The organism is Bradyrhizobium sp. MI1.7 (assembly GCF_055811795.1).
Map to the genome: position 1 here is coordinate 145,090 of NZ_JBVVPO010000006.1, position 56,521 is coordinate 201,610.

Below are 56,521 nucleotides of genomic sequence, written 5' to 3' on the forward strand. Positions count from 1 at the left end.
CAGGAAGTCGGCATACATCGACGGCGCATCGTTGCGGATCTGGATCAGCTCCATCTGCAGCGGACCGGAATTGGCCAGCGCCACCGAATTGTGCGGCTCATAGGCCTTGCCGCGATAGTGGTAGTTCACGATTGGAACCCGCGGATTATAGAACCACGGCCCGATGCCGAGCTCGCGGCTCCAATAATCCATGGCCTTCTCGATGTCGTCAACGACGTAGCCGGCTTGCCGGATCTCACCAAAAAAACGGCTCATTGCATGATTCCCATGATCTTCAGAATTTGAGGAAGCCGATCGACAGCCACGGCACGGCCGCGACGATGGCGAGGCCGATGAAGAGCGCCGCGACATAACCCCAGATGTGCTTGAGGCCTTCGTCCGGCGATATCTTGCTGATCGCGCAGGCGCCGTAATAGCCGACGCCGAACGGCGGCGCGAACAGGCCGATGCCCATCGCGAGGATCACGACCATCGCATAGTGCACTTCGTGCACGCCGGCCTGCTTCGCAATCGGAAACAGCAATGGGCCGAACAGCACGATGGCCGGAATGCCTTCGAGCACGCTGCCGAGCACGACGAAGGCCACAATCGAGATCGCGAGGAAACCGTAGGCGCCGCCGGGGATCGCCGCCATCGCCTTCGCCAGCTGTTGCGAGAAGCCGGATTGCGTCAGTCCCCAGGCCATCGCCGTGGCGCAGCCGATGATGAAGATGATTGCGCCCGTCAGCGAGGCCGTCTCGACCAGCATGGATTTCAGCCGCCGCCAGGGAAACTGGCGGTAGACCACAAGGCCCATCAGCACGGCGTAGGCGATGCCGATGGTCGAGACCTCCGTGGCAGTGGCAACACCTTCGACGACGGCAGTGCGGATCACGAAGGGCAGCAGGATGGCGGGCAGAGCGACCATTGTGAGTTTTGCGATCTCGCGCTTCGAGGCCCGCCGCACATGGCTCAGATCCTCGTTCCGGTAGCGCCGCCACACCACCACGCAGAGCGCGGTGCCCACGACCAGGGCCGGCAGCAGCCCGCCCGTGAATAGCGCCGCGATCGAGACACCGGTCACCGAGCCGATGGTGATCAGCACGATGCTCGGCGGAATGGTTTCGGTCTGCGCGCCGGTGGCCGACAGCAGCGCGACGAGGTCGCCGGGCTTGGCGCCGCGCCGCTGCATCTCCGGCAGCAGCACCGGCGCAATCGCGGCCATGTCGGCGATCTTCGAGCCGGAGATGCCGGAAACCAGATACATGGCCCCGATCAGCACATAGGACAGTCCGCCCCTGACATGTCCGAGCAGGCTTGCCAGAAACTGGATCATGGCCCGCGCCATGCCGGTCATTTCGATCAACGCGCCGAGGAAAATGAAGAGCGGCACCGCGAGCAGGATCAGGTGCGACATGCCCTCATCGAGACGGCCGACCATCACCATCATCGGGACGCTGGTTGTCAGCGCCAGATAACCGAAGGTCGCGAGCGCAAAGGAGAAGGCGATCGGTACGCCGGCGAACACGTTGGCTGCGACCACGCCGACGAAGAAAATGATGAGATTGTAGCGTCCGAGCGGGGCGAGCAGCGGTCCGGCAAGCCAGAATGCGGCAATCAGGACGGCGGCGGTGATGAGGGCCGCGACGATCAACGCGGGGCGGTGATGCGTCGCGAGCCGGATCGCGGCGACGACGGCCATCAGGGTCATCCCGACGGGAATTGCGGCTGCGCGCCAGGCGTTACTGATCTCCAGCGCCGGGGTGACGATGACCTGTTCCTCGCTCGCATAGTCGAAGGCGGGATGCAGGATCAACGCCAGCAGGGCTAGCGGCGCCACCGCAGCGATCGTGTCGAGAAAGGCGCGCGCGCCCGGGCCGACATGGCTGACGAGCCCTGTCATGCGCATGTGCTCGCCCCGGCGCAGCGCGATCACCGCGCCCAGCATCGAGAGCCAGAGAAACAGGATCGAGGCCAGTTCGTCCGACCAGATCAGCGGGCTGTGGAAGGCGTATCGCATGATGACGCCGGCGAGCATGATGCCGATCTCGACCAGCACGACACCGGCCGCGGCGGTCTCGACCACCGCACCGAGCCAGCGGTCGACGGTGCCAAAGGCGCTCGCAAGCTTGCGCGTGCCCGCAGCGGAAGCAGGGTGCGCGGCCGCCGCCAGATAGTCCGTCATCTGATGCTCTGCGATCGTCATCGCGCTCAGGCCAGCTTGCCGACGGCGCCTTCGAGCAGCGCCCAGGCTTCGTCGCCGAAGCGGCCCTTCCATTCGCCGTAGAAGCCGGAGTCGCGCAGTTTTGCGCGGAACGAGTCCGGTGAAGGCGTGGTGAATTTCATCCCATTGCGCTGGAGATCGGCCTGCACGGTCGCATTGAACGTCTTGATGTCCTCGCGCTGCTTCAAGCCGGCATCGTTGATGGCGTTGCTGACGATGGTCCTGAGATCGGCGGGAAGGGCGTTGAAGGCGCGGGCGTTGGCGATGAACCAGAAGCCGTCCCAGATGTGGTTGCTGATCGCGCAGTACTTCTGCACCTCGTAGAGCTTCGCTACCTGGATGATCGGCAGCGGATTTTCCTGCGCGTCGACAATGCGTGTCTGCAGCGACGAATAGACCTCGCTGAATTGCAGGCTGGTCGGCGAGGACGACAGCGCCTTGAACATGGAGATGCCGAGCGGAGACACGGGCACGCGGATCTTGAGGCCGTCCATGTCCTTGGCGCTCTCGATCGGCTTGGCGCCGCTGGTGATCTGGCGGAAGCCGTTGTCCCACATCTTCTCGAAGGTATGGAGGCCGACCTTGGCCATGGCGGCACGGATATGCGCGCCGAGCCCGCCGTCCATCGCTTTCCAGACCTGATCGTAATCGGCAAAGGCAAAGCCGACCGCGTTGATCGCGGCGATCGGCACCAGGGTCGCGACCACGAGCGCGGAGGGCGTGAAGAAGTTCAGCGCGCCGTTGCGCACCTGGGCGAGCATGTCGGTGTCGCCGCCGAGCTGGTTGTTCGGGAAGATGGCGATCTCGACCCGGCCATTGCTCTCCTTGGCGACGCGGTCGGCGGCTTCCTGGGCGCGGATGTTGAGGGGGTGCGTCAGCGGCAGGTTGTTGCCGTATTTCAGCGAGAACTCGGCCGCCCGGGCCGGGCGCGAGAGACCGCCGATCAGGCCCGCGGCGGGGAGGACGGACAGGGCTTGCAGGGCGCGCCGACGGGTCAGGGACATGGGCTTCTCCTCCAACAGCGATTTGATGTTATTTGATGTTTCTGCAACGATATTGATGCGAAAATTGCGACTTTGAGCTAGCATGTCAAACGATAAAGATGATGGTTTTTGAGGTATTCGACGATTGGGCCCCGGAATGAATAAACCAGTGGCTCCTTCGCTGAGCCGCATCGTTGACGTGGCGCGCCGGGCCGGCGTCTCCACGGCGACGGTCGACCGCGTGCTGAATCGTCGGCCCGGTGTGCGGGCGATTACGCAGCAGCGGGTGCTCGCCGCCGCGTCCGAGCTCGACTACATGCCGGCCGAGAACATCCTGGCGGCGATGCGGCCCAAGCCGATGCGGCTGCTGTTCCTGCTGCCGGCCGGCACCAACCGCTTCCTGTCCACGCTCGGGCAGCTGATCGCGCATTCCGACGGCCGGCTCGCGCCCTTCAACGTCCATTGTCAGGTCGACACCATCAAGGGCTTCAATCCCGACCTGCTGGCACGTCAGCTCTGGCGGGCCCGCGACAAGGCCGACGGCATCGCCTTCATGGCGCTCGAGCATCCCGTCGTGAGGGAAGCCGTCGACCGATTAGCGGAGCACGGCGTGCCGACGGTGACGCTGATCTCGGATATCCTGAACGCGCGCCGCGCGGCCTATATCGGACTGGACAATCGCTCGATCGGACGCACTGCCGGCTATCTGATCGCGCGCTTTCTGGGCGAGCGTCCGGCCAAGGTCGCGATGATCGCGGGCAGCCGCAGCTACCGCGCGCACGAAGAACGCGAAATGGGCTTTCTGCACGTCTTCGAAGAACTATTCCCGGCCATCAAGGTCGTGGGCCTGCGCGAAGGCCATGATGACGCCGACCGCAACTATCGCCAGACGCGCATGCTGCTGGGCCAGCATCCGGATCTTGCCGGAATCTACAACATCGGCGGCGCCGCCGATGGTGTCGCTCGCGTCCTGAACGAAATGAACCGGGCGCGTGACGTGGTCTTCATTGGCCATGGTCTGACCTCGGATACGCGTAGCTTTCTGCTCGATGGGACGATGGATGCCGTCATCACTCAAAATCAGCTCAACACGATGATGAGCTGTGTCGGCATCTTCGACAATTTGCGCGCCGGCCGCAGCGCCATGCACGGCATCGAGGCGCCGCGCAGCGAGATCATCTTTCGCGAAAATATTCCGGCGCTTGGGGGCTAGGATCCAGGGAGGCGGCTTGCTGGACCCATGGTCGGCCTGGTCGAGCGCATCCATGGCCTGATTGGCACGATGCAATTTTGCCGGTGTTTTGCCCGACGAGTCAAATGACCGGCGTCTGAAGACATCGGGCTCGTCGAGCACCTCAACGTGCGTTGCAGGAGAGAGGCCTCTCGTTCTGCGCGCGCAAGGCAATTCACCAAGCCTCATCTCGACTTAAGCCGCGCCACCGCGACCAACCGGCCAGGGGCGGTTCTACTGTGCATGGGGTTGTTTTTCAGTTTTTTGTTTGGCGAGGCGTCGGCAGGCGCTCTACAGGCCGGCGGCGACGCCCAGGCGGCCGATGCCGGGGAGCTTGAGCGCCGGCCGCCGGATGTCGATGCCCAGCACCGCGCCGAAGAAATTGATCTCGAACCCTTCGACCCAGCCGACCGTCATGCCGAGGTAACCCGACAGCGAGGCGTAGGCGCCGGTGCGGGAAGGGGTGATGCCGGCCCAGCGTCCGCTGTACGGATAGTCCTTGCCGACCGCGGTGGGTGGAAGGACGGCACGAAGCTCGGGAACGGCGTCCAGCGCCGCCTGCACGAAGGTGTTGGAATTCGGTCCGGGCCAGGCGCTGTAATCGTCGTAGGCGCGGAACTTGTAGGTCTCGACGACGTGGCGGATCTTGGGGATCAGCGCTTCGGCCCGCGCGCCGTCGACCGCCACGACGGTTTCGGGCATGGCGCCGAACCAGCGGCCGTCGGGTGCAAATCCGTTGCTCCGGATCGGGTCGCCCCACGCCGTGTAGTCGTATCGGCTGTAGGTGCTGGCACCTTTCTCCTTGACGACGATCCAGCTGTGGACGGCGAAAATGCTGCGCCACCGCACCGTGCGCGCGGCAAAGACCCGGATCAGCGCGTCCGGATTGGCCGATGCCGGCGGCAACAGGCCGGCGCTCGAGCGATCCGCCGTCTGCCAATTGCCCCGGCCATCGCCGAACAGATAATAGCGTCCGGCCGACAGTCCTATCGGCACGGAGACCAGCAGCAGGAAGAGAATCAAGAGTTTCCTCAAGGGCAGACGGGGGCAGGCGGGACAACACGATTAATATAGTTCGCCCGGCGGGTCGCGCCAGCACGCTTCTGCTCTTGCATTTGGGAGGTGCGCCCCCATGTTCCCGGTTATGATGAAACTGTCCCTCATCGAAGACCAAGCCATCCAGGCGCGAATCGCGGGCATCGCGGGCGCCGAGACGTTTGATCGTCTTTTTGCCGGTATCCGATTCGACGAGATCGACGGCAATCTGCTGTTCGCCATTGCCAGGGACGAAGACTGCGCGAGCGAGATCGAGGACGAGTTCTCGCATCACCTCGCCGTGGTCGCGACGCAAATCCTCGGGCAGAGCGTCGACGTGGTCGTGGTGCTGCCGAAGGTCCTGCAATAGGCCTTATTTTGGCGTGCAGGCCGGTCGTCCGGGCTTGCATCCGTGCTTTCCAACGCAATCGTGAAATTGTAATGACGTGCTTGGGCGCTTGGGCCCAGTCCGCGTTGTCGACCGAGCTCTACGGCAGGGCTCGTCGGCGCGCGACTCTATTTCTGAAACAAAGTTGGATACACATTGGCGTCCACCAAAAAAGCCCGGGCCGCGACCGGCGCGAAAAAGACCAAGGCCAAAAGCTCGAAAGGCGAGAGCCCGAAGACCAAGAGCTCGAAGAGCAAGGGTTCAAAGAGCAAGGGTTCGAAGAGCACAGAGAGCAAAGGCTCGAAAGGCAATAGCTCGTCGCGTTCTACGGTCTCGTCCTCATCGCCTCTCGGCATGCTGGCGCTGCATCTGCGCGAGCAATGGGAGAAGTCTGGCCGCGACGGCCTCGTCTTCCTCTGCGACAATGAGAACAGGGCGGAGCGGCTGGGCGGCGTGATCCACGCGCTCGACCCTTCGGTCGAGGTGCTGGTGTTCCCGCGACTGAACAATCTGCCATTCGATGGTCTGGAGCCGTCGCGCGAGATCGCAGGCAGGCGGAGCTCGGTGTTGCGGCGCCTTGCCAAGGCAAGGAAGCCGGTCTTCCTCGTATCGACCGCAGAAGCCATCATGGAGCGGCTGCCGCTGCCGGCGAGCTGGTCAAAGACCAGCCTCAGCCTGAAAGTGGGCGCGGCCTATTCGGAAGCCGAGCTGGAGCGCCGTCTGGAAGCCCTCGGCTACGACCTCGACGAAGAGGCGGAATATCCGGGCGGCGTCCTGTTCCACGGCAAGACGTTCGAGGTGTTTCCCGCGGGCGGACTTGGTCCTTTCAGGATCGAACATTCCGACGGTGTTATCCGTAAGATCGTTGCCGTCGATCCGGTCGAGCATGAGGTCGTCTACGAGACCAGGGAATTGCTGATCGATCCGATGTCCGAACAGATTGCGCTCGGAGGCAAGCGCGGGCAGCGGGCGACGCTGCCGGATTATTGCGCTCGCGCGCGGTGGATCGTGGATGCCGGCGTACCGGGCCACGCCGATATCTGGCTGGGCACCATCGAGGAGGCCGCTGGCCGCAGGGATGCGGAGCGCGAGTATCTCGGACGGGCGGACTGGAAGCGGCTGAAGAAGAGCATCAGCGTGCTTCCGCAAAAATCGGCCTTCACGCCGACGCCCGATTTCTCGAAAGCCTCATCGCCAAGAAAGATCCTCCGCGCATTTATTGACGACATGCAACGCGCCGGGTCGCGGGTGCTGTTCGTCGCGGCCGTCGAGGATGACCTTCGCGCGATGGAGCGGATGAGCGGCATCAAGGCGGAGCGCTGTGCCGATTGGAGCGAGGCGACGGAGGGACGGGAGCGCGAAACGGCGTTCCTGGCCGACTTCGATGCCGGCTTCGTCGGGGCCGGCCGCAAGCCTCTCGTCATCGTCACCGCGTCCGACGTGCTCGGCAGCAGAGCCCATCATCCCCAGCCCATGGCGAGAGCTTGGACGGCCGCGTTCGATCATCCGGACGTCCCGGAGCGCGGCGCGGCGGTGGTCCATTTGCAGCGCGGACTCGCTCTGCTCGACGGCTTGCAGACCCTCGCCATGGGGACGGGATCGCGGCGCGAGATGGTCAGGCTTGCGTTCGCGGGAGACAACGCCGTTCTCGTGCCGCCGGCCGACCTTGCCTTGATCTGGCCGTATGCGGCCGAGCCCGGCAAGCTGGCACGGGACAAGGCGGACGGGAGCACATGGTGGGCGCGGCGGACCGAGGCCGAGGCGGAGATTCAGGTCGCCGCCAAGGCGCTCGCAAAGCACATCAGCCAGCGCCACCGCCGCCGCGCGCCGAAACTGGTCGCGCCCGGGCCGCTCTATGAAAGGTTCGTTGCGCGTTTTCCGTATTTCCCGACCGTCGATCAGGCGAAGGCCATTCAGGACGTGCTCGATGATCTCGCGGCAGGTCATCCCATGGACAGGGTGGTGTGCGGCGACGTCGGATTTGGAAAGACCGAGGTGGCGTTGCGCGCGGCAGCCGCGGTGGCGCTGTCCGGGAAACAGGTGGCGATCGCCGTGCCGACCACGGTCCTGGCGCGGCAGCATGTCGAAACCTTCCGCAAGCGCTTCGGTCCTCTCGGTATCGAAGTCGGAAGCCTGTCGCGGGCGACCTCCGGCCCGGAGACGCGAGGGATCAAAGAGGGCTTGCGAAGCGGCAGGCTGAAAGTCGTTGTCGGCACGCAGGCGCTCTCTGCAAAGGATGTGAAGTTCGCCGATCTTGGCCTCGTCATCATCGACGAAGAGCAGCACTTCGGAGCGGCGGAGAAGGCGAAGCTTTCAGGGCTGGCAAAGAATGCCCATACGCTCTGGATGAGCGCGACGCCCATCCCGCGTACGCTCGCCGCTGGTCTTGCGGGCTTCCGGGATCTCAGCGTGATCGCAACGCCGCCGGTTCACCGGCTTCCGATCGTGACCAAGATCGCTCCGCTTTCGGATGCGGCCATTGCCGGAGCATTGCTACGCGAGCGGCGGCGGCATGGACAGAGTTTTCTGATCTGCCCGCGCATCCAGGATCTGGAGCCGATGCTGGCGCGCGTGCAATCGTTGGCGCCCGACCTCCGCATCGTCTGCCTTCATGGCAAGATGCCCGTCGACGACCTCGACGACCGCATGATGAGTTTCGTCGATGGCGAGGCGGACGTCCTCCTGGCGACCAACATCGTGGAAAGCGGTCTTGATATCCCGCGCGCGAATACCATCGTGGTGTGTTGGCCCGAAAAGTTCGGCCTCGCACAGCTCCATCAGCTCAGGGGGCGGGTGGGACGCGGCGGAACGCGCGCCTTCGCCTATCTGCTGACGGAGTCGACCTCGGAACAGTCCGAGAAGCGCTTGGCCGTCCTCGAGGAGTTCAGCAAGCCCGGCGCCGGCTTTGCCATCAGCGAGCGCGACCTGGACCTCAGGGGCGCCGGCGATCTGTTTTCCGAACAGCAGTCCGGGCACGTGCAGGTGTTCGGGCCGGTGCTCTACAGTCATCTCCTGAAGCTCGCCTCGGAAAGAGTGAACGACTCGGGCGCCTTTCTGTGGGTGCCGGATCTGAATCTGCCTGTCGGCGACATGTTGCCTGAAGGCTATGTGCAATCGGAAGCAATGCGGCTCGAGATCTATGGTCGCGCCGCCAGATGCCGGAGCGACGACGATCTGGAAGACCTGGAGGAGGAGACCTCGCGGCGTTTCGGCAGGCTGCCGCCGGAGGCGCGTGATTTCTTTGCGGCCGCCAGGCTCAGGATCGATTGCAAGCGGCGTGGCATCGTCAGGCTCGATGTCGGGCCCGAGGCCGTCGCCGCGACTTTCCTCCCCGGACGGCTGCGGAAATCCAGAGCGCGATCGCTCCAGCGCGACGGCGATCGCGTCGTCTGCGCCGCCCGCGGGCACGCGGAACCGTTCGGCCGGATCGAGGAATTCCTGGAGCTTCTGGACGAGTGAGGCAGACCTACTGCGGCTCGATTCCGGCTGCCTTGATGATCCGGCCCCATTTGGCGATCTCCGCCTTCAGGAAGGCTTCGAGCGCAGCCGGCGTCGCGCGCTCGGCCTCAACCGGAGCCATGCTGAGCTCGGCAAAGCGGCTGATCAACGCTGGGTCTTTGAGCGCCGTCTGCAGTGCACCGACGAGCTGGTCGATCACGGGCTTGGGCGTGCCGCGCGGCGCGTAGAGGCCATACCAGGTCGTCACATCGAATTCGGGAACGCCGGCCTCGGCCGAGGTCGGTACGCCAGGCAGTGTCGCGACGCGCGTCTTGCTCGTGATCGCGTAGCCCTTGATCGTGTTCGACTGGATATAGGGCGTCGGTCCCGTCGCGGGATCGCAATAGACGTCGATATGGCCGGCGATGACGTCGTTCAGCGCGGGCCCGCCGCCCTTGTAGTAGATTTGCGAGAGTTTCGTATCGGTGGTGCTCATGAACATAAGGCCGCAGAGCTGCGAGGCTGAGCCGAGACCGACATTGCCGAAAGTCATCTTGTCGCCCTCGCTGCGGATGCGCGTGATCATCTCGCCGAGATCCTTGGCCGGGAAATTCGGCCGGGCCACCAGGATCATCGGGACATCAGTGACGAGCCCGATCATGGCGAAGTCGCCGACGGGATCGAACGGCAGTTTTGCGTAAAGCGCGGGCGCAGTGGCCTGGCCGACATGCATCAGGAGCAGCGTGTAGCCGTCAGGCGCGGCCTTGGCGACGCGGTTGGTGCCGAGTGTGCCGCCGGCACCGACGACATTCTCGATGACGATGGACTGCTTCAGCGTCGCGCTCATGGCGTTGCCGAGAATTCGCGCGATGACGTCGCCGGGGCCGCCGGCGGAGAACGGCACGATCATCGTGACCGGGCGGGTGGGGTAGTCGTCTGCGATTGCCGCGCCACAGGGCAAGAGCAGGAGACACAGGATCAGCGATCGTACCAGAGACAACATCGAACACTCCCTGAATTCTTGTTTTTCTAGTCGTCGGAGGACGTCGCCTCCTTGGCGGCGTTTCGTTCAATCATGTCGAGCGCGGCCACCGCAGCCGCATTGATGTGATCGACGCAGCAGCGCTCGGCGAGATCCGGATCGCCGTTCTGGATCGCGCGCCAGATCGCGGTGACCTCGCGCAGGCTCTTGTTGATCCGTTTCGGCTGCGACATCGACGTGATCCGCAACAGTTGGATCCGGTCGTGCAGCGGCTTGAGCATGCGCTCGATGAAGGCGTTGCGGCAGCCGCCGATCAGCGCGGCGTAGAAGTCGGTCTTGGCTTCGAGGCTCCCGACGAGGTCCTGCTTGGCTGCGGCCGCCTTCAGCCGTGCCAGGGCTTCCCCGATCCGTCGAGCCACTTCCGGATCGTGGAGCCTGGCGCATTCGCGGCCGGCGAATCCTTCGAGCACCGCGCGCGCCGCGTACAGCTGCCGGGCTTCTTCGAGGCTGATCGTGGAGACCACGGGGCCGCGGTGCGGGACGATGTTGACGAGGCCGTCGGCTTCGAGGGCACGCAGGGCTTCGCGGATCGAGGGGCGGCTGACGCCCATCATCTCGCAGAGCTCACGCTCGACCAGGCGCTGGCCCGGTTTGAGTGTTCCGGACATGATCGCCTCGCGCAGCTTTTGCGCGACCATCGCCCGGACGGTCGGGACGTCCTCGATGCGGAGTGTCGACTGCAATTCGCTACGTCTTTCCATGTCCGGACCCTGGTTGGGAAAAGTCAGTACCGGTTTACAGGCAGAATCATCATTTCGGCAATTTGAACGTGCGCGGGCTGGTCCAGGGCGAAGACGATCGAACGGGCAATATCGGCAGGCTCGAGCGCCATCCTGAACTGGTCGAAATAGTCCTTTTCCTTCTGCCTGTCGCCACGGTAGCGGGTCAGGATGATGTTGGTCCGGGTCAGGCCTGGCTGGAGCTCGGTGACCCGGATCGCGGTTTCTGCCAGCTCGCCCCGCAGCGTCTCGGTGAACATGTGCACGCCCGCCTTGCTGGTGCTGTAGGCGGCCATATCGGGGACGATCCGGACCGCGTTGATGGAGCTGATGTTGACGACATGGCCGGCGTTGCGCCTGACCATGTCGGGCAGGATCGCGCGGGTGACGCGCATCAGGCCGATCAGATTGGTCTGGATGATGTTGGACCAGTCGTCGGCGGAGCCGGCATCGAACCGCGTCCGCCCGCCGATATCGTGCCCGGCGTTGTTGATGAGGACGTCGACCGGCTTGAACTGCGCGGGAATGGCGTCCGGCAGGCGATCCACGGCCTGCCCATCGCTAACGTCGAGCTGGATCGGAAACACCGCGTTGCCCGCCACGGACGCGAGTTCCTCAAGCGCCTTGGCGTCGCGATCGACCAGCACGACGCGGCGGCCGCTTTCCAGCAAGGCCTTGGTGATGGCGCGTCCCATGCCGCCGGCGGCACCCGTCAGCACGACGCTCTGGCCCGATTGTTCAGTCATCGCAACACTCCCAATGCTTTCATGCAACCGACCAGCCGCCGTCGATCGGCAGGCTGGCGCCGGTGATATCGTTTGCCGCGGGCCCACAGAGAAAGACGACCATGGCGGCGACCGCGTTCATTTCGACGAAGCGCTGCGTTGGCTGGCGCTCACCGAGATATTCCTTGGTCACGTCGTCGACCGGACGGCCGCTGTTCGACGCGATCGTTGCGATCTTGTTCAGGATCGCGGGCGTTGGCAGCGTGCCTGGGCAGAGCGTGTTGCAGGTGATGCCGCTCCGCGCCGTCTCGATCGCCACCGCGCGGGTCATACCGAGGATCGCCGTCTTGGTGGTGACGTAGTCGATGCGATCCTCGACCGCGCGGCTGGAATAGATCGAGCCCATGTTGATGATCCGGCCCCAGCCGCGCTGCTTTATGGCTGGCAGCGCCAGGCGGATCAAATGGAACGGCGCCGACAGGTTGACGGCCAGCGCCTGCTCCCAGCGATCGGGCGGAAACTGCTCGATGGCGGAGAAATGCCTGACCACGGCGTTGTTGACGAGGATGTCGATGGCGCCGCAGCGGTCGAGCAGATCGGCCATCATGGCCTCGATCGCCTCGCGCTGGGCGAGATCGGCGCCGGCCGAGACGACCTCGACGCCGAAGCGGGCGCGGAGGTCATCCGCGGCCTGCTTCGGCGCGACGAGATCATGAAGGACGATATTGGCGCCCGCGCCGGCAAGGCCTTCCGCGACGGCGAGGCCAAGGCCCGCGGTCGCACCGGTCACGAGTGCCCATTTGCCCTTCATCGTCGTCAAGCTCCGTTATTTCTTGTCGAGCTCGGCGAAGACTTCCTTCGCGTTCCGGAACGCATCCACGCCGGCCGGCACGCCGCAATAGATCGCGACCTGCATGAAGACCTCGCGGATCTCCTCCTTGGTGGCGCCGTTGGCGAGCGCACCGCGGACATGGGTTTTCAGCTCGTGTGGGCGGTTGAGCGCGCAGAGCATCGCCAGATTGAGGAAGCTGCGCGTCTTGCGCGTGAGGCCGTCGCGGCCCCAGACGTAGCCCCAGCAATACTCCGTGGTGAGGTCCTGCATCGGACGATTGAACTCGTCCGCGGATGCGATCGCCTTGTCCACGAACTCGTTGCCGAGCACGCTCTTGCGGATTTCGAGCCCGCGGTCGTAGGTCGCCTTGTCCATGTTGTTCTCCGTTTCTCTTTCGGGCGTTGTCAGTTCTCAGTCAGTTTTTGGGCCAGAACGGCTGCGCCAGCGCGAGCTGGGGCGGGAACACCGTCACCGGCACGCCGGATTGCCACTGCACGATGGTCATGCCGGCGCCGACGCGGCGGCCCTTCTCGTCGAACTTGATCTCGCCCAGCGGATAGTATTTCGAGGGGCCGGCATCCATGGTGCGCAGCGCCTCGCCGACGGCAACGCGGTCGGCCTTGCCGGCCTTCTCGAGCGCGTCCTTGATCACCCACATGTCGCCATAGGTGGAGATCGCGTTCTGCGTCATCCACGGCTCCTTGTAGCGGGTCTTCAACTCGGCGATCAGCGCCTCGTGGCCCTTGGCGCCCCAGCTTGCGACGCAGGTCAGCACGCCCTGGAGGAGTTCGGGACTGACGGTTTGCAGCATGTCGGGCTCGGCGATCGCGATGCCGAACGAGATGGTCGGAATCTTGCCCTGGCCGAGGCCGAACTCGTTCATCTTCTCGAGCAGCAGCTTCGCGTCCGAGATCACCGTCGGCAGGAAGAACAGCAGATCGGGTTTCGCCGAGCGGATCTTCTGCACCAGCGACGTCGCATCAGCCAGCGGCGGCGTGAACGTCTCGTCGACGATCAGCTGCAACTGGTTCTCCGCCAGCAGGCCCTCGCGCATCGCCTTTGCGGAAGCGATCGAGGCCCCCGTGTTGTCGGTCAGGATCGCGACCGTCTTCGGCCGCTTGCCTGAGGCCGTCTCCGCCAGCTTGATGATCTGGGGCAACGCCTGCCGTGCCTGCGAGCCTGCGGTGGCCGCGGTCTGGAACACGTATTTGAATCCGCGGTCGGTGATCAGGTCGGAATAGGAGAGGGTGAGGACGGGCAGGCTGGCGCGCTCGGTGACTTCGGTCACCGCGAGCGTGAACGAGGACAGGTATGCGCCGCTGGCAGCAACCAGATCGGTCTCCTGCGCGACCATGCGCTGGGCGGCGTTCTTGGCCTTTTCCGTGGTGTCGCCGGAATCGAGCACGACCAGCTTCAGCTTGGCGCCGCCGAGGGCCTTGATGCCGCCTTGCGCGTTGATGTGGTCGACCGCCATCTCGGCGCCCTCACGCATCACCGTTCCCGGGCGGGCGTAGAGGCCGGAGATCGGCACCAGCAGGCCGACCTTCACCTCTGAAGGTTGCTGCGCCCAGGCGCGGGATGCGATCAGCGTGCCGGACGCGCCGGCCAATAGCGTTCGCCGCGAGATCGTGAACTTGCTTTTTGCAGTCATGACAATTCTCCTCCCTGAAAAATCGCGCGGCGCTTAGGATTTCTTCGGCCAGAACGGCTCTGCTTGCGCGAGATCGGGCGGATAGACGGTGACAGGTACGCCCGATTGCCATTGCACGATGACGACGCCGGCGCCGACGCGGCGGCCCTTCTCGTCGAATTTGAGCTGGCCGCCCGGATAGTATTTCGACGGGCCGGCATCCATGGTGCGGAACGCCTGCGCGACCGAGTTGCGGTCCGCCTTGCCGGCCTTCTCCAGCGCTTCCTTCATCAGCCACATGTCGCCATAGGTCGAGATGACGTTCTGCGTCATCCAGGGCTCCTTGTATTTGGCCTTGAGCTCGGCGATCAGGGCCTCTTGGCCTTTCGAGCCCCAGTTGGCGACGATGGTCATGATGCCCTGCACGGTCTCCGGGCTCACGCTCTGGAGCATGTCCGGCTCGGCGATGGTGATGCTGAAGGACACCGTCGGAATCTTGCCCTGGCCGAGGCCGAACTCGCTGATCTTCTCCAGCCCCAGCTTGGCGTCCGACACTGCATTCGGCATGAACAGGAGCAGATCGGGCTTTGCCGAGCGAACCTTCTGGATCAGCGGCGTGGCATCCGACAGCGGCGGCGTCCAGACTTCCTCGACGACGAGTTGCAGGCCTTCCTGTGCGAGCAGTTTTTCCTTCAGCGCCTTGGCGGTGGCGACTGATGTCGCGGTGTTGTCCATCAACATCGCCACGGTCTTCGGCTTCTTGCCCGACGCATTCTCGGCGAGTTTCATCAGCGTCGGCAGGCCGAGCTCGGACTGGCGGCTCGCGGTCGCGGCGGTCTGGAAGATGTATTTGAAGCCGCGGTCGGTCAGCAGGTCCGAATAGGACAGTGTCAGCACCGGCAGTTCGGCACGCTCGGTCACCTCGGTGACGGCGAGGGTGAAGGATGAGAGATAAGAGCCGGTGGCGGCGACGAGATCGGGTTCCTGCGCCACCATGCGTTGCGCCGCGTTCTTGGCCTTCTCGGTGGTGTCGCCGCAGTCGATCACGACCAGTTTCAGCTTGGCACCGCCGAGCGCCTTGATGCCGCCCTGGGCGTTGATGTGCTCGATGCCCATCTCGGCGCCCATCTTCATGACCTGGCCGGGGCGGGTGTAGATGCCGGACAGCGGCACGATCAGTCCGACCTTGACCTCCGCCGGCGCCTGCGCGCGTGCCACGCCGGCGAGGCCGACGGCGGCAGCGCCCGACAACACGGTCCGGCGCGTCAGTCCTTTTGATATCCTGCCCTTCGATGTCTTGTTCATTTTGTTGTCTCCCTGCTCTTTGTTTTTTGTTCGTCACATGCCGAGATAGGCTTTGCGCACGCGATCATCGGCGCGCAGCGTGTCGTTGTTGCCTTCGAGCACGACGCGTCCGGCTTCGAGGACGTAGCCGTGGTCGGCGGACTCCAGCGCTTCCGCCACGCGCTGCTCGACCAGCAGCATGGTCAGCCCGGACTGACGCCGGATATCGATCAGCCGTTCGAAGATGAAGTCCGCTGTCGACGGCGCGAGACCCATCGAGGGCTCGTCCAGCATCAACAGCTTCGGCGAGGAGGCGAGGCCGCGGCCGATCGCGAGCATCTGCTGCTGGCCGCCGGACATCGTACCCGCGAACTGATTGCGGCGTTCCTTCAGCACCGGCAGCCATTCGAAGATGCGCTCGATATTGGCCTGCCAGTCGCGCCGGCCGCTTTCGGTCATCGCGCCCATTTCGAGGTTCTCCATCACCGTCAGCGACGGGAACACCTGGCGGCCCTCGGGGACGTGGGCGATGCCGAGATGGGCGCGCTGCGGCGGCGGCACGGCAAGAAGGTCGACGCCGTCGAACGTAATTGCCCCGCCGCTCGGCTTCACGATGCCGGAGATCGTCTTGAACAGGGTGGTCTTGCCGGCGCCGTTAGGCCCGACGATCGCAACGAACTGGCCGGCGCCGACATTGATCGACACGTCGTTCAGGACGGGCTTGGCCGAATAGCCCGCGCTCAGTCCCTCAATTCGCAGCATGGCCCACCCACTTCTTGCCGAGATAGGCCTCGATCACCCGGTTGTCGCGCGTCACCACTTCGGGCAGGCCCTCGGTGATGACGGCGCCATGGTCGAGCACGAGGAATCTGTCCACCAGGCGGACCATCGCCTGCATGGTGTGCTCGATGATGGCGATGGTCATGCCGTCGCGTGCGAGCTGCTGGATCACGGCGACGACCTCGTCCGCTTCGCCGTGGCCAAGGCCCGCAAGCGTCTCGTCGAGCAGCAGGATGCGGGGCTGGCCGGCGATCGCGCGGGCGAGCTCCATCAGCCGCAGCTCCTTGGTCGAGAGTTCGCCGGCGACACGGTTGGCTACGGCGGAGAGCCCGACGCGGGCGACTGCGTCGGCGGCGAGCTTGCGTGCCTCCGCATCGGAGCGGGCGCGCACATAGGCCCCCACCACGACATTGTCGAGGATCGACATGCGCAGGAATGGCCGCATCACCTGGAAGGTGCGGCCGATGCCGGCCTCGCAGATCACGTGCGGCCGTTGGCCGGACATGTTGCGGCCGTCGATCAGCACCTCGCCCTCGCTCGGCTTCAGAAAACCGTTGAGGAGGTTGAACAGCGTGGTCTTGCCGGCGCCGTTCGGGCCGATGATGCCGAGGATCTCGTTCTTGTGCAGCTTGAAGCTGACATCCTGAACGGCTTTGAGTCCGCCGAAGGAGCGCGAGAGATTGCGAACCTCGAGCATCACCTCGCCGGTGGCCGCACGCTGCCGCGCGGCAGGCTTCAGCGCCGTGACGTTGGCGACGGCCGTTTCCGGAGTGACGCTAGCCGTGGCCTTGGATGCATTTCGCCTGCGCAGGAGATCGCGCAGTTTCCAGAACAGGCCTTCCGGCGCGAGCAAGATGACACAGACGATCGCCAGGCCGAAGATGACGCCCTGAATGCCGGGGATGCGCGCACCGGCCTCTGCGTGCAGGATCTCGGCGAGTGGGATCAGGATCACGGAGCCGATGACCGGTCCCCAGACCGTACCGACGCCGCCGAACATCGCGACCGTCAACGCCTGCGCCGACACCAGCATGCCGAACACCGATTGCGGGGTCACGACCAGCAGCACCTGCACATAGAATCCGCCGATGGCGGCGGCGATCGCGCCGCTCAACGTGATCGCGCGCAGCTTCCAAGCCAGCGTGTTGATTCCGGCCGCTTCTGCCGCAGCCTCGTTCTGCTTGATCGCGAGCAGCGCCATGCCGAAGCGGGATCGCTCGATCACCTGCGTCAGCACGATGGTGGCAAGCATGATGGCGAGCCCCAGCAGCGTGTAGATGTGAGGGTCGGAGAACTGCATATAGGCGATCGGCGCGTCGCGCTTGATCGGAAGCGTCACCTCCTGGAAGCCGAGCCACTCGAACACGTAGAGAATGGCGAGCGGGTAGGCGAGCATCGCGAGCGCGAAGTAGTGGCCCTGGAGGCGGAAGGTCGGAAATCCGATCAGCAGCCCGGCGATGCCGCCGAGCATGGCGGCGACCGGGATCAGCAGCCAGGGGGAGATGTCGAAATAAATCTGCCCGAGCGCGGTCGCATAGGCGCCGATCCCAAAGAAGGCGGCGTGGCCGAACGAGATCAGCCCGGTGTAGCCGCTCAGCAAATTCCAGGACAGGCCGAACACCGCCCACACCGGCACCAGCGTCAGGATGAGCTGGTAGTAGGAGTTGGTGACGCCGAGTGAGATCCCGGCGTAAGCGAGCGTGAAGAGCAGGGGAGGCAGCAGTGAACGCATCCGGAGCATGGTCACGTCCTCTCGACCATGCGCCCGAAGAAACCTTGCGGACGGAAGAAGATGATGAGGAGGAAGACGGCGAAGATCGCGGCATTCTGCAACTGCGTCGGCAGGATCAGCGTCGACATCTGCTGCACGAGGCCGATCGTCATGCCGCCCCAGAAGGCACCGATGATGCTGCCCATGCCGCCGAGCACGACGCCGGCATACATGACGATCACGTATTCGAGGCCGACGAAGGGGTGGAACGGATAGTTGGTCGCGAGCAGGCCGCCGGCGATCGCGGTGATGCCGCAGCCGAGCGCGAAGGCGGTGCGATGCGCGCGGTCGACGTCGATGCCCATATAGGTCGCGGCGGTCGGATTGTCGGCGGCGGCGCGGAGCGACTTGCCGATCCGGGTCCGCGTGATCAGCAGCGAAAGCAGAATCATGATCGCGAGCGAAACGATCGCGTCGATGCTGCGCGCCTTGTTGAGGAAGATGCTGATGTCCAAGAAGGGAACGAATTCCCAGGCCGAGCTCGACAGCGGCGTGCGGATCGAGGCCAGCACCGATCCGAACACGATGAGGCCGCCGTTCTGCAGGATCAGCGCGATGCCGAGCGTCAGGATCAGCTGGGCGTAATGGCCTTCGCCTTCCAGCGAGGCGGTGCGCGTGCCCGAGACGCGCGAGATCAGGGCCAGATGGACGAAATAACCGAACACGGCGAGTACCGGGCCAGCCAGCAGGATGGCCACGAACGGACCGACCGTATTGCCGAACAGCGCCTGGATGCCGGCGGCGGTGAAGAGATAGAAGGCGGCATACATGCCGAGCATCATGAAATCGCCATGGGCGAAGTTGATGACGCGCATGACGCCGAAGATCAGGCCGAGCCCGACGCACATCAGGCCGTAGACGGCGCCGATCAAAAGGCCCGCTGCGAGCGCTTGAAAGAAGCCTTCCATCAGCCCCGCCTCCGCGCGGCGTGAGCGCCGGCTTGCTGGCGATTGTGCGCCGTCGGCACTGCTAGGCGGGTCTCCCGGTCGACCATATTTCCCCCGTATTGTTTGGCATTTCTTGTGATGCCGATCGTAAAGCCTGTTCTGGCGTGTTCAGACGACACTGCGCTGCGATGTAGCCGGCATTGCCGAGCTGCTCGCAGCCGTCGATGAGTTGTTCGAGCCGGTGCGCGCGGTCCTCGCCGAGGACTCTGGTTGCGGCGGCGCGGAAGCGCGCACGAATATCTGAAGGCGTTGCGGCGATGACGTCGGGCAAAGCGTGCCGGATCGTCCGTCCGCCGCGCAGATGCACGGTCACCTCCGCGCCCTGCTTGCCGGGGAAGGCGGCGGTGAAGCCTGGATCTGCCCCGAGATCGGTGACCGCGACCAGGCGAATGATGTCGGCATCATCGAGTTCGGAATAGTTCTCTTCCTCGATCTCGCCCCGCGTCAGCGTCGCAGCAACGCTGAAGGGAATGCTCATCTTGGCCTGAAGCGCGTTGCGATAGGGCCCCATGGAGTCGCAGCCGGGATAGCGAACGGCGGCATCGGGTGCGCGAATGATGACGCGGTCGATCTCCTCAGTGCTGGCGAGCTCGTGCGAGACGCGAAGCGCTGCTTGGGCCGCGGTCTGCGCGAAATTGCAGGCCGGGACCGGCTTGTTGTAGACAGCCATGATCTCGCTCTCGCCATCCGGGAAGAGCGTGATGCTGTCGGGCGCGGCCTGGCGGCGATAGGCGGCGAACAGGCCGGCTTCACCCTCCAGTATGGTTTCCGAGCCGAAAGCGCCGGCTGCCGCAAGACCGATCGCCTTGATGGCGTTGCTGGCCGCAAAGCCCGGATGAAAATACATGTCGGAGCCGCCGGCATGCGGCCACTCGTTCAGCCCGCTGGATGTATTGGCCGCGATCGCGATGGCGCTGGTTGCCTGGTCCTCGGACAGGCCGAGCGCAAAGCTTCCCGCCAGCGCCGCGCCTGGCGGCGCCACGAGCCCCGTCGGGCGATAGAGCCGTGCGAGGTCGGAGGTCAGGAGCGCGCGGCCGATCCGCGCGCCGGTCTCATAGCCGATGATGGCGGCTGAGAGCAGTCTGGCTCCATGCAGCGGCGTCTGCTCCGACAGCGCGAGCAGCGTCGGCCAGATCACGACGCCGTGGTGCGCGACGCTGGCCGCATGCATGTCTTCGCGGACGAGACCATGCCCCATCACGGCGTTGGCAAAGGCGGCATCGGCCGACGAGGAGAGTTGTGACGTCCCGATGATCGTTGCAGTGCCGCCGGCTTGTGCGATCGCAACCGCCTGACGGCTCCAGGGATGCTGGCCCGCCTCGAAGGCGCAGGACAAGAAGTCGAGCAGGCAGAGCTTTGCCTTCGCGACGACCTCCGGCCCGAAAACTCCAAGATCAAGCGCAAGCACGCTCCGCGCCATCTGGCGCGCGAGCGAGACCTTGCCTGATCCGGTCGGGCCGATCGTCATCGCAATCGCTCTCCCTGAAGGCTTGCGTGATCAGCCGCGCATATCGACCCCGGCCCATTCCTCGAGCACCTTGGCGATCGAGGTGAAGTCGGACGATGCGCCGTATTTGGCATTGGTGATCGCGAGCATCTGCCGCACCACCGCGCCGCAGACCATCGGCACGCCCATGGCCTCGGCCTCGTCGACGCAGAGCCGGACGTCCTTGTAGGAAAGGCCGGTGGTGAAGCCGAAATCGAAGGTGCCGGGCAGCACCGCGCGGGGGAACTTGTCTTCGGAGGCGCTGTTGCGGCCGCTGCTGGCGTTGATGATGTCGATCAGCACCTTTGCGTTGACGCCGCCCTTGACGCCCATCGCGACGGCTTCGGACGTGATGACCAGCGCCGCGGCCGCCATCAGATTGTTGGCGAGCTTGGCCGTCTGCGCCACGCCGGGCTTGTCGCCGGTGTAGAACAGCTTGCCGAAATTCTTCAGGATCGGCTGAACGATTTCGTAGGTCGCCTGCGGGCAGGACACCATCACGGCCAGCGTGCCGTTGACGGCGCCCTTGATGCCGCCGCTCACGGGCGCATCGACCAGCGTCATGCCTTTGGCCTTCAGGCCTTCCGCAACGATCTTTGCCGCGCCGGGACCGGAAGTCGAGAGATCAATGACGATCTTGGCGCGGCTGCCGCTGCTGATGCCATTTTGTCCGAGCGTGACGGCCTTGACGATGTCGGGCGTCGGCAGGCTGGCGAGCACGATATCAGCGCGGGAGGCGACATCGGCCGGCGATTTGCCGAGCTGGGCGCCGCGCTTGACCAGCGGCTGGGTCGCTTCAGTCTGCGTGTCATAGATCACGAGCGAATAGCCCGCGTCGATCAATCGCCCCGCCATGGGGCCGCCCATGCGGCCCGTGCCGATTACGCCGAGAATCTCTCCCGCCATCGTCTACTCCCTGTCGCGCGACCCGTGACGGGCGCGCCTTCTTGATCTCGTTGGTCAAACGCTTTCGCCGGCCGGCCTTCTCGGCCGCCGTCGTCGTGGCAGCGGGATCCCGCGCCAACGGGCCGGATTGTTATGATTGTCAGACAAGCTGTCAAGCATAACATTTGGGGTCGACAGTTTGCCGCGGATCGTCATATGGTCCGGGAAAACGAGGAAGACGCCCCGCGTGCCGCAAGCTTTAATTCCGAGTGTGAGCAAGACGCTCGCCGATTTCGTCGCGTCCTCGTCGTGGGCGGACGTGGAGGCGCAGAGCCCTGAGGCGAAGCGATCGATCCTCAATTTCTTTGCGACCGCGCTCGGCTCCGCACGCGATCCGGTGGTCACGGCCGCGATGCGCACGCTATCGCCGTTCAGCGGCGCCGCGACATCGACAATCATCGGCCATTCGGAGTCCATGGACGCGCTGTGCGCGTCGTTTCTCAATGCCATCTCGGCGAATCTGCTCGACTTCGACGACACGCACCCTGAAACGATCATCCATCCGGCCGCGCCGGTCGCCGCGCCGATATTGGCGCTGGCGGAGACGCGCAAGCTGACGGGGCGCGCGGTGCTGACCGCGTTCATCCTTGGCGTGGACGTGGAGTGCCGCATCGGCAATGCAGTCTCGCCGCGCCATTACGCCCGCGGCTGGCACATCACCTCGACCTGCGGGATTTTTGGCGCTGCGGCGGCGTGCGCGAAGCTGTTGGGACTGCCAGCGGAAGGGATTGCGAACGCGATCGGACTTGCGGCGAGCCAGTCGGCCGGCAATGTCGAGAATCTGCCAAGCGCCGCCAAGAACGTCAGCGTCGGCAATGCCGCGCGTAACGGGTTGTTCGCCGCGCTGCTGGCGCAGCAGGGCTATGAGGCTGCGCCGCGCGCCATCGAAGGTCCGCTCGGCTGGGCGCGCACCATGGGGGATGAGCCGGATCTCGCCCGCATGCTCGGTGGCCTCGGAAAGACCTGGGAGATCGCGAAGAACACCTACAAGCCCTATCCCGCCGGCATCGTGTTCCATTCGGTGATCGACGCCTGCCTGCTGTTGCGCGAGCGAATTGGCCGGCGCGTTGACCAGATCGAGTCGGTGACAGTGCGGGGCTCAGCACTGCTGCTCGCGCGCGGTGATCGTCCCGTGAGCAACGAGCGCGATGCGCGCGTCAGCATCCATCATTGCGTGGCTTGCGGACTGTTGCTCGGCGCGGCCGGTGTGGCCGAGTTCGCGCAGGAGACCGTGGTCCGGCCCGATATCGCGCGGCTGCGACAGAAGGTGAGGGCGGAGCTTGATGCGCAGATGCTCGATGGCGCTGCGCGCGTCACCTTGCGCCTGTCGTCTGGTGAAATTCTCACAGAGACCGTGACGTCGCCGCGCGGCAGCCAGGCTGCGCCGCTTTCAGACCGCGAGATCGAAGAGAAGCTGCGCGAGGGCGTACGGACCGGCCGAAGCGACTGGGACTCGGACCGCGTCATCGATGCAGTCTGGCGCCTAGATGCGGCGGACGACGTCGCCGCGCTGCTGCAATCACTGCGGCCGCCATCGGCGTCGCGCCAAACAATTTCCAACTAGAATCTCTCAAGACCGGAAAGGGACGATCATGAGCAAGACCGAACTGTTCGAAAAGGGCCTCAAAGTTCGTAAAGAGGTGCTCGGCGAGGACTACGTCAACAAGTCGATCGCCGGTGCCGACGAGTTCACGCGCACGATGGCGGAGTGGTCGACCGAATTCTGCTGGGGCGCGCTGTGGACGCGGCCCGGCGTCGACCGCCGCACGCGCTCGATCGTCAATCTGGCGATGCTGGGCGCACTGAACCGCCCGCACGAGCTGAAGCTGCACGTCAAGGGCGCCCTGAAGAACGGCCTGACCAAGGAGGAGATCAAGGAGATCCTGCTCCAGGTCGCGGTCTATTGCGGCGTGCCCGCCGGCATCGACGCCTTCCGCAACGCGCGCGAGGCCTTCAACGAGGTCGATGCGGGGTCCTGAGCCCGCTTGATTGGAAGCCCCATGGCCGACCCGGAATACGAGCTCTTCGCCATCCGCTATGCAACGCGGGATGCCCAGCGGAGCGAGCACTTCATCGGCGGAGACCCGCATGACGGGCCGATGCCGATGGACTATTTCATGTGGCTGGCGAGGGGAGGTGGCCGCACCTTCGTCATCGACACCGGGTTCAACGCCGAAATCGCAAAGCAGCGCAGGCGAACATTCCTGCGCTGCCCGGTGGAGACGCTTGCCGCGTTCGATATCGACGTGGCCGACGTCAAGGATGTGATCCTCACGCATCTGCACTACGATCACGCCGGTAATTTCGACCGGTTTCCGAATGCGCGGTTTCATCTTCAGGAGCGCGAGCTCGCATACGCCACCGGGCGCTATATGCAGTATCCGAGGCTGTCGCATTCCTTCGAGGTCGAGGACGTCTGCGGGATCGTGCGGCTGAACTATGCGCGCCGGGTGCTGTTCTACGACGGCGACGCCGAGATCGCGCCCGGACTGACGGTCTACGCGGCCGGCGGGCATTCGGCCGGTCTTCAGTTCGTCCGCGTCAACACGCGCCGCGGGCCGGTCGTGCTCGCCTCCGACGTCAGTCATTTCTACGAGAACATGACGAGCGAGCGTCCGTTCACGACAGCATTTCATGTCGGTGACATGCTGGTGGGATTCGACAAGCTGCGAGCCACAGCACCGGATGCTGACCACATCGTTCCCGGCCACGATCCGCTCGTCATGAAGCTCTACCCGGCGCCAGGCCAGGGTTTGAAGGGCGTCGCGGTTCGTCTCGACGTGGCGCCGTCCAGGGCCGCGCATTCCCAGGACGTTGGGCAAGGCGCGGCGTAACCTAAGCTAGAAAAAATCGATTTTCGATTTTCTGTTGACCCGCGGCCGCCGCCTTGCAATCATCCGACCATGGGTCCGCTTCAGTTCCAGTTGTCCAGAAGCCCCGGGGATGGTCCGCGCAGCCTGACGTCGGCGCTGCACGAACGTCTGCGCGCCGACATCCTGGCGACGCGGCTGCCGCCGGGCCAGAAGCTGCATATCGCCGGGCTCGCCAAACAGTTTTCCGTGAGCCTCGCCGCCGTGCGCGAGGCGCTGTCGCGACTTGTCGCGGACGGGCTCGTGCAGGCGTCAGACCAGCGTGGCTTTCGCGTGAGCCCGGTGTCGCTCGCCGATCTCGCCGACGTGACGCAGACCCGGATCGACATCGAGGGGCTTGCGCTCCGTCGCTCGATCGAGCGGGGCGATGATGCCTGGCTCGCATCGGTGAAATCCGCCTGGGCGGATTTGAAGGCCGTTCCCCATCGCTATCCCGACGATCCGACCGTGCACTACGAGGAGTGGGTGGTCCGTCACCGCATCTTCCATCGCGCGCTGGTCAACGCGTGCGGCTCGCCGTGGCTGCTCGGCTTCCGCGACGTGCTGCACGAGCAGAGCGAGCGTTATCGCCGCCTCTCGATCCGGCGAGAGGCCGGTGGCAAGCCGCGCAACGTCGAAGCCGAACACAAGACGATCGTCGCCGCCGTGATCAGGCGCGATGCGGATGCGGCAGTTCGCGCCTTGTCAAAGCACTTCGGCACCACCAAAGAATTCGTCGAGCTCGCCGCCTCTCGCATTGCGGAGGTGAGCCGTACGACCTGACGATCCGGAAAAATCCGGCACACAAAAAACAGAGACCGGGAGGAAGCCAATAATGAAGATCAATCACGCGCTGATGTCGCTGATCGCCGCCGCAATTCTGGTGGGCCCTGCGAGCGCCGCCGACACCATCCGCGTCGGCCTGCCCACGAAAACCTATTGGCCGACCACGATCGCCGAGACGGCGGTGCGGCAGAAACTGTTCGAGAAGGAAGGCATCCAGGCCGAGTTGACGATCTACCGCAGCGGCGCCGAGACGTTCGAAGGCATGGCTGCGGGCGCGGCCGACATCATTCTCGATCCGCCGTCGCTGCTCTCCGCCGGACGCAAGAAGGGCGTGATGTCGCGGATCGTCGCCAATGCCGCGATGGGCAATTTCGGCTGGCAATTGATGGTCCCGACCAAGTCGACGCTCGACGTCAAGGACCTCAACGGCAAGAAGGTGGCGATCACCGCGGCCGGCTCCGGATCCGACCTGCTCGCGCTGTGGACCATCCAGGACAAGAAGATCGATTTTACGCGCGTTCCCGTCGGCGGCGGTGGCCTGGTGCCGAACCTGCTGGCCGGCAATGTCGAGGCGGCCGTGGTCTATTCGCCGCTGAGCTTCCAGATCTCGAAGTCCGGCGAGGCCAAGACCATCCTCGATTACGCGACCGCGGTCCCGCCGAACCTCACTGCGGGCTGGATCGTGCTCGACAAATTCGCCGAGGCCAAGCCCCAGATGGTGCAGAAGGCGGTGAACGCCCTCTACGGCGCGGTCGCGTTCATGCGGGCCAACCGCGACGTCACGGTCAAGCTGATTGCCGAGCTCTATGAAATGCCGCCGGAGATCGCGGGCCTTGAGTACGACAACACCATTATGAAGCTCGAGACCAGCGGCGACATGGGCGCGGCCAACGTCAATGCGGCCGTGCAGCTGTCGCTCGATCTCGCCAAGCTCGGCGGGCTCAAGGACATCGTGCCGGTCGAGGATGTGATCTCGGCCAAGTTCAAGCCGGTTCCGACCAAGTAGTCACGATGCAAAGCACGTTCGTCATCAACCTTGCGCGGATCGCGATCATCATCGCGGTCCTGGCGCTGTGGGAGGTGCTGTCGCGCACCGGCATCGTCAATCCGCGACTGCTGCCATCGGCGTCCGATACCTTCGTGACGCTCGGCGATCTGCTGCAGCGCGCGGCGGTGCGGAAGGATCTGATGGTGACCGCGACCGAGGTGCTGGCCGCGTTCGCGCTGGCCGTGCCCTTCGGTGCGGTGATCGGCTTCCTGGTCGCGGAGAACCGTTACTTTGCGGACGTGGCCAAGCCGCTTTTGTTCTTCGCCTTCAGCATCCCGAAGTCGATCTTCCTGCCGATGTTCATCCTGGTGTTCGGCGTCGGCTTTGCCCAGAAGGTCGGCTTCGGCTTCTTCTCCACGATCTTCATCGTGATCATGTCGACCACGACGGCGGTGGAATCGGTCAAGGTCGAGCATTTGACGGTGGCGCGCTCCTATGGCGCAACGCCATGGCAGACGGCGTTCCGGGTTTATCTGCCGAGCATGCTGCCGGTCCTGCTGGAGGCGTTGCGGATCTCCATGATCTTCAACCTCACCGGCGTGATTTTGGCGGAGATGTACGCCTCGCGCGACGGCATCGGTCACCAGATCGCGACCTGGGGCGAGAACTTCCAGATGAAGCAGCTCCTCGCCGGCGTCGTGATGGTCGCCGCGATCGCCATGACCTTCAACGAACTTGTCAGATGGATGGAAACGCGATGCAGCCATTGGCGAACGTGACCCCGTTGAAGCCCGCCGCGCGCGCTGGCGCGATCGAGGTCAAGAATGTCGGCCAGGTCTTCAAGACCCGGTCGCAGGACGTCGTCGCGCTGGAGGACGTCTCGCTCGAGGTCAAGCCCGGCCGTTTCGTCGTGCTGGTCGGCCCGAGCGGCTGCGGCAAGTCGACCCTTTTGATGATGATGGCGGGACTGCGCCAGCAGACCTCCGGCACGATCACCATCAGCGGCGCGCCGATCCTGCAGCCAGACCCCGACAGGGTCGGCGTGGTGTTCCAGGAAGCGAGCTTGTTCCCGTGGCTGACCGCGGAGGACAATGTCGAGTTTCCGCTGGCGCTGCGGGGCGTGCCCAAGGCCGAGCGCCGCGCCAAGGCGCAGGATGCGCTCAAGCTGGTCGGCCTCGACGGCTTCGGCAGGCGTCATCCCCACGAACTCTCCGGCGGCATGAAGCAGCGCGTCTCGATCGCGCGCGGGCTGGTGCAGGACCCGCCGGTGCTGCTGATGGACGAGCCGTTCGCCGCCCTCGACGAGCAGACGCGCATGACCATGGGCGACGAGTTGCTGCGGATCTGGGCTGCGACCGGCAAGACGGTCGTTTTCGTCACGCACAGCCTCACCGAGGCCGTCTATCTAGCCGACGAGGTGATCGTGATGTCGGCGCGGCCCGGCCGCATCGTCGACCATCTCCAGGTCCAGCTGCCACGGCCCCGCACCTACGAGATGCTGAGCGGCGACGCCTTTGGTGCGCTGCGCGACCGCATCTGGCGGCACATCCGCAAATCGGCGTGAGGCGGATATGAGCGCCAGAATGAGTGCGAAGACGCTGCGATACCTGATCGTGATCGGCCTGATTGCGCTGTGGGAGTTGCTGCCGCGCACCGGTCTCATTCCCGAGCTGTTCCTGCCGTCACTGTCATCGACGCTGATCGCCGGATGGACCGATGCCGCGGAATACGGTCATGCGCTCGCGGTGACGCTCTATGAGGTCGTGGTCTCCATGGCATTCGCCTGCGGCGGCGGCATCCTGCTCGGCGCGATCGTTGGCAGCCTGCCGCGTCCGCGTGTCCTGATCATGCCGATGGTGTCGAGCCTCTACGCGGTGCCGCTCGTGATCCTTTATCCTGTTTTCACGGTGTGGCTCGGCATCGGCTCGGAGTCCAAGATCGCGTTCGCCTCGATCTATGGCTTCCTGCCGACGATGCTCGCCACCGCCGCCGGCATCCAGACCATCGATCCGCAGCTCCTGCTCGCGGCACGTAGCATGGGCGCCACGTTGAGCCAGCGGCTGATCCGCGTCATCATCCCGGCGGCGATTCCGACGGTGCTGTCGGGCCTGCGTGTCGGCGGTGCGCTGGTCATCGTCGGCGTTGTCGTCTCGGAGATGCTGATCTCATCGGCCGGCATCGGCTATCTGATCTCGCGCTACCGCACAATTCTCGATAGTCCGCACGTGTTCGCGGGCGTGCTGCTCGTGCTGTTCCTCGCCATCGCCTTCAACGCTGCGATCCGCTGGATCGAGCGCAAGGCGGCGATCTGGCAGACTGGCACGCGGGCCGGTCAGGCCAACGACGACATCGCGTCGGGCGCGATGCAGCCGGCGACCTGAGGTATTGGCGTGTACGATTTGACCCTGACATTCGACAACGGCCCCGATCCGGATGTGACGCCGCGTGTGCTCGACATTCTCGCCGAGCGCGGCATCAAGACCACCTTCTTCGTCATCGGTGAGAAGCTCGCTGACCCCGCGCGGCGCGGCCTTGCGGTGCGTGCGCACGGGGAGGGGCACTGGATCGGAAATCACACGTTTACGCACACCATTCCGCTCGGTGAGCAGGCGGATCGCGAGACGGCAGAGAACGAAATCGGCCGAACTCAAAGAGCGATCGGCGATCTCGCGCATCCCCAGCGCTGGTTCCGGCCGTTCGGTGGCGGCGGCAATCTCGATGCGCGGCTGTTGAAACCCTCCGTCGTGGACTACCTCACCCGCAACAAGCACAGCTGCGTGCTCTGGAATGCGATCCCGCGCGACTGGGACGACCCTGACGGCTGGACTGAGCGCGCACTCGTCCAGTGCAGCCGGCAGCCCTGGACGCTGATGGTGCTGCACGATCTCCCGACCGGCGCGATGGACCATCTCGAACGTTTCCTTGACGCTGCCGAGGCGGCCGGCGCCCGGTTTCGCCAGGACTTCCCGCCGCAATGCGTTCCGATCCGCAACGGCGCGATCGCGCTTCCAATCAACGACTATGTTTCCTCCATCGAGAGAGTGTTTGACTGATGAAAGTTGCAAGCTTCACGATCGCCGGCACCGCGAGCTATGGCATCGTCACCGACAAGGGCGTCATCGATGCCGGCAAGCGCCTGAAGGCCTATCCGACGCTGAAGGCGCTGCTTGCGAAGGGATCGCTCGACGAGCTCAAGAAACTCGCCGGCGAGAAGCCCGATTACGCGCTGCAGGATGTCGCGCTGCTGCCGACCGTGCCCGATCCCGACAAGATCTTCTGCATCGGCGTCAACTATGCCACGCATCTGGCCGAGAGCGGGCATCCGACGCCAGCGCATCCAATGATCTTCACCCGCTTCGCCAACAGCCAGGTCGGCCATGGCCAGCCGATGATCCGGCCGCTGGAGTCTGAGCGTTTCGATTACGAAGGCGAAATGGCCGTCATCATCGGCAAGGCTGGCCGCCGCATCTCGCGCGAGGCTGCGCTGAACCATGTCGCCGGCTATGCCTGCTACAATGACGGCAGCATCCGTGACTGGCAGCGCCACACCTCGCAATTCGCGCCGGGCAAGAATTTTGCCGGCACCGGCGGCTTCGGGCCCTGGATGGTCACGACCGACGAATTGACCGACGTGACCAAGCAGACGCTGATCACCCGGCTCAACGGTGTCGAGGTGCAGAAGGCCCCGATCTCCGATCTCGTTTTCGACGTGCAGGCCTTGATTGCTTACTGCTCGACGTTCACCGAGCTTGCGCCCGGCGATGTCATCGTCACAGGCACGACCGGCGGCGTCGGCGCCTATCGCACGCCGCCGCTGTGGATGAAGGGCGGCGACGTCGTGGAGATCGAGATCTCCGGCATCGGCATCCTGCGCAACCCCGTCAAGGACGAGGGATCGGCCACGGCGACGCGCGCGGCCTGAGAGCCGCGCTCTATAACAATAAGAAGGAGAATCCCATGCCCATGCCAACGCATATCCTGCCGACCACGGTGGTCGGCAGCTACCCGCAGCCGGAATGGCTGGTGAATCGCGCCATGCTGTCGAAGGTGGTGCCGCGCACGCGGTTGCACGACATGTGGCGGTTGCCGGCAGAGCATCTGGAGGAGGCGCAAGACGATGCGACCATCGTCGCGATCCGCGACATGGAACGCGCCGGCATTGACATCGTGACCGACGGCGAAATCCGCCGCGAGAGCTACTCCAACCGCTTCGCCACCGCGCTCGACGGCATCGACGGGGACAATCCCGCGATGATCGTGGCGCGCACCGGCAACACGCAGACCCCGGTGCCGCGTGTCGTCGGTCCCGTCAAGCGCAAGGGCCCGGTCGAGCTGCACGACATGCAGTTCCTGCGCAAGAACACGGATCGGGCCGCCAAGATCACTTTGCCGGGCCCGTTCACGATGAGCCAGCAGGCCAGGAACGAGTTCTACAAGGACGAGGAAGAGTTGGCGATGGCGCTCGCCGAGGCCGTCAATGCCGAGGCGCTCGATCTGCAGAAGGCAGGCGCGGATGTGATCCAGCTCGACGAGCCCTGGGTGCGCAACAACCCGGATCTTGCCAAGCGCTACGCCGTCAAGGCGATCAACCGTGCATTGCAGGGCATCACGGTGCCGACGGTCGTGCATCTCTGCTTCGGCTATGCCGCGGTCGTGCCGGGCTCGAACAAGCCGGCCGGCTATTCCTTCCTCGCCGAGCTCGACGACACCATTGCCGACCAGATCTCGATCGAGGCCGCGCAGCCGAAGCTCGACCTCGGCGTGCTCAGGGACCTGTCGTCGAAGAAGATCATGCTCGGCGTGCTCGACCTCGCTGATCCCGCGATCGAGAGCGTCGACACCGTGGCCGCCCGTATCCGGAACGGCTTGAAATACGTCTCGCCGGACCGCCTGGTCCCCGCGCCCGATTGCGGCATGAAGTACATGCCGCGCGCAACCGCGTTCGGAAAGCTGAAGGCGATGTGCGATGCGGCGGCCATGGTCCGGCGGGAGATCGGCTAAACAAAGCTAGGCCGGCGAGGATGGTTCGTTCGCCGGCCATCGCCTGGCTATGGCCAGCCTGGTCGAAATCTGCGCGGGCGTCAGCTGCCGTTCAAGCCGACAGGAATTTGGTTAGAAGCTCCGTTGTGTCGGTAGGGTTTTCCTCAGGAAAGAAGTGACCGCCCTTGACGGCCCGACCTTGTACGTTGTCGGCCCACTTCTTCCAAATTCCCAATGCGCCGCCATTCTGCTCGTAGAATGTATCGAGCGGCCCGCCGGAAGCCCAGAGGTGCAGCATAGGGCACTTAATGCGCCTGCCTTCCTTCTGGTCCGCCTTGTCATGCTCGATATCCAGGGTTGCGGCCGCGCGGTACTCTTCGCAGATCGCATGCACCCGAGCCGGATCGCGGTAGGTTTCGATGTATTCCGCTTTCACTTCGGGGCCGAATGAGCCCTGGCCGAAGGGATTGTCGAATACCGCGTCCGGCGCACCGATCAGGTATTTTTCGGGAAGCGGTGCCTTCTGCGAGAGTAGGCTCCATGGCCAGTAGGTCATGGCGAACTTTGCGTCGGCGTGGCCCCAGGCTTCCGAGATCGGCAGCACGTCAAACACTGCGAGACGCTGCACCTTCTCCGGGTGATCGAGCGCAAGGCGGTAGGAAACGCGACCGCCGCGATCGTGTCCAACCAGATCGAATTTGGAAAAGCCAAGCTTATCCATCACGGTGACGAGCTCATTCGCCATCGCCCGCTTTGTATAGGGATAGTGATCCTCCGCAGAGGCGGGAACGCCGCTGCGGCCATATCCACGAAGATCGACGCAGATGACCGTGCGATTACCGGCGAGATGCGGCGCGACATGACGCCACATCAGGCTGGTTCGCGGAAATCCATGGACCATGAGCAGTGGGGATCCGCTCCCGTAGCGCCTGATGAAAATGGTGTTGTCATCGGTCTTGATCTCCTTTGTCTCGAAGAGATCGGAAGCGTTCGAGGTGGAATTGTTTGGGGATTGGCCGGCCGCGCGTCGCGGTAGAAGCGCCAGTGATAGAGCGGCGCTCGATGCAGCGGTCATCACCTGGACGAAGGTGCGGCGCTCGATCTTTGTCTTTTCTGTCATCCCTGAGGTCCTTCGAGGTTCGCGCGACGCTCCTGGCAAACGCCCCCTCAATGACGACGCGGTGAGACATGTTAGCACCTGCGTGGAAGCGCGCTTTCGCAGGATTAGCGTCACTGAACCGTTCGTGCTGATGATTTCGGTCATCCCGCTGGCGCGATGGGGCAGAGGCGGGGAGCAGTCGGGAAGTGATCGTTGGAATGATCCTCCGCCTGTAACCAATTTGGTCGCGTCGCCGAATAGCGGGAGGTCAGGGTAAGCGGAGGTGCGTCAACGCAAGCCGCCAGAGCAATGGAGGATCCATGTCCGACGAAATCAACCACGATCGCCGGCGTTTCGTTGGTGCTGCGGCAACGACAGTAGCTGCAGCACAATTCGGCGTGATCGCGCCGGCGGTTGCGGATCCCCGAGCGAGCAAGAAGGTCGCCCGCGACGTCAGCAGAAGATCGGAAACCGCGGGGACGGACGCCACCGTCGTTCTCGTCCACGGCGCCTGGGCAGACGGTTCAAGCTGGGCGCACGTCATTACGCTACTGCAGTCCGAGGGACTGAAGACGATGGCGGCGCCGATCCCGCTCACATCGCTATCGGATGATGTTGCGGCGCTTGAGCGAGCGTTGGAGCGGACCGACGGGCCGGTTGTCCTTGTCGCGCATGCCTATGCCGGCGCCGTCATTGGTGCGGTCACGCAGGACAGAGTGCGGTCGCTGGTCTTCATTTCGGCTCTCTCTCCCGACGAAGGCGAAACAGTCGCGCAAATATTCTATCGCGACAAGCCGTCGCCGGAGGCGCCGAAACTCACCCCCGACAGTCATGGTTTCCTCTGGATGCCGAACGACCGATTTGGCGCGGCCTGGTGCCAGCATGCCCGACCTGAGCAGGCTGCGCTCCTTGCTGCGATCCAGCGTCCCATTGCCGTCGCGGCAATCCAGGAAAAGGCTCTGAAAGCTGCATGGAAGGCAAAGCCGTCGTGGTACCTGGTCGCCGAGGAGGATCGAATGATCAATCCGGCGACACAGCTATTCCTGGCACGACGGATGGGTGCGCAGGTTCGCTCCGAGAAAGTCGATCATGCATCGCCGATCACCGCGCCGAAGCTGGTCGCCGGAATGATACGCGAGGCCGTCGCCAACGCAGGTCCGAACGCCACGCAGCAACACGGCTGAACTATCGCTATCGGTGCGATATGGTTGAAAGTGCCATTGGCATCTTTTCCAATAGGCGTCGCGACCTCGGCTTGTGCAAACAACTGGACGGAGTCACCAGCTGAATCTTAGTCAGCGGGGGGACCAGGTTCGAGCTCTGGTCCCGCCCACGACCCACAAAGCATCTCACACCCAGCCGCCATCCACGACGTAGTGCTGAGCGGTGCAGGCGGAGGCCTCGTCGGACGCGAGGAACAGGGTGAATTTCGCGACCTCGTCCGGTACCAGCCGACGCTTCAGGCACTGTCGCTGCTGCAGTTCGATCTCGCCCGCCGGCGTCATCCATTTCTCGAGCTGGCGCTCGGTCATGATCCAGCCCGGCGCGATCGCGTTCACGCGGATGTTGTAGGGACCGTAATCGCGCGCGAGGGAGCGCGTCAGGCCGACCACGCCCGACTTGCTGGCCGTGTACGCGGCCATGCCGCCTTGACCGGCCATCCACGACACCGAGCCGAAATTGATGATGGCGCCGGCATTCGCCGCCTTCATGTCCGGCAGCACGGCTTGGGCGGCGAAGAACTGGTGCTTCAGGTTCACCGCGATGCGGTCGTCCCAGTATTCCGGCGTCATCTCCTCGGTTTTGTGCCGTTCGTCATGTGCGGCATTGTTGACGAGGATATTGATCGCGCCGTGTGCTTTGCGCGCCTCGGCGACGCCGGCGCGCAACGCGGCGATGTCAGTCAGGTCGACGCGCTGGAAATGCGCAGCCAGACCCTGATCCGACAGCTCGCGTGCGAGGCGTTCGCCCTCGTCGGCCTTGATGTCGAAGAACACGACATTGGATTTCTGCTGCGCGAAGCGCCGCACGATCGCAGCCCCAATCCCCGATGCGCCACCGGTGACGAGAACGACCTTGCCGGCAAGGTCGGAATAAACGGCGGCCATGGGCACCTCTCAAGTTGCGTTGCGGGCGGTGCGAGGCGCCGCCCAGTTGTCCCGCCAACCTTAGCCATTCCCCGCGTGAGGTGCATAGATCAGAATTTTAGTTGCGTACCTCAAAAATCGAAGGCAGGATTGCAGCCAAAGAATAAGAGCCGGTTGGGAGGAATGTGATGAGACTGCTCGGGAAGCTGGGACTCGCCGCCGCCGCATGCCTGCTTTGGGCCAACTCCGCCGCGGCCGACACGACGGTCAAGTGGTTGCACATCGAAGCCAATCCGGCCCAGGTGAAGATCTGGGAGGAGGTTGCGCGGGCCTATGAGGCGTCGCATCCCGGCACCAAGATCGAGATGCAGTTCCTCGAGAACGAGGCCTACAAGGCCAAGCTGCCGACCATCCTGCAATCCAAGGACCGGCCGAACATCATCTACAGCTGGGCCGGCGGCGTCCTGAAGACGCAGATCGAGGCTGGCGTCCTCGACGACATCACCGATCAGGTGAAGGGTTACAGCGATAGCCTCACGCCGGCAGCGCTCGCCGCCTTTACAGCCAACGGCCGCGTTTATGGTCTTCCGACCGCGCTGTCGCAGGTTGGCTTCCTCTGCAACAAGGAGCTGATGGCCAAGGCAAAGGTCGATCCTGCGGGGATCAAGAGCTGGGACGATCTGCTTGCCGCGGTGAAGACGTTGAAAGCCGCCGGCGTGACCCCGATCGTGGTCGGCGGGGCCGACAAATGGCCGCTGCACTTCTATTGGACGCATCTGGCGGTGCGCGTCGGCGGCAAGGCGGCGTTCGATGCGGCGTTGAAGGGCGAGAATGGTGGCTTCGCCGGCGAGACCTTCCAGAAATCCGGCGAGCTGTTCAAGCAGCTGGTCGATCTGCAGCCGTTCCAGAACGGTTTCCTCGGCTTCAAGAATCCGCAGGCCGTCGGCTATTTCGGCGATGGCAAGGCGGCGATGACGCTCGCGATCTCGACCGTCTATCATCTGCAGCGTGCGCTTGCCGCCGACAAGGTCGGATTGAGCGAAGACAAGATCTGCTGGTTCGACTTCCCGGTCGTGGCCGGCGGCAAGGGCGCGCCAACCGATACGCTTGGCGGCATCACCGGCTGGCTGATCACCAAGGGCTCGCCGAAGGAGGCCGTCGATTTCCTGAAATACTTCGTCTCCAGGGACGTGCAGACGCGGCTTGCTGCGGGCAACTTCATCATCCCGGTGGTGCAGGGAGCGGATGCCGGTCTCAACAACGCCTTCATGAAGCTGATCGCGGCCAATCTGGCGAAGTCGAACTACCACCAGAACTTCTATGACCAGAGCCTCGGCCCCTCGGTTGGCCGCGTCGTCAACGACGTCACCGCCGAGATCGCCGGCGGCAGCATGAGCCCGCAAGACGCGGCCAAGGCGATCGAGGCGGCGTGGAAGCAGGGTAACTGACGGTGGCACGCCGGGCCGCGAGCGTGTCGGCGATGGACGTTGCCGGTGAGCTGGTCCCGCGGGTCGCCAACCGCGGCCCGAGCTGGGACGGCAGGCTGACGGTCCTGATCCTGTTCCTGCCGCCGGCGCTGCTGTTGTTCACGCTGTTCGTGGTGCTGCCGATCGGCGAGGCGGCCTGGTACTCGGCCTTCAACTGGAACGGGTTCGGCAGGCCGACCAACTGGATCGGCTTCGACAATTACCGTTTCGTGTTGGAGACACGCGCCTTCTGGCTCGCGCTGCGCAACAACGGGCTGATCATCGCTGTTTCGCTCGCCATCCAGCTGCCGCTTGCGCTCACGCTGGCCTTGATGCTCGCCGAACGCTTTCGCGGGGCGGTGGCGCTGCGCATGCTGTTCTTCATGCCTTATATCCTGGCCGAGATCGCGACCGGGCTGATCTTCAGCTTCGTCTACGACGGCGATTACGGCCTTGTCGCCTCGATCTGGCGTACCTTCGGCGCCGAGCCCCCGCATCTGCTGGCCTCGACCGACACGGCCATGCTGGCTGTGCTGATCGTCGTCGTCTGGAAGTACTTCGGTTTCCACATGATGCTGTTCATCGCGGCGCTCCAGGGCCTCGACAAAAGCCTGATCGAGGCCGCGCGCATCGACGGCGCGACGCGTTCGCAAGCCCTACGACATGTGGTCATCCCCTTGCTCTATCCGACGATTCGGCTCTCGGTGTTCTTCGCCATCGTCGGCTCGCTGCAGCTGTTCGACCTCGTTATGCCGCTGACGCGCGGGGGGCCCGCGGACTCCTCGAACACGCTGGTGAGCTTCCTCTACAACAACGGCATCTCCCGCATGCGGGTCGGCTATGGCAGTGCCATCGGCGTCATTCTGTTCACGATCTGCGTGACCTTTGCCTTCACGTACAAGCGATGGTTCATGCGTGATGAGTAGCACCGAGACCAGTCGTACGCCGTTCGATCCTGCCGTGCTGTTCAAGGCGGTGTTCCTCGCCGTCGTTGCCGTCTTCGTGCTGGTGCCGCTGCTCGCGACCTTGCTCGGCGGCTTCAAATCGCTCGGCGAATTGCGCGTCAATCCGTTCGGCCTGCCACGTCACTGGGAGTGGCAGAATTATGCCGACATCCTGTTCTCCGCACGCTACTGGCAGCTTCTGCGCAACTCCCTGATCATCTCGACGCTTACGGTGACCCTGACCCTGATCGTCGCCTCGATGGCGGCGTTCACCTTCGCCCATGTCAGGTTCTACGGCTCATCGATGCTGCTGAGCTACCTGACGCTCGGCCTGCTGTTTCCGGCGGCGACCGCGGTGCTGCCGCTGTTCATCAAGGTGCGCGATCTCGGGCTGCTCGATACCTATTTTGGCGTGGCGCTGCCGCAGGTGGCCTTCGGCCTCGCGATGAGCGTGCTGCTGCTGCGGCGTTTCTTCAAGGACATTCCCTATGAACTGCTCGAGGCCGCGCTGGTCGACGGCTGCAGCTACATCAAATTCTTCCGCTATGTGACGCTGCCGTTGTCGCGACCGATCCTGGCGACCGTCGGGACCATCACTTTCGTCAACAGCTGGAACGCCTATCTGTTGCCGCTGGTGATGCTCAACACCGATGCGCTCTATCCCTGGCCGCTCGGCATCATGGTTTATCAGGGTGAGTATTCGTCCGAATGGAACCTGATCCTGGCCTTCATCACGCTGACCATCCTGCCAACCATCATTCTCTTTCTTCTGGCGCAGAAGCACATCGTCGCCGGCCTCACCGCAGGCGCGGTCAAGGGATGAACGATACCTTACGGAGATCACAATGAGAAAAGTCGGCATCGGAATCATCGGCTGCGGCAATATCAGCACCGCCTATCTGAAGGCGGCCCAGCGCTTTCCGGTCATGGAAATCAAGGCGCTCGCCGATATGAGCAGCGATGCGGCGGAGCGGCAGGGTGCCGCCTTCGGGCTGCCGGCGATGCGGGTCGATCAACTGCTCAAGCGAGAGGATGTCGAGATCGTCATCAATCTCACGGTGCCGCTCGCCCACACCGACGTCAGCCTCGCGGTGCTGAACGCGGGCAAGCACGTTCATTCCGAGAAGCCGCTCGGCATCAACGTTGCGGAAGCCCGCAAGGTGATGGATCTCGCCGCGCAGAAGGACCTTCGCGTCGGCTGCGCGCCCGATACGTTTCTTGGCGGTGGCCACCAGACCGCGCGCAAGCTGATCGACGATGGCGCGATAGGCACGCCGGTCGCGGGCAGCGTCTTCTTCGGGTGCCCTGGCCATGAGCGCTGGCACCCGTCGCCGGGCTTCTATTACCTTCGCGGCGGAGGGCCGATGCTCGACATGGGGCCGTACTACATCACGGATCTCGTGCAGCTGCTTGGCCCGGTCGCAAGCGTGATGGGCTCGACGGCGCGCTCGAAATCCGAACGGCTGGTCACCAGCCAGCCGATGAACGGCACCCTGATTCCGGTCGAGGTTTCGACCCATGTCGCCGGCACGCTCGAATTCGAGAGCGGGGCGGTCGTCTCGATCGCGATGAGCTTCGACGTGCCGAAGCACCGGCACGCGCCGATCGAGATCTATGGCGACAAGGGCAGCATGCTGGTGCCGGACCCGAACCGGTTCGGCGGCGAGGTGCAGGTCGCGAAGACTGGCGGTGAATGGGAGCCGGTGCCGCTGACCCACGGTCATGTCGACGGCGAGTTTCGTTCCATCGGTGTGGCCGACATGGCTTCCGCGATCCTGAACAACCGCCCGCATCGCGCCAGCGGCGCGCTCGCTTTCCATGTGCTCGAGGTGATGGAGGCATTCCAGACCTCCGCCGACGAAGGACGCCGCGTCAAGATCGGGAGCTGCGTCGAGCGGCCGGCGATGCTGCCGGCCGGACGTGAAACCGGACAGATCGACTGAGGGAATGACCATGCGCAAGGCAATGATTGTATGGGGCGGCTGGCCGGGACACGATCCCGATCTCTGTGCCTCGATGATCCGCGGCTGGCTGAAGGCGGAAGGCTTCGAGGTCCGGGTCGAGACCACGACGGCGGCTTTCGCCGATCCTGCGATCCACGATCTGTCGCTGATCATCCCGATCTACACTATGTCGAAGATCGAGAAGGCGGAAGCGCTCAATCTCTGCGCGGCGGTGCGTGGCGGCGTCGGGCTGGCCGGGCATCATGGCGGCATGTGCGATGCGTTCCGCGAGTCCGTCGACTACCAGTTCCTGTGTGGCGGGCAGTGGGTCGCGCATCCCGGCAACATCATCGACTACAAGGTCGACTTGACGAAGCCGGATGACCCCATCATGAAGGGGCTGAAGAGTTTCGAGCATCGTTCCGAGCAGTACTACATGCATGTCGACCCCGCCAACGAGGTGCTGGCGACGACGACCTTCACGGGCGAGCACGCGCCCTGGATCGACGGCGTGGTGATGCCTGTGGTCTGGAAGAAGCGATACGGCGCGGGCAGGGTGTTCTACTCCTCGCTCGGCCACCGCGCTTACGAGCTCGACGTACCGGAGATCCGCACGTTGATGACCCGCGGCATGCTGTGGGCGGCGCGGGAATGACAGCTGGCGCGACCCAGCCGACGGTTCGCGCTACGCTTGAGGACGTCGCACGCGCCGCGGGCGTTTCGCTCGCTACCGTCGACCGAGTCGTCAACCGGCGCGAGGGCGTGCGTGCCAAGACCGTCGCGCGTGTCGAAGCTGCGGTTGCAAAACTCGGCTATCGTGCCGACGTCGCGGCCGCGCGGCTCGCCCGCGGGCAGACGTTCCGCTTCGCCTTCGTGCTGCCGAGCGGCAGCAACAGCTTCATGACCAACCTGGCCGAGCAGGTCCAACGCACCGCGGACTGGCTCGCCGGCCACCGCGGCTTCATCGATATCCTCCATGTCGACGTGTTCGATCCGGATGTGCTCGCTGGTGCGTTGGAAAACCTGTCGCCGGCCTATCAGGGCGTCGCCGTCATCGCGCTCGACCATCCCAGGGTGCGCGCCGCGATCGACGAGCTCGCCGCGCGCGGGGTCGCCGTGGTGACCCTGGTGTCGGACGCGCCGAGCTCGCGGCGGCTGCATTATGTCGGTATCGACAACCCGGCCGCGGGGCGAACTGCGGCAACGCTGATGGGGCGTTTCCTCGCCGGCCGCGAGGGGAAGGTTGCCGTGATCGCGGGATCGTTATCGCTGCGCGATCACACCGAGCGGCAGTTCGGCTTCCACCAGATCCTGTCCAGCGAGTATCCGAACCTGCTCGCGCTGCCGGTGATCGAAGGCCGCGACGACAGCGAGCGCACGCGGGAGCTCACGGCCGCGCTGCTGGCGCGCCACGCCGATCTCCGCGGCATCTACTGCTGTGGCGCCGGGAACCGCGGCATCGCCAATGCGCTGGAGGCCTTGGGCCGCGCGCGCGAAGTGGTCTGGATCACGCACGAGCTGACCCAGTACACGCGGCGTTTCCTGGTCCGCGGCACGCTCGATGCCATCATCAACCAGGATCCCGGTCACGAGGCGCGGTCTGCGGCGCGAGTTCTGCTCGCGCATTGTTCGGGTGAGCCCATCAGCCCCGACCAGGAGCGCATCCGAATCGACATTTTTCTGCGGGACAACCTGCCGTGATTAGCGTTCGCAGGTGATACGCAGCTTGCTTCGATAGATGTCGCGAAGCGACGCAGCGGCCTCAACGGTGCTCAGAAGTTCGCTGCCATTGCTGCGAGGTGCTGATGGGCTCTTTCGCGGGCAGCCTCGATGGGCTGTTGCGGTCCGGTGGTTGGCCCGATCGGCACGAAACGGACATTGCTGATACCGATAAAGCGCAAAATTTCCCGCAGGTAAGGCGTTGCCATGTCGATGCGCCCGCGGTTCATTCCGGTGGCGAAATCGCTGCCACTGGCGAGGATCACCGTGGTCGGCCGGTCCTTCAGCAGCGGGAGATATCCCAGGGAGGGATCGAACCGAAAGGTGAGCCCAGGCTGGACGATGATATCGAACCATTGCTTGAGCTTGTAGGGAATGCTGAAGTTCCACATCGGCGTCGAGATCAGCACCCGATCGGCCAGTGAAAAGCGCAGCGCCATCCGCTCGGCCTCGGCAAAGCTGTCCCGTTGCGCGTCGTTGAAGGGCTGCGCCTTCATGCGCGCATATTTGGCCTCGACGATGGGACCTGCGAATTCCGGCAGCCGCTCGCGCCAGAGATCCACGACGTCGATATCCCAGTCCGGACGGGCCTGCCGAAACCCGTCAAGAAAGACGCGCGCGCCGGCGCTCGACTCGGAGTCGGCGCGGGGCGAGCAGGAGAGGTGCAAAAGCTTTGCCACCACTCATCCCAGCGCTCTGATGACGGCGTCCGCCCGGGTGACGATTGCGACGTTCTGCATGGCAAAATTGATCGAGGCGGAGTGCCAGTCGGCATTCATGGTCGAGCAGCAGTCTTCCGGCACAATCATGAAATAGCCCTTGTCGGCGCCGGTGCGCGCGGTGTGCTCGACCGACATGTTGGTCCATGCGCCGGTATTGATGATCATGTCGCGCCCCGTGGCCTTGAGGATCGTCTCTAGCCGGGTGCCCTCCCAGGCGCTCATCCGCATCTTCTCGACGACGAAATCGCCGGGCCGCGGCTCGAGGCCGGAGACCGGGGCGGCGCCCCAGCTGCCGCGCACCATCGCCTTGCTGTCGACGAGACCCTCGAACAGCGGTGCGTTCAGCGTCACGCCGGGTGCGCCGGGCTCGACCACGAACCAGACATGGATGATGGCGACGCCGCGCGCGCGAGCTGTCTCCGCCAAGCGCCGGACGTTCTCGACCACATGCTGTTGCTTCGCATGACCCGGTGCGCCTGACTCGGCGAATGCGCCGCCATCCATGATGACGTCGTTCTGAAGATCCTGGATGATCATGGCGCAGCGGCTCGGATCGAGCCGCATCTCGCCGTCGGCGAGGATGGGCGCCGCAGCCGCGGGGCCGGCGCTTGCGCCGCCGCTGCCGCGTTTGCCGCTCATATAGGGCTCATGACGCGGCCCGGCCTTGGTCGGGATCGCATAGACCGAATGCGTCGACGTCAGATAGAGCGTGCGGAAATCCGGGCCACCCCAGGCAAGGTTGGCGACGAGCTCAGGCACGCGGACCTTCCCCAGCAACTCGCCGCGCGGCGAATAGACCCAGACACCGCCGGGGGCGGTGACCCAGACATTGCCATGCTGGTCGCACTTCATGCCGTCGGGCAGGCCCGGCTCCAGCTCGGAGCGGATGCCGCTCGCGAACACGCGCGCGTTCGACAGCGAGCCGTCGCCGTTGACGTCGAATACGCGGATCAGCGCCTGCACGGTGTCGTTGACATAGAGCAGTTTCTCGTCGGGCGAGAAGCACAGCCCGTTCGGCTGGTCGAACAAATTGCGGTCCACCACGAGCGTCGGCTCGCCGCCGGGCATGACGCGATAGACGCCCTGGAAGCCGAGCTGGCGCGGCCGCTCGACACCATAGACCGGCATGCGGCCATACCAGGGATCGGAGAAATAGATGGCACCGGAGGAGTGCACGCAGACGTCGTTGGGGCTGTTGAGCTCCTGTCCCTGGAAGTGCGAGGCCAGCACCTCGCGCCGCCCGTCCGGTCGCTCACGGATCAGCGACGAGGTCGCGTGCTCGCAGACGATCAGATTGAGCTCGGCATCGTAGGTCATGCCGTTGCATTTGTTCGACGGGCGCTTGACCTCCGCGACGCCGCGCCGCGCATCCCAGCGCCGCCGCACGTCGCCCGGCATGTCCGAGAACAGGAGATAGTGATCGACCGGATGCCAGATCGGCCCCTCCGTGAAGTCAAAACCCGTTCCGACCTGCGCGACCGGCGCGTAGGGGTCGATCAGGCTCTCGAATTCGGAGCGCAAGGTGACGTGCGTCATCGGTCGATATCCTCAGGTCACGTCAGGCAGGGAACCAGTTGCGCGCAGGCAGCGACTGCACGATCGGGCCGGGGACCTGGTCGTGCAGCCGTCCGACGACCATGCCGCCCTCGATCTTGGCCGGCCTGTCGTGCACCGGCAGCAGATAGCGCGAATTGCTGAGCAGCTTCTTGATCGATGCCTTCTCGGCCCGCTTGCTGGTGCCGTGGTTTCCCGTCGTCCGCGGCTCCCAGTCGTGGATCTCGTTGAATGGCGTGACGATCTGGTCGTTGAAGTCGTAGATCACGTCGCCGCAGATCGTCGCGATGCCGTCGGCAGTCTCGACGATGACGTTCATCGATCCCTCGGTATGTGCATTGGCCGCATCGCAATAGACGCCGGGCATCAGCTCGATAGGACCTGTGATCTCGAGGTCGAGGAAGCGCAGCGCACTCTTGGTGTGCAGTCGGTCGATGAGATGCTTGATGTCGGGCGCCGGATATTGCGGATGCATCAAGCCGGAGACGGAATATTCGAGTTCTTTCCGGTTGAGGACGACGGTCGTATTCATCGGAAACAGATCGTCCTTGCCGGCGTGGTCGATGTGCAGATGGGTGTGGCAGACGAAGCGGACGTCGCCCATGCGCACGCCGTGGCGGGCGAGCTGGTTCTCGATCATGTGCTCATGGTATTGCAGGCCGCGCATCCCGAGCGTTTCCATGATCTGGTTGGAGCGGTAACCGGTATCGACCACGACCGGATATTTGCCGCCGAGGATCAGAAAGCCGAGGGTGAGGACGCGGCGCGTGCGGCCGCAGTCGCGGCCGAGGACCAGAAAGCTCGATTCCAGCTCGATATCGCCATAGTCCAGGATCTTGATCTCCAGCGCCATTCGTTTCCCTCCCTGTTCTGTTCTTGTCTGTCAAAGCCGGTAGACGCGCGTTGCCGTCGTCCCGAAAATTGCGTCCTGCTGCTCGGTCGTCAGCCTCGCGGCTGCGGCACGAAAGGCGTCGACGAGCTCCCGATAGCTGGTCCACAATTTCTCGATCGGAAAATTGGAGCCAAACAGGCAGCGCTCCGCGCCGAAAATCGCGACGGTATCGGTAAGGACGGCCGCGATGTGTGCGGGATCGTTGCGATGGATGAAGGTGCCGAGCCCGGAGAGTTTTGAGACCACGTTCGGACAGACCGCGAGCCGGGCCATCCCGGCGCGCCAGGCGGCCCGGCCCGCCGGCGAGAGGTCTTCCAGCATGCCGGCATGCTGGAGGATGAAGGTCACCCTGGGGCAGGACTCGGCGAGTTGCGCCGCGTCCGGCATCTGCGGCGTGAAGACCTGGAGGTCAAAGCTCCAGCCGTAGTCGGCCAGGCGTGCGATGTTGCGGCGGACCATGGGATCGACGCAGAGATCGGGCTTGGCCGCGAAGCGATAGAGCGGATTGTCGTGCCAGTGCAGCTGCATGCGCACGCCGCGCACGAGCGGGTAGCGCTTCAGGCGATCGAGTTGCGGGCGCACGTCGTCGACGGCGAAATCGGCGTAGGCGACGATGGCATGCGGCCAGCCGTGCTCGTCGGCAGTCTGTTGGACCCAGGCGGCTTCATCCTCGAAACGGTCGTTGGCCCAGTTGGTCTGGACATAGACCGAACGGGTGACGCCGGTGTCCTTGAGGTCGTCGAGATATTCCCGGATCGGATAATCGCGACGGATCGGCTCGTAGGGTCCAAAGATGCGCGGCTGCATTGGGCCGGTCAGCCAGGGCAGGTCGGCCTGCCGCCAGATGTGATGATGGCCGTCGACAATGTCGCTCACGCCGCTCTCCTCCGTCCCAACGTCAGAATGTGCGCGACAATCGACGCGCTTGAACCGCCATCCACGAGATCATCGACGAAGCGCTCTATGGCCACCAGCGCCTCGGTCTGCGGGCGGAAGTCCGGGCCCGTCGCGAGCGGCGTCAGCCAGCTCACGCGCCAGGCGCGCCGCGACAGCTTTGCGACCGCGTCGCGTAACGCATGGACTTCGCCGCGCTCCAGCCCGTCCGACACGACGACGACGGCCGCGCCTCGCGCGTAACCACCGAACCGCGGCACCGCGAGGAAGGCTTGCAGCGCGTCGCCGATGCGGGTGCCGCCATCCCAGTCGCTGACGAGGTGCGCCGCCGCGCTCAGCGCCTGCTCGCGACGCTTGAGGCGCAATGGGCGGGTGACGCGGGTCAGCCGCGTGCCGAAGGTGAAGACCTCGACATTGGGCGCGGCCTGTACCAGCGCATGCGCGAGCTTCATGTTCTCCTCGGTGCGCGTCTTCATCGAGCCGGAGACGTCAATCAGCAGCAGGAGTTTTCGTCGGCGCGGGCGCCGCTTCAGGTGCCCGAGCCGCAGGATCTCGCCGTCGTTCCGGACACACTCGCGCAGGGTTCGGCGAAGGTCGGCAAACGGCCCGCGGCGGGCGCGCATGCGCCGGTGGCCGCGACGCTGCGGCAGGCGCCGGGAGGCCTCGCGCGCCAGGCGGCGGAGCGCGTCGGTGGCGGAGAGCTGGGCGAAGCGGCGCTCCACCAGCGCCTCGGTGCGCGTCGCACTGAGGCCGGATTCGTTGGCTTCGTCGGAAAACAGGGGGTCCTGTTCGCCGCGGCCCTCTTCCTGGAGCCGGACAGTCTCGTCGTCCTCGCCGTCATCGACATGTTCGATGGCTTCGCTGCCGCGGAAGTGCAGGTCGAACAGCCGGTCGAAGGTCGTGCGGCGCTCGGGTGGCGGGGCGAGCGTGGCCAGAGCCGATTGCCTGATGTCGTTGAGGTCGCGCGGCCCGAGCAGCTCGATCGCGGCGAGATAGGAGGTGGTCTGCTCGGGCGCGACGGCAAAGCCGTTGGCGCGCAGCAGCGCGACGAAGGAGACGAAGATGCGGGCGGCGCGCGGAAGCTCCGGCTCGGTGCTCATGCGGTTGCCTCCGCGAGCATGACGTCGAGCCGTGGCGAGATGAAGTGCAGGTCTTCCTCGTCTTTCAGCGCCACGCCGATCGAGCGCCTGAAGGCGTCGGGCCAGCGCGCACCGCCCTTGTGAAGGAGCGTCGCCGCTTCAGCCCAGTCGACGGCTTCCGCGATGCCTGGTGCCTTGCTGAGCGGCTCGCGGCGCAATTTGCCGACGGCCGCGACGACGGCCCGCGCGGTCGCCTCGGCGACGCTGGAGGCCCGCAGCATCACGATACGCGCCTCCCGCTCTTCGGTGGGATAGTCGATCCAGTGGTAGACACAGCGGCGGCGCAAGGCTTCGTGCAGGTCGCGCGTTCGATTCGATGTCAGCACGACGACAGGACGTTCGGCCGCGCGCACTGTGCCGCGTTCGGGGATCGAAATCTGGAAGTCCGAGAGAAATTCGAGCAGGAACGCCTCAAACTCCTGGTCGGCGCGGTCGATTTCATCGATCAGCAGCACGGTGGAGTCGGGCGCGCGAAGCGTCGCCAGCATCGGCCGCTCTATCAGAAACGTCTCGCCATAGATGTCGATGCTCTCGTCGCCAGCCTGGCGGATCGCGAGCATCTGGCGTGGATAGTTCCACTCGTAGAGCGCGGCCGAGGCGTCGATGCCCTCGTAGCATTGCAGGCGAATGAGGCGGCGGCCGAGGACGGCGGCGATGGCCTTCGCGGCCTCGGTCTTGCCGACGCCGGGGGCGCCCTCGAGCAGGAGCGGTTTGCCGAGGGCAAGGCCGAGATAGGCCGCGGTCGCGAGCCCTTCATCGGCGAGGTAATAGGCCGCCCGAAGCGCCTTCTCCAGCGCTTCGGGGCTGTCGATGCCAACGATGTTGCTGCGAACTGCCATGGCCAGTCTCAGCGTCGCGCCTGTGGCCGCGCGCCGCCCTGGGTCTTGATCGCGCGCAGCAACTTTTCCGGCGTAATCGGCAGATCGTCGATGCGGACGCCGACGGCGTTGAAAATCGCATTCGCGACAGCCGGCAGCACAGGATTGGCGCACATTTCGCCCGGTCCCTTGGCGCCGAACGGGCCATCTGGCGCGGGGCGCTCCAGCACGGCGATATCGTGCGGGCAAATGTCGCCCGGGCCGGGCATCAGGTATTCGACGAAGTCGCGGGGGCCGTGAACGGGGTCGGGATAGTGAGGCTCCGTCGTCTCGTACAGCGCGTGGCTGATGCCCATCCACGCGCCGCCCACGAGCTGCTGCTCGACCAGGCGCGGATTGAGCGCGCGGCCGAGCTCATAGGCGGAGTCCATGCGGACCATCGCGACTTCACCGGTCTCGTCGTCGACCTCGACCTCCGCCACGAGACAGGCATGGGCGTAGCAGGTCGCCGGAGACATCTCGCCGGTTTCGGGGTCGACGTTGGACAGGGGCACGAGGAATATGCCGCGGCCGGAGATGGTCTTGCCCTGCTTGAACTGGGCGGCGATGGCGACGTCCTTGGTCGAGATCGAGCGATGCGGCGCACCCTTGACGTGAATGTTACCGCGCCCGTCAGTTTCGAGATCGGCGGCGTTGACCTCGAGCTCCTCGGCGGCCGCCTCCATCATCACACCGCGCGCCTCGCGCGCCGCGGCCATCACCGCATTGCCGACGCGATGGGTGCCGCGCGAGGCGAAGGAGCCCATGCAATGCGGACCGGTGTCGGAATCCGCAGTGTCGACATAGACGTCCTCGACAGGAACGCCCAGCGTCTCCGCGCAAATCTGCCGCGTCACCGACTTCATGCCCTGGCCAAGGTCGATCGACGACAGCGCCACCGTGAACTTGCCGCTCGGGTTGGAATGAACCAACGCCTGGCTGGGATCGCCGCCGAGATTCATGCCGATGGGATAGTTGATCGACGCCATGCCGCGTCCGCGATGCCGGGTCATCAGCGTCTCCTGGTGCCGAACACGGAGGAGAAGCGGGGCGCGCCATGCGAGGGCGCGGCCGGCCGCGGTGGAGGTGGCGACGGCGCGGGGGGCGGCGGCTCGCGCGGTGGTTCGCGGGTGACGGTGGGTGGGAGCCGGTCATAGCTGGTGCGCTGCTGGACTGGCGCGGCCGGCCGGCTGCGCGAATCCGTCGGTGTCGGCGGGATAACGGCACGGCTGCCGCCGCCGTCCTTGCGCGACGACGCTCGCTTGAACTCCTCTCGGATCGGCCATTTCGCCTTCTCGGCGGCGACCTGGACGCATTCGATCAGTGCGGTGTTCTTGGCTTCACGCCGATGCGCCTTCATGTCGCCGTCGCGATAGGCATTGAGGATCCGGAACTCCATCGGGTCCATGCCGACGAGGTTCGCCAGCTTGTCCATCTGGCACTCGATCGCAAAATCCATCGCGGTGACGCCGAAACCGCGCATCGCCGTCGCGGGCGTCCGGTTGGTGAAGACGCAATAGACGTCGCCATAGACATTGGGGATAGTGTATGGCCCGGGCAGATGCGCGGCGCATTTCACGGCGGCGTAGCTGGAAAGCCTCGTATAGGCGCCGCTGTCGAAATAGGCGCGGATTTTTCGCGCGATGACACGGCCATCCCGCATCACGCCGTCCTTGATGTAGATGCGCTCGGCCCCGCGGGGCGGGCCGTACTGCATCTCCTCCTCGCGGCCGAACACATAGCGGACGGGACGCCCGGTCAGCATCGCGCCCAGGATCGCGAGCGGCTCGGTCAGCGTATCCACCTTGCCGCCAAAGCCGCCGCCGACCGTGCCGCCGATGAAGTGAAAGGTGTTGGAAGGCAGGTCCAGGATCTTGGCGCAGGTGTCGACCGAGAAGAACAGCGCCTGCGTCGAGGTGTAGACGACGTAGCGCCCGTTGGTGTCGGGCGCAGCGATCGCGCCATTGGTTTCGGTCGGCGCGTGCTCGATCGGAGACATCTGGTAGCGCTGTTCGAGCACGTGGTCGGCGGTCGCGAGCGCGGCGTCGGCATCGCCGAAGCGCAGCTTCTGGTGATCATGGACGTCGTGATAGATGAAGGCGTTCTTCGGATAGGTCTCGTTGACGACGGGCGCCCCGGCCTTGAGCGCGTCCTCGACGTCGAGCACGACCGGCAGCGGCTCGTAGTCGATCCGCACCTTTGCGATCGCCTCGAACGCCTCGCGCTCGCTGTCCGCGACGATGGCGACGACCGGTTCACCCTTGTAGCGGACCTTGTCCGCCGCCAGCGTAGGCTCGTCGTCCTTGCCAAAGTTGATGAGGCTGAGAAGCGTGTTGAGATTGCGCGGCACGTCGGCGCCGCGGATGATCCGGCGTACGCCGGGCGAGCGTTCGGCTTCCGTGGTGTCGATATGGCGCAACCGCGCGTGCGCCTGCGTCGAGCGGACCACTTTCAGATGCAGCATGCCCTGAAGCTTGTGATCGTTGAAATAGCTCGACGTGCCCGTGACATGGCCGAGCATGTCCTGGCGCTGGGTGCCCTTGCCGATCTCATTGAGATTGTCGTCGCGCTCGTCGGCGAAGATGTCCTTGCGCAGTTCCAGCATGACAAGATCCTTTAGGCACTGGCCCGGCCGCCCGAAGCGGCGAGGATGGCATCGATGATGGGTTCGTAGCCGGTGCAGCGGCAGATGTTGCCGGAGATCGCCTCGACGACCTCAGCGCGGCTAGGCTGCGGATTGCGATCGAGCAGCGCCTTTGCGGCCATCAGCATGCCCGGCGTGCAATAGCCGCATTGGGCGGCGAAATTGTCGGCGAAGGCACGCTGGAGCGGATGCAGGTTCGGGCCCTGCTTGAGGCCGTCGAGCGTCTCGACCGATCGGCCGGCGACGGTTTCCGCCAGCGTCAGGCATGACAGGTGCAACTCGCCGTCGATCAGCACACTGCAGGTGCCACAGCCGCCCTGGCCGCAGCCGAATTTCGGCGTCATATCGCCGATCAGTTCGCGCAGAGCCACCAGCAGATTGGTGCCGCCATCGACGAAGATCGCGACGTCGCGGCCGTTATGACGAAATTGCAGGGCGGTTTTGGCCATGACGAGCTATTCCTGACCCGAGAGGAGACGGCGCAGATGGACGCCGGCGATCTCGCGGCGATACCAGGCGCTGCCGAGCGCATTGTCGAAGGGGGAGGCGCCCTCGGTGACGGCGGACGCCGCCGCTCCGATGGTCGCGGCATCCAGCGAACGACCCTCGAGCACACGCTCGGCGGCGCGTGCCCGAATCTGGGTCGGCGCCATCGAGCCCAGCGCGATCCGTGCCCCGGCGATCCGTCCGCCGCTGATCGGCAGATGGGCTGCGAGCGTAATGACGGAGCCGCCCTTTGGCTTGATACGAGCGACCTTGTGGTAGCGGAAGGCGTCCGCGCTCGCCGGCCGTGCGCAGGACACCGAGAGCACCAGCGTGCCGGCCTGCCGCTCGCGCGACTGCAAGAACTCTTCGATGGCGATGTCGCGCGTGCCAAAGCCGCCCTGCACGGCGACGGTGGCATCGAGCGCAAGCAGCGCCACCGTGAAGTCGCCATAGGGACTTGGCGCGAACAGGTTGCCCCCGACCGTGCCCATGTTGCGCACCGCGGGTCCGCCGATCGAGCGGGCAGGGGCGTGCAGGAAGCCGAGGTCGCGCTCGGCGAGGATTTTTGCGAAGGTGATGCCGGCTCCGAGCGTCACGCGCGGGCCCGACGCGTCGATCCGGGTCAGGGCTTGGTCGCTGGCGCGGATGACGGTCGAGACGGAGACGTCACCCTCGTTCAGCGCCCGCATCACCAGCGTGCCGCCGCCGAGATAGCGTGCGCCGCGATCTGCCGACAGCGCGCCGGCCGCTTCGCTGGTGCTGGCAAAAGTCTTCACTGTCACGGCCATTGCTATGCCGCCTCCTTCAGGTGCCGGCGGATTGCCTCGAAGCCGGCTTGATAGATGTCTTCCGCGACCATGTGGACGATGCGATCGCGGTCCTCCGGCCGGGTGCTGAAGCGCGACTCCCAGTGCCAGAAGGTGCGGTCGCCGTCGGTCACCGGCAGCAGCCGGACGTGCGCCACGTAGTTGAACATCGGCACCGGCGTATCGAGCAGGCAATAGCTGAAGGTCTGCTCGAGATCGGAGAGCGCCAGCAATTGCTCGCGCAGCTCCGATCCGTCCTGCAGCTTGAAGCGCCTGACACAGCCGATCTTGTCAGGAGAGTGCGCGCGCTCGATCGTGGAGGTCGCGACCGCCGGATGCCAGCGATCGTGTCCGTTGAAATCGCGCAGCACGTCCCACACCGCATCGATCGGTGCATCCAGGATCGTGCTTTTCACGATATGCGGCACGGAGCTCACCCTCCGAACTGGCGCTTGAGGGCGTCGAAGCCGCCCTGGAACACGCCGCCGCCGATATTGCCGACGAGCTCCGCTTCCCGTTCGGGTGCGCAGTCGAACTCGGCGGTCCATTCCATGAAGGTCTGGTCGCCGTCGGTGACCGGCGTCAGCCGTAACGTCGCGACGTAGTTCTCGACGCCCATGGGGGATTCCAGGATCGAATAGGTGCAGAACATGTCGTAGTCGGAAAGGCCGAGCAGCTTCTCGCGGATGCGGTCGCCGTTGCGCAGGCGAAAATCCCTGACACAGCCGATCTTGTCCGAGGGCTCGCCGCCCTCGATGCGGCTTTCCGCGATCGCGGGATGCCAGTTCGGCATGCCGTTGAAGTCGCGCACCCGCGCCCAGACGCGATCATTGCGCGCATTGACGACGGTTGAGACATAGACGCGGGCCATGATGTGACCTCAGCTCTTCTTCCGGGGGCTGCGCTCCGCGGGCGGCTCGCCCTCGGTGGAAGGCGAGGGAGCTGCAGCCGGCTTCTCGCCGCCTCCGCCTCCACCGCCGCCCTTGCGGGCGGACTCCTTGATGCCTTGCATGTCGCGGGCCTCGCGGATCAGGCCCGGCATCTTGGCGAGGCTGCCGCCCTCGACGCCGATATCCGCCAGAAGCGAATCGATGAGCGGCGCCTGCACGCGGTAGCGTAGCGCCGAGTCGATCACCTCGTCGGTGGCGCTGCGGCCGCCATTGCCACCATGGCCGTTGCCGTTGAGGCCGTCGACCTGGAGGATGCGGATGCCCTCGATCTTCTCCATCGGCTTGACGCTCTCGCGCACGATGCCTTCGATGCGGTCGAGCAGCTTTCTGCGGAATAGGGAGTAGCGGGCTTGGTCGGTCAGCACGTTCTCGGCCTCGTTGAGCAGCCGCTGCGCCTCGGCTTCCACGGCCGCGCGAACGCGCTCGGCTTCGGCTGCAATTCGGGTTTCCTCGGCCTGCTTCTCGGCGATCACGATTTCCACGCTCTTGCGACGCCTGGCGATCTCGTTTTCACGTGCGGTGATGACGCGCTCGGTGGCCTCCGTCGCATGTATCCGCGCTTCCTCGGCCGAGGCCCGGGCGGCGGATTCTTCCAGCGACTTCAGGTGGATCGCGATCGCCTTCTCCATCAGAACGGTCTCGACCTCTTTCTCGCGATTGACTTCGAGCTTCCGCAACTCGCGCTCACGGCCGATGCGGGCCTCATCCAGGCCGCGGTCGGAGGCAATGCGGGCGCGCTCGACCTCCTCGCGTGCGGCAATCTCGGCTTCCTGGAGCGACTGGACGCGGGCGACCTCGAGTTGCTCGATCGAGCGGCGGCGTTCGATCCGCGCCGCCTCCAGCGCCTGCTCGCGCGAGACGTCGGTGGTCTCGACGTCCTTGCGTGCGACGATCTCGGCCTGCTTGACCTGGCGGTCGGCGTCGATGCGTTCCGAGCGCTTGGTGGAGAGCGCGATGACGCGGTCTTCGTCCGCGATCTCGATTGCCTTCTTCTGCTCGATATTGAGCACTTCGCGCTTCTTGGACGAATTGATCCGCTCGGACTCCAGCGCGAGATCGACGCCGATGCGCTGGCGCTCGATTACGTCGCGACGCTTGAGGTCGGCTGCCTCGACTGCGGCGGTCCGCTCGATCTCCAGCGCCTTGGTCTCCCTGTCGGCCTGGATCCGCTCGGCCGCGATCGCCTTCTCCTGCGCGATGCGCGCGGCCTCGATCGCTTCGCGGGAGGCGATATCGGCTTCCTCGACGGCGCGGTTGCGGGCGATCTCGAGCGAACGAACTCGTTCCTCCTGGGCGATACGGGTGGCTTCCGTCGCCTCGCGTGCCGCGATTCCCGCGACGTCGAGTGCCTGGTTCCGCTCGATCTCCAATTGCCGCGTATTCTGCTCAGCGGCGATGCGCTCGGCGGCAAGTGTCCGCTCACGGGCGATGCGCGCGGCCTCGACCGCGCGCTGGGCCTCGATCTCGGCTTCCTGGATCGTGCGCACCTGCTGGATCTCAAGCGCGCGGGTGCGCTCGTCTGACGCGATGCGCTCGACATTGACAATCATGGTCTGGGCGATGCGGGCCTTTTCGGTCGCTTCGCGGGCGGCGATCTCGGCTTCGTCCACGGCGCGGGTCCGCTCGATCTCGCGGCGCCGTGTCTCTTCCTCGTTGGCAATACGGGCGTCGGTCACCACCCGGTCCTGCTGGATACGCGCTTTCTCGATCGCCTCGCGGGCGGCGATCTCGGCTTCTTCGATAGTACGCATCCGCTCGATTTCGCGCTGGCGCACCTCGCGCTCAGAGGCGATGCGGCTGGTGTCGATCGAGCGCTGGTTGGCGATCCGGGTCTTCTCGATCTCCTCGCGGGCGAGCAATTCCTTCTCTTCGATGGTGCGGGTGCGCTCGATCTCCCGTTGGCGCGTCTCGCGCTCCGAGGCGATGCGGGCTTCCGCGATCGCCTGGTCGTTGGCGATGCGTGCCTTCTCGATGGTCTCCCGCGCGGAAATCTGCGCCTGCTCGGCCTCGGTCTCGCGCAGGGCCCGCTCACGCGCGACCTCGGTGCGTTGCAGGGCGCGGCGCATCTCGATGTCACGCTCCTGCTCGAGGCGCGCCGTCTCACTTTCGCGCTCGATCTCGAGGGCCTGTCGCTCGGCCTCCAGATTCCGGGAGCGGATCTTGATCATCGAATCCTGCTCGATGTCGTTGCGCAGCTTGCGCTTGGCCTCGATGTCCTCCATCAGGCGTGTCAGACCTTCGGCGTCGAAGCGGTTCGAGGGATTGAAGAATTCGAGATCGGTCTGGTCGAGATCGGTGATCGCGACGGACTCCAGCTCGAGTCCGTTCTGAGCGAGGGCCTCGGCCGCGTTCGCCTTGACGCGGGCCACATACTCGCCGCGTTGCTCGTGCATCTGTTCCAGGGTCATCTCCGAGGCAATCGAACGGATCGCGGAGATGAATTTGCCGGCGAGCAGGGTGTGGAGCTTCTCGGGCTCCATGGTGCGGCGGCCGAGCGTGGCGGCGGCGATGGACACGGCTTCGCGGGTCGCCTGAACGCGGACATAGAAGTCGGCCTCGATGTCGACGCGCATGCGGTCCCGGGTGATCACGGCGTCCTGCCGGGAGCGCACGATGCCCATCGGCTGCACGTTCATGTTGACCGGCGTGTAGTCGTGGATGAAGGGCAGCACGAACGCGCCGCCGTTGATCACGACGCGCTCGCCGAGCAGGCCGGTCCGGACGAATGAGGTCTCCTTGGACGAGCGATGGTAGAGCCAGTTCACGATGTAGACGCCGACCACGATCACCACGATGGCGACGATCAGCCAGAGGATCAATTCACCGACCAGAGTCCCTGACATATTTCCCTCCCTCGACCTTCCGGCGTTATCGCGCGCCGATCGCCTTGAATTTGCGTACCTGATCCGTCAGCGCCCGCTCGACCGGCAGCCGCTCCATCGAGGAGGCGCCGTAAAAGCCGTGGCAGTAGCGGGTGTTCTTCATGATGAAATCGGCGTCGTCCGGATCGGCGATCGGTCCGCCGTGGGCGAGCACCAGAATGTCCGGATTGACGCTGAGCGCGGCGGAGGCCCAGGTGTCGATGCGCGCCGGGCAATCCTTGAGCTTCGGCGCGGTCTGCGCGCCGATGGTGCCCCCGGTCGTCAGGCCGAGGTGACAGACGATGATATCCGCGCCCGCGATCGCCATCGCGGCGGCTTCCTTCTCGGTAAAGACGTAGGGCGTCGTCAGCAGGTCCTTCTCGCGCGCCTTGGCGATCATGTCGATCTCGAGCGCGTAGGACATGCCGGTCTCTTCGAGATTGGCGCGGAACACGCCGTCGATCAGGCCGACGGTCGGAAAGTTCTGCACGCCGGCGAAACCGAGCGCCTTCAACTGGTCCAGGAAAACGTCCATGTCGCGGAACGGATCCGTGCCATTGACTCCAGCGAGCACTGGCGTTTTGGTCACGACGGGCAGCACTTCGCCGGCCATCTCCAGCACGATGGCGTTGGCGTCGCCATAAGCCATCAATCCCGCAAGCGAGCCGCGGCCGGCCATGCGATAGCGGCCGGAATTGTAGATGACGATGAGATCGACGCCACCGGCTTCCTCGCACTTGGCCGACAGGCCGGTGCCGGCGCCGCCGCCGATGATGGGCTCGCCGCGCTTTGCCATGTCGCGGAAGCGTTTCAACAGTTCTGCGCGTTCAAACCGGGCCATCGGTCACCTCGCTAGTCTCCGGCGCGCCCCGGTGCGGCCGAACAAGGTCCGGAACGCGCTGACGATGGTGGAGGCGAACTCGGGATCGTTGATGTTCTTGGGGACGCGGATGAGCTGACGGTTGGCGGTCTGCCGCACGTTCCGCTCCAGCGCACGGAACAGCGCCGCATCGGCATCGGGATCCCAGAATGGCTGTCCTCGCGCGTCGAGCGCGGAGACGCCGCCCTCGGGCAGGAAGAAGCGCACCGGGCCGTCCATCTGGTTGAGCCGATCGGCGATCCAGCGGCCCATGCGTTCGTTTTCCTCGGCCGTGGTCCGCATCAGGGTGACCTGGGGGTTGTGGACGTGGAATTTGCGGCCGCGGTAGCGCTCGGGAATGGTGTCCGGGGCGCCGAAATTCACCATGTCGAGCGCGCCCACCGAGCCGACATAGGGCAGGCGGCTGCGGATGATGGCGCCGAAGCGGTCGTCGGTTGCCGGGAACACGCCACCCATCAGGAGATCGCAGATTTCCGTGGTGGTGAGATCGATGACGCCGGCGATCTGCCCGGAATCGACGAGCTTCTCCATTGAGCGGCCGCCAACGCCGGTGGCGTGGAAGACGAGGCACTCAAAATCCTCGCGCAGGTCGGCCGCGATCTTCTGGACCGCCGGCGTGGTGACGCCGAACATGGTGATGCCGACCGACGGCAATGCGCCGTCGCCGCCATCCTTCTGCGCGTGCTGATCGAGCCGCGCCCTGACCATGCCGGCCAGCGCATGGGCGCCATTGGCGAGCACGGCACGCGAGATCGAGTTGAGGCCCTGCACGTCAGTGACCGAATGCATCATGGTGATGTCGGCCGGGCCGACATAGGGCCCGACGTCGCCGGAGGCGACGGAGGAGATGATCAGCTTGGGCACTCCGACGGGGAGGGTCCGCATCCCCGGCGCGACCAGTGACGCTGCGCCCGAGCCGCCCGCCGAAATCACGCCGGCAATATTGTTCTGGCGTCGCAGCCAGCTGGCGAAGGCCTCGGCCATCGCGGTGACGGCGGCGCCGCGGTCGGGTCCGAACACCGCCGATCCGCCGCGCCCATGGTTCAAGGCGATCTCCTGGGCCGAGACGTCGCTGGTTGCGTGCCGGCCGCTGGTGGAGACATCGACCAGTCGCGTGCGCAGGCCGCTCCCGGCGATGATGTCGCGGATGAAGCGAAGCTCCGTGCCCTTGGTGTCGAGCGTGCCGACGACGAGCACGACCGGGGGTCCCTGCGTTTGCGCCGCGACCGGCTCGCGCCGGCGCCGGGCGGTCTCGTCGAGACGCGCTACCTGTGTCGAGAGCGTGCGGGCGGCGGCCTCGATGCGGGCGATCGGGACCGGCTGCGACCAGCGGGTGGGCGGTGTCGGGTTGGAGATGTAGACACGGATCGGGCCGCCTGGACGGGACGGCTGCGGTGCGGCCTTCGCCCCGGTGCCTGCCGCCGGCATGTCGACGGCGGGCTCGAGCTCGGCGTGGAGGCCGACGCCGAGCAGGCGCTGCTGCAACCCCCGGTCCGCGGCAAGGCGCGCGGAATCGATGATGCGGTTGATGCGGCC

The 56,521-nt window shown here is 65.0% G+C and carries 54 protein-coding genes (2 of these 54 running past the window's edge); 21 read left to right on the forward strand and 33 right to left on the reverse strand.

All coding sequences use genetic code 11. The features are described from left to right. The 3 genes in view from AC0L3X_RS09145 to AC0L3X_RS09155 are tightly spaced (at most 19 nt apart) and all read right to left on the reverse strand, a layout consistent with a single transcriptional unit that may run on beyond the window. Positions 1-255 carry the start of a VOC family protein gene (locus tag AC0L3X_RS09145; RefSeq protein ID WP_014496479.1) on the reverse strand. 285 nt of this gene lie to the left of the window's left edge, so 255 of the gene's 540 nt are visible here — the first part of the coding sequence; it begins with the start codon at positions 253-255; the stop codon falls past the left edge of the window. A gap of 19 nt (positions 256-274) precedes the next feature. Continuing rightward, positions 275-2,185: a TRAP transporter large permease gene (locus AC0L3X_RS09150; RefSeq protein WP_187387761.1), complete on the reverse strand. Its 1,911-nt coding sequence runs from the start codon at positions 2,183-2,185 to the stop codon at positions 275-277. A 5-nt stretch (positions 2,186-2,190) separates the two neighbouring features. Beyond that, the gene (locus tag AC0L3X_RS09155; RefSeq protein WP_063986530.1) at positions 2,191-3,207 is read right to left on the reverse strand and encodes a TRAP transporter substrate-binding protein; all 1,017 of its coding nucleotides are present in this window, start codon (positions 3,205-3,207) and stop codon (positions 2,191-2,193) included. Between the two features lie 136 nt (positions 3,208-3,343). On the opposite strand from AC0L3X_RS09155, the gene AC0L3X_RS09160 reads away from it, so the two are divergent. Next, positions 3,344-4,399: a LacI family DNA-binding transcriptional regulator gene (locus tag AC0L3X_RS09160; RefSeq protein WP_473316374.1), complete on the forward strand. Its 1,056-nt coding sequence runs from the start codon at positions 3,344-3,346 to the stop codon at positions 4,397-4,399. A gap of 309 nt (positions 4,400-4,708) precedes the next feature. Here AC0L3X_RS09160 and AC0L3X_RS09165 read toward each other — a convergent pair whose 3' ends face one another. Then, entirely contained in the window at positions 4,709-5,440 is a 732-nt protein-coding gene (locus AC0L3X_RS09165; RefSeq protein ID WP_473316375.1) for a DUF3750 domain-containing protein, read from the reverse strand. 121 nt (positions 5,441-5,561) lie between these two features. Between AC0L3X_RS09165 and AC0L3X_RS09170 the strand changes: the two genes are divergently transcribed. Both AC0L3X_RS09170 and AC0L3X_RS09175 read left to right on the forward strand, forming a co-directional pair. After that, positions 5,562-5,822, forward strand: a complete 261-nt coding sequence (locus AC0L3X_RS09170; RefSeq protein ID WP_063986529.1) for a hypothetical protein — start codon at positions 5,562-5,564, stop codon at positions 5,820-5,822. A 372-nt stretch (positions 5,823-6,194) separates the two neighbouring features. Further along, positions 6,195-9,299 carry a DEAD/DEAH box helicase gene (locus AC0L3X_RS09175; protein ID WP_063984373.1) on the forward strand — a complete coding sequence of 1,035 codons (3,105 nt, stop codon included), beginning with the start codon at positions 6,195-6,197 and terminating at the stop codon, positions 9,297-9,299. A gap of 7 nt (positions 9,300-9,306) precedes the next feature. On the opposite strand, the gene AC0L3X_RS09180 is transcribed toward AC0L3X_RS09175, so the two are convergent. The 12 genes from AC0L3X_RS09180 to AC0L3X_RS09235 all read right to left on the reverse strand — a co-directional run bounded on the left by AC0L3X_RS09180 (position 9,307) and on the right by AC0L3X_RS09235 (position 21,400). Continuing rightward, the gene (locus tag AC0L3X_RS09180) at positions 9,307-10,281 is read right to left on the reverse strand and encodes a tripartite tricarboxylate transporter substrate-binding protein (RefSeq protein ID WP_063984372.1); all 975 of its coding nucleotides are present in this window, start codon (positions 10,279-10,281) and stop codon (positions 9,307-9,309) included. A 26-nt stretch (positions 10,282-10,307) separates the two neighbouring features. Continuing rightward, on the reverse strand, positions 10,308-11,021 hold the full coding sequence (locus tag AC0L3X_RS09185) for a GntR family transcriptional regulator (RefSeq protein ID WP_063984371.1): 714 nt from the start codon (positions 11,019-11,021) through the stop codon (positions 10,308-10,310). Between the two features lie 23 nt (positions 11,022-11,044). After that, on the reverse strand, positions 11,045-11,785 hold the full coding sequence (locus AC0L3X_RS09190) for an SDR family oxidoreductase (RefSeq protein WP_231144499.1): 741 nt from the start codon (positions 11,783-11,785) through the stop codon (positions 11,045-11,047). Positions 11,786-11,804: 19 nt separating this feature from the next. After that, positions 11,805-12,575, reverse strand: coding sequence for an SDR family oxidoreductase (locus AC0L3X_RS09195; RefSeq protein ID WP_063984370.1), 771 nt, complete (start codon positions 12,573-12,575; stop codon positions 11,805-11,807). Positions 12,576-12,590: 15 nt separating this feature from the next. Further along, complete coding sequence (locus AC0L3X_RS09200; protein WP_014496467.1) at positions 12,591-12,971, reverse strand: carboxymuconolactone decarboxylase family protein; 381 nt, start codon at positions 12,969-12,971, stop codon at positions 12,591-12,593. A gap of 40 nt (positions 12,972-13,011) precedes the next feature. After that, positions 13,012-14,247 carry an ABC transporter substrate-binding protein gene (locus AC0L3X_RS09205; RefSeq protein ID WP_063984369.1) on the reverse strand — a complete coding sequence of 412 codons (1,236 nt, stop codon included), beginning with the start codon at positions 14,245-14,247 and terminating at the stop codon, positions 13,012-13,014. A 33-nt stretch (positions 14,248-14,280) separates the two neighbouring features. Then, on the reverse strand, positions 14,281-15,531 hold the full coding sequence (locus tag AC0L3X_RS09210) for an ABC transporter substrate-binding protein (protein ID WP_283018583.1): 1,251 nt from the start codon (positions 15,529-15,531) through the stop codon (positions 14,281-14,283). Positions 15,532-15,564: 33 nt separating this feature from the next. Beyond that, entirely contained in the window at positions 15,565-16,272 is a 708-nt protein-coding gene (locus tag AC0L3X_RS09215; RefSeq protein WP_063984367.1) for an ABC transporter ATP-binding protein, read from the reverse strand. Then, positions 16,259-18,031: a branched-chain amino acid ABC transporter ATP-binding protein/permease gene (locus tag AC0L3X_RS09220; protein WP_187387760.1), complete on the reverse strand. Its 1,773-nt coding sequence runs from the start codon at positions 18,029-18,031 to the stop codon at positions 16,259-16,261. The genes AC0L3X_RS09215 and AC0L3X_RS09220 overlap by 14 nt, the downstream gene beginning before the upstream one ends. Before the next feature lie 2 nt (positions 18,032-18,033). After that, a complete protein-coding gene (locus AC0L3X_RS09225) occupies positions 18,034-18,969 on the reverse strand; it encodes a branched-chain amino acid ABC transporter permease (protein WP_063984365.1) in 936 nt (311 codons plus the stop codon). A gap of 61 nt (positions 18,970-19,030) precedes the next feature. Then, positions 19,031-20,476 (reverse strand): MmgE/PrpD family protein, encoded by a 1,446-nt coding sequence (locus tag AC0L3X_RS09230; protein ID WP_063984364.1) that lies wholly within the window; start codon positions 20,474-20,476, stop codon positions 19,031-19,033. A 30-nt stretch (positions 20,477-20,506) separates the two neighbouring features. Continuing rightward, the gene (locus AC0L3X_RS09235) at positions 20,507-21,400 is read right to left on the reverse strand and encodes an NAD(P)-dependent oxidoreductase (protein ID WP_354131500.1); all 894 of its coding nucleotides are present in this window, start codon (positions 21,398-21,400) and stop codon (positions 20,507-20,509) included. A gap of 226 nt (positions 21,401-21,626) precedes the next feature. Here AC0L3X_RS09235 and AC0L3X_RS09240 point away from each other — a divergent pair, with 226 nt between their 5' ends. The 11 genes from AC0L3X_RS09240 to AC0L3X_RS09290 all read left to right on the forward strand — a co-directional run bounded on the left by AC0L3X_RS09240 (position 21,627) and on the right by AC0L3X_RS09290 (position 31,063). Continuing rightward, positions 21,627-23,003 carry an MmgE/PrpD family protein gene (locus tag AC0L3X_RS09240; RefSeq protein WP_231144501.1) on the forward strand — a complete coding sequence of 459 codons (1,377 nt, stop codon included), beginning with the start codon at positions 21,627-21,629 and terminating at the stop codon, positions 23,001-23,003. 28 nt (positions 23,004-23,031) lie between these two features. Continuing rightward, the gene (locus AC0L3X_RS09245; RefSeq protein WP_027575101.1) at positions 23,032-23,418 is read left to right on the forward strand and encodes a carboxymuconolactone decarboxylase family protein; all 387 of its coding nucleotides are present in this window, start codon (positions 23,032-23,034) and stop codon (positions 23,416-23,418) included. 21 nt (positions 23,419-23,439) lie between these two features. Further along, on the forward strand, positions 23,440-24,273 hold the full coding sequence (locus tag AC0L3X_RS09250; protein WP_063984361.1) for an N-acyl homoserine lactonase family protein: 834 nt from the start codon (positions 23,440-23,442) through the stop codon (positions 24,271-24,273). A gap of 90 nt (positions 24,274-24,363) precedes the next feature. Beyond that, a complete protein-coding gene (locus AC0L3X_RS09255; RefSeq protein ID WP_231144502.1) occupies positions 24,364-25,071 on the forward strand; it encodes a GntR family transcriptional regulator in 708 nt (235 codons plus the stop codon). Positions 25,072-25,123: 52 nt separating this feature from the next. Then, the gene (locus tag AC0L3X_RS09260) at positions 25,124-26,080 is read left to right on the forward strand and encodes an ABC transporter substrate-binding protein (protein WP_473316376.1); all 957 of its coding nucleotides are present in this window, start codon (positions 25,124-25,126) and stop codon (positions 26,078-26,080) included. Positions 26,081-26,085: 5 nt separating this feature from the next. Beyond that, positions 26,086-26,841 (forward strand): ABC transporter permease, encoded by a 756-nt coding sequence (locus AC0L3X_RS09265; RefSeq protein ID WP_063984358.1) that lies wholly within the window; start codon positions 26,086-26,088, stop codon positions 26,839-26,841. Beyond that, a complete protein-coding gene (locus AC0L3X_RS09270; protein WP_041956016.1) occupies positions 26,820-27,626 on the forward strand; it encodes an ABC transporter ATP-binding protein in 807 nt (268 codons plus the stop codon). Before AC0L3X_RS09265 ends, AC0L3X_RS09270 begins: the two co-directional genes overlap by 22 nt. 19 nt (positions 27,627-27,645) lie before the next feature. After that, positions 27,646-28,443, forward strand: coding sequence for an ABC transporter permease (locus AC0L3X_RS09275; RefSeq protein WP_028155758.1), 798 nt, complete (start codon positions 27,646-27,648; stop codon positions 28,441-28,443). A gap of 9 nt (positions 28,444-28,452) precedes the next feature. Then, positions 28,453-29,115, forward strand: a complete 663-nt coding sequence (locus tag AC0L3X_RS09280; RefSeq protein ID WP_063984356.1) for a polysaccharide deacetylase family protein — start codon at positions 28,453-28,455, stop codon at positions 29,113-29,115. Then, positions 29,115-29,984, forward strand: a complete 870-nt coding sequence (locus tag AC0L3X_RS09285) for a fumarylacetoacetate hydrolase family protein (protein WP_063984355.1) — start codon at positions 29,115-29,117, stop codon at positions 29,982-29,984. The genes AC0L3X_RS09280 and AC0L3X_RS09285 overlap by 1 nt, the downstream gene beginning before the upstream one ends. 35 nt (positions 29,985-30,019) lie before the next feature. Beyond that, positions 30,020-31,063 (forward strand): 5-methyltetrahydropteroyltriglutamate--homocysteine methyltransferase, encoded by a 1,044-nt coding sequence (locus tag AC0L3X_RS09290; protein ID WP_199877108.1) that lies wholly within the window; start codon positions 30,020-30,022, stop codon positions 31,061-31,063. 91 nt (positions 31,064-31,154) lie between these two features. Here AC0L3X_RS09290 and AC0L3X_RS09295 read toward each other — a convergent pair whose 3' ends face one another. After that, on the reverse strand, positions 31,155-32,162 hold the full coding sequence (locus AC0L3X_RS09295) for an alpha/beta fold hydrolase (protein ID WP_084795228.1): 1,008 nt from the start codon (positions 32,160-32,162) through the stop codon (positions 31,155-31,157). 299 nt (positions 32,163-32,461) lie between these two features. Between AC0L3X_RS09295 and AC0L3X_RS09300 the strand changes: the two genes are divergently transcribed. Then, positions 32,462-33,325 (forward strand): alpha/beta fold hydrolase, encoded by an 864-nt coding sequence (locus AC0L3X_RS09300; protein ID WP_084795227.1) that lies wholly within the window; start codon positions 32,462-32,464, stop codon positions 33,323-33,325. Between the two features lie 165 nt (positions 33,326-33,490). Here the strand turns inward: AC0L3X_RS09300 and AC0L3X_RS09305 are convergent, their stop codons facing one another. Further along, positions 33,491-34,249 (reverse strand): SDR family NAD(P)-dependent oxidoreductase, encoded by a 759-nt coding sequence (locus AC0L3X_RS09305; RefSeq protein ID WP_063984354.1) that lies wholly within the window; start codon positions 34,247-34,249, stop codon positions 33,491-33,493. A gap of 167 nt (positions 34,250-34,416) precedes the next feature. On the opposite strand from AC0L3X_RS09305, the gene AC0L3X_RS09310 reads away from it, so the two are divergent. The 6 genes from AC0L3X_RS09310 to AC0L3X_RS09335 are packed head-to-tail and all read left to right on the forward strand — an operon-like array spanning position 34,417 to position 40,282. Continuing rightward, complete coding sequence (locus AC0L3X_RS09310; protein ID WP_063984353.1) at positions 34,417-35,676, forward strand: extracellular solute-binding protein; 1,260 nt, start codon at positions 34,417-34,419, stop codon at positions 35,674-35,676. Between the two features lie 2 nt (positions 35,677-35,678). Further along, positions 35,679-36,620 carry a carbohydrate ABC transporter permease gene (locus tag AC0L3X_RS09315; RefSeq protein ID WP_063984352.1) on the forward strand — a complete coding sequence of 314 codons (942 nt, stop codon included), beginning with the start codon at positions 35,679-35,681 and terminating at the stop codon, positions 36,618-36,620. Next, complete coding sequence (locus AC0L3X_RS09320) at positions 36,613-37,461, forward strand: carbohydrate ABC transporter permease (RefSeq protein ID WP_063984351.1); 849 nt, start codon at positions 36,613-36,615, stop codon at positions 37,459-37,461. The genes AC0L3X_RS09315 and AC0L3X_RS09320 overlap by 8 nt, the downstream gene beginning before the upstream one ends. Positions 37,462-37,483: 22 nt before the next feature. Continuing rightward, the gene (locus AC0L3X_RS09325; RefSeq protein WP_354131502.1) at positions 37,484-38,581 is read left to right on the forward strand and encodes a Gfo/Idh/MocA family protein; all 1,098 of its coding nucleotides are present in this window, start codon (positions 37,484-37,486) and stop codon (positions 38,579-38,581) included. Between the two features lie 10 nt (positions 38,582-38,591). Next, positions 38,592-39,236, forward strand: a complete 645-nt coding sequence (locus AC0L3X_RS09330) for a ThuA domain-containing protein (protein WP_014496439.1) — start codon at positions 38,592-38,594, stop codon at positions 39,234-39,236. Then, positions 39,233-40,282, forward strand: a complete 1,050-nt coding sequence (locus AC0L3X_RS09335) for a LacI family DNA-binding transcriptional regulator (RefSeq protein ID WP_063986525.1) — start codon at positions 39,233-39,235, stop codon at positions 40,280-40,282. Before AC0L3X_RS09330 ends, AC0L3X_RS09335 begins: the two co-directional genes overlap by 4 nt. Positions 40,283-40,353: 71 nt before the next feature. Here the strand turns inward: AC0L3X_RS09335 and AC0L3X_RS09340 are convergent, their stop codons facing one another. The 15 genes in view from AC0L3X_RS09340 to AC0L3X_RS09410 are tightly spaced (at most 30 nt apart) and all read right to left on the reverse strand, a layout consistent with a single transcriptional unit that may run on beyond the window. Further along, positions 40,354-40,980, reverse strand: coding sequence for an FMN-dependent NADH-azoreductase (locus tag AC0L3X_RS09340; protein ID WP_063986524.1), 627 nt, complete (start codon positions 40,978-40,980; stop codon positions 40,354-40,356). Positions 40,981-40,983: 3 nt separating this feature from the next. Further along, on the reverse strand, positions 40,984-42,558 hold the full coding sequence (locus AC0L3X_RS09345; RefSeq protein ID WP_063984349.1) for an isochorismatase family protein: 1,575 nt from the start codon (positions 42,556-42,558) through the stop codon (positions 40,984-40,986). Positions 42,559-42,580: 22 nt separating this feature from the next. Then, positions 42,581-43,429 carry an N-acyl homoserine lactonase family protein gene (locus tag AC0L3X_RS09350; protein ID WP_028147221.1) on the reverse strand — a complete coding sequence of 283 codons (849 nt, stop codon included), beginning with the start codon at positions 43,427-43,429 and terminating at the stop codon, positions 42,581-42,583. A gap of 30 nt (positions 43,430-43,459) precedes the next feature. After that, positions 43,460-44,344, reverse strand: coding sequence for an amidohydrolase family protein (locus tag AC0L3X_RS09355; protein ID WP_283018586.1), 885 nt, complete (start codon positions 44,342-44,344; stop codon positions 43,460-43,462). Next, the gene (locus AC0L3X_RS09360; protein WP_231144503.1) at positions 44,341-45,462 is read right to left on the reverse strand and encodes a vWA domain-containing protein; all 1,122 of its coding nucleotides are present in this window, start codon (positions 45,460-45,462) and stop codon (positions 44,341-44,343) included. The genes AC0L3X_RS09355 and AC0L3X_RS09360 overlap by 4 nt, the downstream gene beginning before the upstream one ends. Continuing rightward, the gene (locus tag AC0L3X_RS09365; RefSeq protein ID WP_063984347.1) at positions 45,459-46,340 is read right to left on the reverse strand and encodes an AAA family ATPase; all 882 of its coding nucleotides are present in this window, start codon (positions 46,338-46,340) and stop codon (positions 45,459-45,461) included. Before AC0L3X_RS09365 ends, AC0L3X_RS09360 begins: the two co-directional genes overlap by 4 nt. A gap of 8 nt (positions 46,341-46,348) precedes the next feature. Then, a complete protein-coding gene (locus AC0L3X_RS09370; protein WP_473316377.1) occupies positions 46,349-47,371 on the reverse strand; it encodes a xanthine dehydrogenase family protein molybdopterin-binding subunit in 1,023 nt (340 codons plus the stop codon). Beyond that, a complete protein-coding gene (locus AC0L3X_RS09375) occupies positions 47,371-48,963 on the reverse strand; it encodes a xanthine dehydrogenase family protein molybdopterin-binding subunit (protein ID WP_063984346.1) in 1,593 nt (530 codons plus the stop codon). The genes AC0L3X_RS09370 and AC0L3X_RS09375 overlap by 1 nt, the downstream gene beginning before the upstream one ends. 11 nt (positions 48,964-48,974) lie before the next feature. Then, on the reverse strand, positions 48,975-49,451 hold the full coding sequence (locus tag AC0L3X_RS09380) for a (2Fe-2S)-binding protein (RefSeq protein ID WP_038941740.1): 477 nt from the start codon (positions 49,449-49,451) through the stop codon (positions 48,975-48,977). A 6-nt stretch (positions 49,452-49,457) separates the two neighbouring features. Then, positions 49,458-50,276, reverse strand: a complete 819-nt coding sequence (locus AC0L3X_RS09385; RefSeq protein WP_063984345.1) for an FAD binding domain-containing protein — start codon at positions 50,274-50,276, stop codon at positions 49,458-49,460. Between the two features lie 2 nt (positions 50,277-50,278). Beyond that, positions 50,279-50,722, reverse strand: a complete 444-nt coding sequence (locus tag AC0L3X_RS09390; protein WP_473316378.1) for an SRPBCC family protein — start codon at positions 50,720-50,722, stop codon at positions 50,279-50,281. A 5-nt stretch (positions 50,723-50,727) separates the two neighbouring features. Next, positions 50,728-51,165 (reverse strand): SRPBCC family protein, encoded by a 438-nt coding sequence (locus AC0L3X_RS09395; RefSeq protein WP_014496426.1) that lies wholly within the window; start codon positions 51,163-51,165, stop codon positions 50,728-50,730. A gap of 9 nt (positions 51,166-51,174) precedes the next feature. Beyond that, the gene (locus AC0L3X_RS09400) at positions 51,175-54,087 is read right to left on the reverse strand and encodes a flotillin family protein (protein WP_063984344.1); all 2,913 of its coding nucleotides are present in this window, start codon (positions 54,085-54,087) and stop codon (positions 51,175-51,177) included. A 25-nt stretch (positions 54,088-54,112) separates the two neighbouring features. Beyond that, positions 54,113-54,946 (reverse strand): phosphoenolpyruvate hydrolase family protein, encoded by an 834-nt coding sequence (locus tag AC0L3X_RS09405; RefSeq protein WP_063984343.1) that lies wholly within the window; start codon positions 54,944-54,946, stop codon positions 54,113-54,115. 3 nt (positions 54,947-54,949) lie between these two features. Continuing rightward, positions 54,950-56,521: the 3' portion of an ABC transporter permease gene (locus tag AC0L3X_RS09410; protein WP_063984342.1), read on the reverse strand. 645 nt of this gene lie beyond the right edge of the window; only the last 1,572 of its 2,217 coding nucleotides appear in the window; its start codon lies beyond the right edge, outside the window; it ends in the stop codon at positions 54,950-54,952.

Bases quoted from the DNA above. Each gene is read 5' to 3' on its own strand.
- AC0L3X_RS09350 (WP_028147221.1), bottom strand. From the start codon at position 43,429: ATGGCGCTGGAGATCAAGATCCTGGACTATGGCGATATCGAGCTGGAA.
- AC0L3X_RS09155 (WP_063986530.1), bottom strand. From the start codon at position 3,207: ATGTCCCTGACCCGTCGGCGCGCCCTGCAAGCCCTGTCCGTCCTCCCC.
- AC0L3X_RS09205 (WP_063984369.1), bottom strand. From the start codon at position 14,247: ATGACTGCAAAAAGCAAGTTCACGATCTCGCGGCGAACGCTATTGGCC.
- AC0L3X_RS09220 (WP_187387760.1), bottom strand. From the start codon at position 18,031: ATGCTCCGGATGCGTTCACTGCTGCCTCCCCTGCTCTTCACGCTCGCT.
- AC0L3X_RS09195 (WP_063984370.1), bottom strand. From the start codon at position 12,575: ATGAAGGGCAAATGGGCACTCGTGACCGGTGCGACCGCGGGCCTTGGC.
- AC0L3X_RS09320 (WP_063984351.1), top strand. From the start codon at position 36,613: ATGAGTAGCACCGAGACCAGTCGTACGCCGTTCGATCCTGCCGTGCTG.
- AC0L3X_RS09160 (WP_473316374.1), top strand. From the start codon at position 3,344: ATGAATAAACCAGTGGCTCCTTCGCTGAGCCGCATCGTTGACGTGGCG.
- AC0L3X_RS09375 (WP_063984346.1), bottom strand. From the start codon at position 48,963: ATGCTGGAACTGCGCAAGGACATCTTCGCCGACGAGCGCGACGACAAT.
- AC0L3X_RS09345 (WP_063984349.1), bottom strand. From the start codon at position 42,558: ATGACGCACGTCACCTTGCGCTCCGAATTCGAGAGCCTGATCGACCCC.
- AC0L3X_RS09225 (WP_063984365.1), bottom strand. From the start codon at position 18,969: ATGGAAGGCTTCTTTCAAGCGCTCGCAGCGGGCCTTTTGATCGGCGCC.
- AC0L3X_RS09405 (WP_063984343.1), bottom strand. From the start codon at position 54,946: ATGGCCCGGTTTGAACGCGCAGAACTGTTGAAACGCTTCCGCGACATG.
- AC0L3X_RS09295 (WP_084795228.1), bottom strand. From the start codon at position 32,162: ATGACAGAAAAGACAAAGATCGAGCGCCGCACCTTCGTCCAGGTGATG.
- AC0L3X_RS09185 (WP_063984371.1), bottom strand. From the start codon at position 11,021: ATGGAAAGACGTAGCGAATTGCAGTCGACACTCCGCATCGAGGACGTC.
- AC0L3X_RS09180 (WP_063984372.1), bottom strand. From the start codon at position 10,281: ATGTTGTCTCTGGTACGATCGCTGATCCTGTGTCTCCTGCTCTTGCCC.
- AC0L3X_RS09260 (WP_473316376.1), top strand. From the start codon at position 25,124: ATGAAGATCAATCACGCGCTGATGTCGCTGATCGCCGCCGCAATTCTG.
- AC0L3X_RS09235 (WP_354131500.1), bottom strand. From the start codon at position 21,400: ATGGCGGGAGAGATTCTCGGCGTAATCGGCACGGGCCGCATGGGCGGC.
- AC0L3X_RS09400 (WP_063984344.1), bottom strand. From the start codon at position 54,087: ATGTCAGGGACTCTGGTCGGTGAATTGATCCTCTGGCTGATCGTCGCC.
- AC0L3X_RS09395 (WP_014496426.1), bottom strand. From the start codon at position 51,165: ATGGCCCGCGTCTATGTCTCAACCGTCGTCAATGCGCGCAATGATCGC.
- AC0L3X_RS09310 (WP_063984353.1), top strand. From the start codon at position 34,417: ATGAGACTGCTCGGGAAGCTGGGACTCGCCGCCGCCGCATGCCTGCTT.
- AC0L3X_RS09170 (WP_063986529.1), top strand. From the start codon at position 5,562: ATGATGAAACTGTCCCTCATCGAAGACCAAGCCATCCAGGCGCGAATC.
- AC0L3X_RS09300 (WP_084795227.1), top strand. From the start codon at position 32,462: ATGTCCGACGAAATCAACCACGATCGCCGGCGTTTCGTTGGTGCTGCG.
- AC0L3X_RS09230 (WP_063984364.1), bottom strand. From the start codon at position 20,476: ATGACGATCGGCCCGACCGGATCAGGCAAGGTCTCGCTCGCGCGCCAG.
- AC0L3X_RS09245 (WP_027575101.1), top strand. From the start codon at position 23,032: ATGAGCAAGACCGAACTGTTCGAAAAGGGCCTCAAAGTTCGTAAAGAG.
- AC0L3X_RS09385 (WP_063984345.1), bottom strand. From the start codon at position 50,276: ATGGCCGTGACAGTGAAGACTTTTGCCAGCACCAGCGAAGCGGCCGGC.
- AC0L3X_RS09200 (WP_014496467.1), bottom strand. From the start codon at position 12,971: ATGGACAAGGCGACCTACGACCGCGGGCTCGAAATCCGCAAGAGCGTG.
- AC0L3X_RS09305 (WP_063984354.1), bottom strand. From the start codon at position 34,249: ATGGCCGCCGTTTATTCCGACCTTGCCGGCAAGGTCGTTCTCGTCACC.
- AC0L3X_RS09360 (WP_231144503.1), bottom strand. From the start codon at position 45,462: ATGAGCACCGAGCCGGAGCTTCCGCGCGCCGCCCGCATCTTCGTCTCC.
- AC0L3X_RS09150 (WP_187387761.1), bottom strand. From the start codon at position 2,185: ATGACGATCGCAGAGCATCAGATGACGGACTATCTGGCGGCGGCCGCG.
- AC0L3X_RS09275 (WP_028155758.1), top strand. From the start codon at position 27,646: ATGAGTGCGAAGACGCTGCGATACCTGATCGTGATCGGCCTGATTGCG.
- AC0L3X_RS09190 (WP_231144499.1), bottom strand. From the start codon at position 11,785: ATGACTGAACAATCGGGCCAGAGCGTCGTGCTGACGGGTGCCGCCGGC.
- AC0L3X_RS09365 (WP_063984347.1), bottom strand. From the start codon at position 46,340: ATGGCAGTTCGCAGCAACATCGTTGGCATCGACAGCCCCGAAGCGCTG.
- AC0L3X_RS09215 (WP_063984367.1), bottom strand. From the start codon at position 16,272: ATGCTGCGAATTGAGGGACTGAGCGCGGGCTATTCGGCCAAGCCCGTC.
- AC0L3X_RS09335 (WP_063986525.1), top strand. From the start codon at position 39,233: ATGACAGCTGGCGCGACCCAGCCGACGGTTCGCGCTACGCTTGAGGAC.
- AC0L3X_RS09270 (WP_041956016.1), top strand. From the start codon at position 26,820: ATGCAGCCATTGGCGAACGTGACCCCGTTGAAGCCCGCCGCGCGCGCT.
- AC0L3X_RS09330 (WP_014496439.1), top strand. From the start codon at position 38,592: ATGCGCAAGGCAATGATTGTATGGGGCGGCTGGCCGGGACACGATCCC.
- AC0L3X_RS09250 (WP_063984361.1), top strand. From the start codon at position 23,440: ATGGCCGACCCGGAATACGAGCTCTTCGCCATCCGCTATGCAACGCGG.
- AC0L3X_RS09175 (WP_063984373.1), top strand. From the start codon at position 6,195: ATGCTGGCGCTGCATCTGCGCGAGCAATGGGAGAAGTCTGGCCGCGAC.
- AC0L3X_RS09265 (WP_063984358.1), top strand. From the start codon at position 26,086: ATGCAAAGCACGTTCGTCATCAACCTTGCGCGGATCGCGATCATCATC.
- AC0L3X_RS09380 (WP_038941740.1), bottom strand. From the start codon at position 49,451: ATGGCCAAAACCGCCCTGCAATTTCGTCATAACGGCCGCGACGTCGCG.
- AC0L3X_RS09210 (WP_283018583.1), bottom strand. From the start codon at position 15,531: ATGAACAAGACATCGAAGGGCAGGATATCAAAAGGACTGACGCGCCGG.
- AC0L3X_RS09325 (WP_354131502.1), top strand. From the start codon at position 37,484: ATGAGAAAAGTCGGCATCGGAATCATCGGCTGCGGCAATATCAGCACC.
- AC0L3X_RS09285 (WP_063984355.1), top strand. From the start codon at position 29,115: ATGAAAGTTGCAAGCTTCACGATCGCCGGCACCGCGAGCTATGGCATC.
- AC0L3X_RS09370 (WP_473316377.1), bottom strand. From the start codon at position 47,371: ATGACCCGGCATCGCGGACGCGGCATGGCGTCGATCAACTATCCCATC.
- AC0L3X_RS09290 (WP_199877108.1), top strand. From the start codon at position 30,020: ATGCCCATGCCAACGCATATCCTGCCGACCACGGTGGTCGGCAGCTAC.